Origin of the sequence: Tabrizicola flagellatus (genome assembly GCF_046295235.1) — a bacterium.
Lineage (GTDB): Bacteria > Pseudomonadota > Alphaproteobacteria > Rhodobacterales > Rhodobacteraceae > Tabrizicola > Tabrizicola flagellata_A.
This window is the reverse complement of record NZ_JBKBLV010000008.1, coordinates 1-54,663: the sequence shown is the minus strand read 5'-3', so window position 1 is coordinate 54,663 and position 54,663 is coordinate 1. Positions and strand designations below refer to the sequence as shown.

Here is a 54,663-nt window from a genome sequence, read left to right as displayed (position 1 = left end):
GGCGGTCCCCCCCGGACTTGTCGGACCCGACGGTCTGCCGGCCCCGAAACGCTTCTCGGTCTATCGCAACAATGTCGCCCTGTCCCTGACCCGCGCGCTGGAGGTGGGCTTTCCCACGGTGCGCAAGCTGGTCGGGGACGCGTTCTTTGCCGCCATGGCCGGGGTGTTCCTGCGCGCGCATCCGCCGCGGTCGCGGCTGCTGATGCTCTACGGTGCCGAGATGCCGGAGTTCCTGGAGCGTTTCCCGCCGGTGGCGCATCTGGGCTACCTGCCCGATGTGGCACGGCTGGATCAGGCGATGCGCGAAAGCTATCACGCTGCGGACAGCCGGCCCCTGCCCGAGGCCGAGTTCCAGCGGCTGATCGGCGAAGAGCTTGGCGAGCTGCGCCTGCACCTTGCGCCCGCGCTGCGCCTTGTGCGGTCGGCCTGGCCGATCGTGTCGATCTGGCGGGCCAACACCGAAAACGGTCCGCCGCCGCGGCCCGTCGCCGAGGACGCCCTGATCCTGCGGCCCGAGTTCGACCCCCGACCCGAGCCGCTGCCGCCCGGCGGAGCCGCTTTTGTCGCCGCCCTGCTGGCCGGGCACAGGCTGGGCGAGGCCGTCGCTTGCGCCGGGCCGGACCTCGACCTTGCCGCCAATCTGGCCCTGCTGATCCGGGGCCGTGCCATCATCGGAGTGTCGCCATGACTGCCCTTGCCCGACTTCATTCCCGGCTGTCGCAGCTGTGCGAGGACCAGGCCGACTGGCTGCTGCCGACTCTTGCCCGCCTCGCCTTTGCCGGGGTTCTCATGGTCTATTTCTGGTCCTCGGCGCTGACCAAGCTCGACGGGCCCTTCACCCCGTCGGTCGGAGCCTACGCCCAGATCTTCCCGCGGGCCTTCGAGGCCTCCGGTTTCGACCCCGGCCGGCTGGGCCTGTGGCACCGGGTGGTGGTGTTGACCGGGGCCTGGGCCGAAGTCATTCTGCCTGCGCTGATCGTCCTGGGGCTGATGACCCGGCTTGCGGCCCTGGGAATGGCGGGGTTCGTGCTGGTGCAGAGCCTGACCGACATTTTCGGCCACAAAGCCCAGGCGGGGAGCTGGTTCGACCGGGCCTCGGATGCGGCGATTCTGGACCAGCGGGCGCTATGGCTGGTGCTGCTTGCCGTTCTGGTGTGCAAGGGGGCGGGACCGCTTTCGGCGGATCGTATCCTCGGGGTTGCGCCGGCTCGCCTTGCGGCTTGATTTATTGCGAATCCTTGGCATCATCCCTTCAGTGACGACAGAATTCCTGCACGGCTCTCGGATCGAAGCCCTGGAAGACCTGGTGGCACGACTTGCGGTAATGGCGCCGCAGGGGGTTCTGAGAGGAGAAGCGGAATGCCGACAGGCACCGTGAAGTGGTTCAATTCGACCAAGGGCTACGGGTTCATCGCGCCGGATGACGGCGGGAAGGACGTGTTCGTGCACATCTCTGCGGTGGAGCGCGCCGGGTTGAAGGGCCTGAGCGACAACCAGAAGATCGGCTACGAATTGCAGTCGGGCCGCGACGGCAAGATGTCGGCCGGCGACCTGCGCCTGCTCTAGGCGGTCAGCGCGGCTTCGGTCGCGCTGTCCCACCCCAGATACCAGCGATCCCCGTCCTGGATGACCGGCCTTTTCATCACGGTCGGTTGAGCCATGATCTGCGCCTCGGGGTCGGAGGCTTTCAGGAACTCATTGAAAGACCGGTAGGTGGTGGATTGCCTGTTCACCGCCTGATCCCCGAACTCCTGCACGATCCGCTCAACCTCGGCCTGGTCAAGCGGGTTGGCTCGGATGTCGCGGAAGGTGACGTCCTTGCCGGCCGACTGGAGGGCCTTGAGGGCCTTCTTGCAGCTGTCGCAGGTGGGAATGCCGTAGAGGATCATGCGGGCCTTCCCGTCCACGGTGGACATTTTCGGATTATCGACTGAAGTCAACACCTTGCGCGCGGGCGTTTACCGGATGGTAACATATTCCAGCGGGGCAGCAAAGGGCTTCTAGCCGTGGATCATCCGGGTGATGCTCACCCCGGCCCAGGCCGAGAAGGCGGTCAGGACCCCGCCCCAGGTGGTGTCGGTCAGCACCATGGTCCAGTGCCAGTCGCGCATTACGGCCCAGGAGGTGAACTCGTAGGTGCCATAGGCCATCAGGCCGATGACCAGCGCAGGCAGAAGCAGCGGTGCCCCGGTTCTGATCGCGGGCAGAGAGACGAGATACACAAGCCCCCCGACGTAAGCGAGGTAGAAGGCCGCGGCGGGAAAAACCCGGATCGGCTCGGCCAGAAGGGGGCCGATGTGGCGGGTGAACAGCGGCTTCATCACGAAAGTCAGCATGATCGCATCAAGGATCAGGAAGACGGCGGCGGTGGCAGCGTAAAGCGTTGCAAATGACATTCCGGACCTCCTGTGGGAAGGAAGTAGCCCCCCGGCGGGCGCTGCCAAGGGGCGTCAGGCTTTCGGCAAGGCCGTCGCCCGAACAGGGCCGACGCCAGCCCGCCGATTGCCGAAGCCGTCACAAGTCTGACATCCGCGCGACCTAATCCAGACGGGCACAGCAACCTTGAGGAGTCGCCGATGCGCACTACTGCTGCTTACCTGCTTTTGTCCACCTCCTTGCTTGCGACCGGGGCCCTGGCCCAGTCGATCGAGAAAGTCGAGTGGATCGGGTCGAAACACCCCGAAACCCTGTCGGAAATGGCGGACATGTTCACCACGGCCCGCGTTCGCACCACCTGGTCGGACGGTTCCGTCACCGAACAGCCGCTGTCCTACGAGATGGTTATGACCAATCGCGACCGGGTGGGCAGCAATGCCAGCCCCATGGGCACGATCTATGACGCCAACATGCGTCCGATCCCCGATCCGACCGATTTTTCGCAGCCGCTGGTCTCGGAACAGCCGGACGGCTCGATGCTGGCCAACATCGGTGGCAAGCTGTACCTCGTGAACCAGTTCGAATATGACTGGCTGCTGGCCGACGGTTCTGCCGCGGACGACCACCCGAGCTACAAGTTCAAGCATGCCAATGGCGAGGACGGCAGCTGGAACGACAACATGCCCGCCACGATGCTGCTGACCGAAGTGATGCAGGACCCGGCGACCGGCAAGTTGACCCCGGTTGCCCAGCGTCCGGTCGACTTTTCGGAGGTCAAGGGGCTGGGCGTGGCCTGCAACGCGAACACGACGCCGTGGGGCACCTTCCTGTCGTCGGAAGAAAACTACACGGTCGATGCCCGGCAGATCGAGGCTGACCGCGCAGTGGACCCCTCGGGCCGCAGCGACAACCTGGGCGGTTTCTCGCATCTCTACCATGGCGGGCGCGAGCTGGCCTCGCCCTACTGGCGCGGCATCACGCCGGAAATCCGGATCGGTGCCGATGGCGCAACCCATGTCGTGAAGCATTTCGCCATGGGCCGCGGCACCTACGAGCTGGCGCAGGTTCTGGGCGACCAGCGCACGCTGATCACCGCGCATGACGGCGACGCGCGCCACATGACGATGTTCGTGGCCGACCGCGCGGGCGATCTGTCCTCGGGCACGCTCTATGCCGCCAAGCTGGAGCAGAAATCGGCCGAGAACGGCGGCAGTTTCGATCTGAAATGGATCAAGCTTGGCCGCACCAGCGATGACGAGATCAAGGCGCTCGTCGAGGGCGGCATCAAGTTCTCGGACATCTTCGAGGCCTCGGATGCCCCGGCGGAAGGGTTTGTCGAAGTGTTTGCCGGCAACTCGAAAACCCCGGAATACCTGAAGGTCAAGAACCCGCTGGCGGCCGCCTTCCTGGAAACCATGCGCTACACCTCCTACATGGGCGGCACGACCGAGTTCAACAAGGCCGAGGGCCTCGCCTACGACCCCGAAGGCAACCGCGCCTTCCTGGCCGTGACCGACATCTCGAAAGGGATGGAAGAAGGCGTGACCTCGGGCACGGCGGGGGACCACATCCGTCTGGCCAAGGTCAAGGCCGGTGCGGTCTACGCCATGCCGCTGGCCGGCGGCCAGATTGACACCGACGGCAACCCGATCGACAGCGCCTATGTTCCGGTGTCGATGGCCGTGCCGCAGGGTCTGCTGGGTCTCGATCTTGCCGACGCGGACGCGTGGGGCAATACGGCGGACCTGGCGCATATCGCCAACCCCGACAACCTTTACTGGTCGTCGGCATACAAGACCCTGTTCATCGGCGAGGACTCGACCAAGGGCCACCTGAACAACGTGCTCTGGGCCTGGCAGGACGGAATGGAACTGCCGGTTCCGCTGATGACCGCCCCGGCCGGCGCCGAGCTGACCGGGCTGCGCCTGCACGAGAACGTCGGCGGCCATGCCTATGCACTGACCAACGCGCAGCACCTCGGCGACTTCGCTCTGGACGAGAAGTTCCCGCTGCGCGACGCGCTGATGCCGGTGGTCGAGGCGAAATGGGGCGACCGTCAGATCTCGCCGCTGGGCTATGTCAAGGGCATGCCGGCGGTCGGTGGTCTGACCAACTGATCGGTCAAGGCCGGAAAGACAGGGGGGCGCCCGGCAGTCCGGGCGCCCCCAAGTCGTCTGGTTCGGCACGTCAGCCCCAAACCTCCACAAACTCCCGCCACTCGCCCCTGCTCATGCCGGAGTCCTCCTGGCCAACCGTCTCCCCGGCCAGCCGCCGCTTCAGCACCGCAATCGCCTTGGCCGACAGCGTCACTCCCCCCATCCGGTAGTCCTCGAACGCACCAAACGCCAGCGGCACCCAGTCCTTCACGCAGGCCGCAATCGCCTCCGCGTAGACGCGGATTTCGTATTGGGCATGGGGGTCGGCGCGCAGGCGGAGGAAGTGGAAGAGGTTGTGCAGGTCCACCTTCCAGTACCACTGGGTGTAGATGTTGGCGGGGAGGTTCATGCGGGCAAGCTCTCGGGCAAGGCCCTGCTGGCCGTCCTGGGAGAGCATCGCCTCGTAATGGTCATAGGCGCGGTTGGCGTCGGATTTCAAAAGCTCGAGGACGCGGGCCGCTTCCTCGCCGGTCAGAACCTCGCCCCGGCCCTGGTTATTGACGGTGGACTGCGCGGCGAGGTGTTCGGGGGCGGGGATGTAGAACTCGCGGTCGAGGATCGAGTAGCGGGCGGAGTATTCGTTGACGTTCGCCGTGCGGTGGCGGATCCACTGACGGGCGACGAAGACCGGCAGTTTGACATGCAGCTTGATCTCGCACATCTCGAAGGGGGTGGAGTGCCAGTGGCGCATCAGGTAGCGGATCAGGCCCTCGTCGTTCTGGACGTGCTTGGTGCCCGCCCCATATGACACCCGGGCGGCCTGGACGATGGCGCTGTCGTCGCCCATGTAGTCGATGACGCGGATGAAGCCGTGGTCGAGGACGGGATGGGCGCGGTAGAGATGCGCCTCCATGCCGGGGCTGACGGTGCGGAGCGTGGGGCGTGGCGTGGCGCGTGCGGCCTCGATCTCGGCCTGTTGTTCGGGGGTCAGCGGCATGGCGGGCTCCGTAATGACGAGTCGGTTGTGACTATAGCTTGCGTGTGCGGGGCGTGATACCGCTAGATGAATGGATGGAGGCAAGCATGACGATCAGGTATCTGCACACGATGGTGCGCGTGAAGGATCTGGAGAAGTCGATGGCGTTCTACAGGCTTCTGGGCCTGAAGGAGACGCGGCGGCACGAAAGCGAGCAGGGACGGTTCACGCTGGTGTTCATGGCACCTCCGGGGCAGGAGGACTGTCCGATCGAGCTGACCTACAACTGGGACGGGGACACCGGCCTGCCATCGGACAGCCGGCACTTCGGGCACCTGGCCTATGAGGTGGACGACATCTATGCGATGTGCGAGCACCTGCAGAAGCACGGCGTGCTGATCAACCGGCCGCCGCGGGACGGGCGGATGGCCTTTGTCCGCAGCCCGGACAACGTGTCGATCGAGTTGTTGCAGAGGGGTGCGGCGAAGGCCCCGGCAGAGCCTTGGGCCAGCATGGCCTCGACCGGCCACTGGTAGGAGGCGGGCCCGCCGCCCGGAAGCGGGGGCGGGCCGTTCGATCAGTTGGTGGCCGGGGCGGGCGAGAGCGAGGCGATGTAGGCCCAGACGTTGCGCGCGTCCTCTTCCTTCGGCAGCTTGAACGTCATCTTGGACTTGGCCTTCTTGTCGCCAAGCTTGTCCTGCAGGAATTTCGCGGGATCGGCGACATAGGTCACGAAATCCGCCTCGTTCCAGGCAAAGCCCGTGGCCCCCAGGGCGACGATGGAGTCACCATACTTGAAGTCGGGGTAGGTGCCGGCGGTGCGGCCCGGCAGACCATAGAGGTTGGGGCCGGTCTTGCCCGCCTTGCCGGCCAGCACTTCGCCGGCCTCGTTCACCACCATGTGGCAGGTCTGGCACTTGTTGAAGACCTTTTCTCCGGCCGCGGCGTCGCCGGTGGGGGCGTCCTGCGCGAAGGCGGGGGCGGCGACCAGGGCAAGGGCTGCGGCGGTAAGCGAGAGTCTCATGGGTTCCTCCGGGGTGTTGGCGGCCTTATGACATGATCCGCCGCTGTTGAAAGGCAAGGGCGATGGGAACACTTCGGCGCGAGATGGCCTATGCGACCGCGTGGGCGATGGCGCAGCGGCTCCAGAGCGAGGAAAGCGCGGCGATCAGATGGGCGATGTCCTCGGCCGAATGCAGCGGGCCGGGGGTGATGCGCAGCCGTTCGGTGCCCTTGGGGACGGTCGGGTAGTTGATCGGCTGGACGTAGATGCCCCAGTCGGCCATCAGCATGTCCGAGATCATCCGGCACTTCACCGGGTCGCCGATCATCACCGGGATGATGTGGCTTTCGTTGCGCATGTGCGGGATGCCGTGGGCATCGAGCTGGGCGCGGACCTTCGCCACGTTCGCCTTCTGGCGCGCGCGTTCCTGATCCGAGGTCTTGAGGTGGCGGATCGAGGTCGCGGCGGCCGCAGCGCAGGCGGGGGGGAGCGCGGTGGTGAAGATGAACCCGCTGGCAAAGCTGCGGACGAAGTCGATCAGTTCGGCGCGTGCGGTGATGTAGCCGCCGACGACGCCGAAGGCCTTGCCGAGCGTGCCCTCGATCACGTCGATCCGGTGGGCTAAGCCGCGCTCTTCGCTGACGCCGCCGCCGCGCGGGCCATACATGCCGACGGCGTGGACCTCGTCGATGTAGGACAGCGCGCCGTGGGCCTCGCAGACCTCGACGATCTCGCGGATGGGCGCGATGTCGCCGTCCATGGAATAGACGCTCTCAAACGCCACGATCTTCGGGCGGTCGCCGACGGCGTGAAGTTTCCGGTCGAGGTCGCGCCAGTCATTGTGCTTCCAGATCACCTTGTCGGCGCGCGAGTGGCGGATGCCTTCGATCATGGAGGCGTGGTTCTTTTCGTCCGACAGGATCACCGCGTTCGGGATCTGCGCGCCCAGCGTGGACAGAGCGGCCCAGTTCGAAACGTAGCCCGAGGTGAAGAGAAGCGCCCCCTCTTTCCCGTGCAGGTCGGCGAGTTCGCGTTCCAGCATGACGTGGTGGTGGTTGGTGCCCGAGATGTTGCGGGTGCCGCCCGCGCCGGTGCCGCAGGTCTGCACGGCCTCGACCATCGCGGCCACCACGTCGGGGTGCTGGCCCATGCCCAGGTAGTCGTTCGAGCACCAGATCGTCACTTCATCCTTGGTCCCGTCGGCGCGGTGGCGTTCGGCCCTGGGAAAGCTGCCGCAGCGTTTTTCCAGGTCGGCGAAGACGCGGTAGTTGCCCTCGGACTTGAGGGCGGCGAGGCGGTCCTGGAAGTAGGTGGCGAAGTCCATTGGCGTGCTTCCTGTCAGGTGTCGTGTTTCGTTGGGACGGTGGGGGCTTCGGGAAGCATCCAGCGCCAGAGTTTCTGGTCGGGGATCGGCACGACCATGAAGAGGTGTTCGATCAGGGCAAGGGCGGTGAGGACGGAGAGGAGGAGGTAGCCGATGAAGGGGGCGTCCGAGGTCGCGCTGGCGGCCTGGGCGGCCCACCAGCCGGTGGCGAGCGCGAGCGCGGCGATGGAAAGCGGCAGGAGGGCCGTCGCGCGGGCCTTGCGGAAGTGGCTGGCGATATGGGCGAGCGGTTTCGGCAGGAATTCCACGTTGATGCGCGGCGCGCCGAGGAAGAGGTTCAGCTTGGCCAGGACCCGGGCGAAGAACAGCGTGGCGAAGGTCAGCGCCGATAAGGGGTTCGGGGCATTCAGCGTGAGGTGGGTCAGCGCCAGAAGGCCCGCAATCAGCGCGAATTCGTGCCAGAGGATCGAGCCTACGGCGCGCCAGATGCGTTCAGGCAGTTTCGCGTCGGGCGGGCAGGGCTTGCGGTGCGGGCCGGTGACAATGCCCGACAGGAACGCAAGCTCGATCCAGCCCCAGAAGGCCAGCGCCGACAGGAAGCCCATGTAGACCGACCCGACGGTTAGGCTGCCGGCCGAGGCATGCGCGCCCGCGACCCCGCCGACGAGGAGCGGCAGCCCGAGGAGGACGGACCAGAGGTGGTCGTCCGGTCCGCCCAGATCGGCGCGGCGCACGCGCCAGAGGATCAGCCCCGTCGAGGCCCACCAGAGGAAGATGGCCGAAAGGGCGATGATCCAGGGATTGGTCATGTGCGGCACCCCCGAAGGGATGCCGCACAGGATGCCGGGACGCGCCCATCCCGCATCCTACCGGCCGCTTGCGCGGCGGTATGATCCTGTGCGGTCAATACGACGGCTCCAGCCGCACCGAGACGGGCGGCGTGTTGGGCTTGACCGGAATCAGATAGAGCCGCGCGAAGGCGAGCGCCGCGCGGGTGGAAGCCGTGGCATGCGCGATGCGGCCTGCAAGACCGCCTTTGCGCTTGGCCTTCTCCATGTCGATCATCGCGGCGTTCATCCGGTTGAGTGCCGGAATCCAGGCCGGGTGGTCGATGTCGATCTCGATCGGAAAGACCTGCCGCGCGATGGTCGAGGTCTTGCGGAACACTTCCTGGTCGTACCAGTCGATGTCCACCCCCAGCGCCTTGTGGAAATCCTTCCGCGCGTGGTCGCGGACCCACATCGTCGAATAGACGGCGACCAGGAAGAACTTGATCCAGAGCTTGTTGTTCCAGCTCTGGGTCAGTTTCGGGTCGGTCCGCATGAGAAGCGCGAAGGCCTCGCCGTGGGAGAACTCGTCGTTGCACCATTCCCGGAACCACTTGAAGATCGGGTGGAAGCGGTGTTCGGGGTGGGCTTCGAGGTGCCGGAAGATGGTGATGTAGCGGGCGTAGCCGATCTTTTCCGAGAGATAAGTGGCGTAGTAGATGAACTTCGGCCGGAAGTAGGTGTATTTCTTGGCCTTGGTCAGGAAGCCCAGGTTCACTGCCACCCCCGCCTCGCGCAGGGCGTCGTTGATGAAGCCGGCGTGCCGCGCCTCGTCGCGCGACATGTAGCTGAACAGCTCGCAGATGTCGGGGTTGGTGCCGCGGCGCTTCATCTCCTTGTAGAGGACACAGCCGGAAAACTCGGCGGTGCAGGAGGAGACGAGGAAATCGATGAACTCGGCGCGGAGCGCGGGGTCCATGCCCTCCCAGTCCACATGGTCCCAGTCGGCGGTCTTCTTGAAATGGCCCTTGTTCGGGTCGGACTTCATCTGCGCCAGAAGCGCGTCCCATTCCTTGCGGACGGGGGTCACGTCGATGCGGTCCATCTCGTCGAAGTCGGTGGTGTAGAAGCGCGGGTTGAGAAGCGTCGTCTCCGTGGCCATCGCGGTGGTGTCGAAGGCGTCGGCCAGTTCGGAGTGGAGTTCCCCGTGGGTCGTGGTGGTGTCTTTCATTGCAGGAGCTCCTCGGAGAAGGAGAATTCGCAGAGTTCCATGAAGCCGAAATCGCCGGTCAGCCGGGTCCAGAGCCGTTCGAGGGCGCTGGCGCGGGTGATGGTGGCGGTGCGGTCCTCGACGATGACCTCGCCATAGGCGGCAAGGACGGGGGCGCCGTGGACCAGGACCTCGTCGCCCGGATAGACCACGGCGCCGTTGTTGAAGCGGACGTGGGCGTGCAGGCTTTCGAAGCGGTGGCTGACTTCGACCGTGCAGGGCACGGTTTCCTTCGCTTTGCTGAAGATACCCATGATTCCGTTCCCTTATTGTTGCAGCATGAGCCGCTCTACGGCGGCCTTGTTGTCGTTCCCGAAGGCGTAGAGTTCGATCGACGCCCCCGAGGCGGGGTCTTCGGCCACGAGGCGGCCGTTGTCGTAGCGCACCAGCCGGATCGGCGGGTTGCCCTGGACGCGCGCCACGGTGCGGGCGCGCTGGATGGCGTTCTGAATCACGGTGACGAAGCCGCCGTGGTCCATGTCGGCAATCAGGGTGCCGTCGGCCGCATAGACGGTGACGGCCTGGGCCGAGCGGCCTTCCAGGATCAGCGCGCGTTCGGCGACGACCTTGCCGGGGGCGGGCTGGCCCACGGGCGGGCGGCCGGTGAGGACGGCGAAGGTGGTGATCGCCAGCGCCGAGAGCGCAAGCGCGAGCATCGCCCAAAGGAGCGCCCGCGGGATCATCTCGCGTTCGGGGCTGGGGCGGTCGGCGAGAGCCTTGAGATAGGACATCGGACCCTCCTATTCCGCGGCCAGCGCGCCCTGCGGCGCGAAGGAGACGACGGGTTCGTTGACGCGGGTCTGGGCGGCGTCGGACAGGATCCGGGCCACGCGGGCGGCGTCGGGGATGCAGCGGAGGGCAGGCTGGACCTTGCGGGCGAAGCCGGGGCGGAGGTGCGGCCAGAGCGCGAGGTAAGAGATGTGCTGCCCCTCGACCAGTTCCAGCGCGATGGTGCCCGTGCCGCTGATCGGACGGGTCGCAAGCGAAGCGGCGGCGATCTTCGCGTAGGGAATGGTCCAGGTGACCTGAAGGGCCGCCCCGATGCGCAGGATCACGCGGTGGGAGGTGATCGAGTAGATCGCGGCCTTCGCCACGGCACGGGCCAGCAGGCGGACCAGCCCGTAGGCGGCCAGCGCCAGCACCAGACAGGGCAGGAACACCGCGACCGACCGGCCGAAGCCGCCATCGGCAAAGGCGGCAGAGGCACGCCAGACGGCGAGGACCAGAAGGTAGCCCAGAACCCAGTTCGCCTTGAACGCCTCACGCGCCAGCGCGGCGGGATCGGGGGAGCCTTGCCAGAGAAGATCCTCTCCCGGCGGCAGGGGTTTCGGAAGGCCGGGTTGCGGCTCGAAGTCGAAGTCCTTGTCACGGTCTGACATGGCAGACCCTTTCGCATCAGGGGTAAGACGAAGCGGCGCGGGCGCACGCCGCTTCCCTTTTCAGCTCAGAACCCGCGCTTGCGGCCCTTGGCATACATCCAGCCCGAGGCGACGTAGGCGGAGATCTTGTCCTCTTCGAGCTTGGTGACCGAGGTCAGGCTCTTGGTGGCCGGGATCCCGTCGAACAGGTCCGAGGTCAGTGCGTTGATCCGCACCCGGTCGGCCCAGATCTTGCACATGGTCATCGGCACCAGGCGCGAGGACCCGGAGTTCAGGTCGATCTCCAGGTAGCGCACCAGCTGTTCCGGCACGTCCACCCACATCTCCTTGACCCGACCGACGACCTCCAGATCGCCCGCCTGCACCGGTAGTCCGCGCGGATCCCGCCCGGCGCTGACGATCATGTCTTCGACCTGGGACATCGGCTTCAGCTTGGCGTGGCCGTGCGCGTCCAGCTCCGGCTCGTCCCGGCGCGGCACCCAGGAGGCGGGGCCGACGCCGTCGAGCATCGGGTTGCCGGTGGGGATCAGCGGGAAGCCCTCGGACCCAGAGGGGACGAGGGCGAGGTCGGTGCGGCGATGCGCGGCCTCGTTCTCCGCGGAGGGAACGGTGACGGTCCCCCTGCCCAGCGGCAGGAGGAAGGTCTTGGGTTTCGGTAGGGGATAGATCGCCTGGTTCGAGGCGGGGGTGCCGTCCTCGTTCTCGAAGGGGAAGCCTTCGCGCATGTTCTCGGTCTGGAGATAGTAGATGAGCAGCGCAAAGAAGCCCCAGAAGAGCCAGATCGCCAGCGAGGCGAGGTCGAAGTTTCCGAAGAAGGTGACACCAACCATTCAGAGGTCCTCCGTTGTCAGGTTGGGAATTCGGTCAGCCGCAAGCCTGGCTGGCCTTGGTCCGGTTTTGCGTCAGGGATGCCGAGCCGAACCAGCGGTCCGAGCGCGGCGAGGGTCAGGAAGAGCAGGGCGATCTCGACGTGGTAGACCACGGTGTAGCCAAGGCTGACATCGTGGACCGGGCCGAAGAGACCCGCGTCGACAAGGTGGTTCACGGCATCGCGCAGGATGCCGCCGGTCAGGATGGCAAGCCCGGCGGCGGTGGCCTGGGCCGAGCCCCAGGCGCCGAGGATCAGGCCTGCGCCAAGGTCGCCTTGCGTGCGGGCCATGGCAGCGTTGAGCGTGGAAAGGCCGAAAACCCCGTTGCCGAGGCCGATGGCGAAGGCCCCGGCGTAGAACAGGGGCCAGCTTTCCAGCGGGCTGGCGAAGATCACGGCGGAAAAGGCGGCGATGCCGGTCAGGAGGCCGGTTGCCGACTGCCGGTAGGGGTCGGCGCCGCGGGAGAGACGCCTCGTGGCCCAGAGGAAACCGCTCAGCGCCCCCAGCGCCCAGAGCGCGGTCAGCACGGTGGTGGCCGAGACCGACAGGCCGAGGACCTGGCCGCCGTAGGGCTCCAGCAGCACGTCCTGCATGTTGAAGGCCAGCGTGCCGAGGAACACCACGACGAGCAGCCGCCGCGCGCCATCCTGCTGCATCAGCTCACGCCAGGCACCCGAGAAGGACGGACGCGGCGCCTCGCGTTCGGCCCTGGACATCGGGCGGACCCGTTCCTGTTTCCAGAAGGCGATGATGTTGAGGATCAGGGTCGCCGCGCCGCAGCCCTGCACGACCTGCACCAGCCAGATCGGTTCGTAGTTGCGCAGAAGGAAGCCCACGATCAGGGCCGAGATGCCCATGCCGCAGAGGTAGAGGATGTAGAGCATGGCGACGACGCGGGGCCGCGTCTCCTCGGTCGCGCGGTCGGCGGCAAGCGCGAGGCCCGCGGTCTGGACCATGTGCATGCCGAGGCCGGCCATCAGGAAGGCGACGGCGGCCAGCGCCTCGCCGGCCCAGGCCGGGCCCTTGAACTGGTCGCCGGACAGGACGATCAGCGCGAAGGGCATGACGGCAAGCCCGCCCATCTGCCAGAGCGAGCCGAACCAGAGATAGGGGATGCGCTTCCAGCCGAGCGCGCTGCGGTAGGTGTCCGAGCGGTGGCCGAGAAGGGCGCGGAACGGCGCGACGAGGACGGGAATCGAGATCATCAGCGCGACGACCATCGCCGGCACCGACAGTTCCACGATCATCACCCGGTTCAGCGTGCCCAGAAGCAGCACCTGCGCCATGCCGACGGACACCTGGAACAGCGCCAGCCGCCACAGCTGGCCAAGCGGCAGGTCCTCGGAGGCCGCGTCCGCGAAGGGCATCCAGCGGGCCCCCAGTCTGGCGACATCTTTCCGGCGGAGAATCATGGGCGATGCTCCAGTGCTTCGGAAATGTAGAAGCCCGAGGTGATGCGCCCGACCTTCGTGAGGCTGCCGGGGCAGTGCCGGGCGAGACGGGCGGCGTCGTGCGGGACCATGGTGGGTGAGCGGTCGGAACGCGGGAAGACCTTGCCCAGCGTCCAGAAGGCCATCAGGAACGGCGTGCGCGGCGCGACGGTGAAGACGATGCCTTCCGCGGTGCGCTGCGACAGGTTGCCCAGCACGCGGCCGATGTCGGCGTCGCGGTAGTAGATCAGGCTGTCCATCGCCATCACGAAGTCGAACCGGCCGAGCGCGGGGTCCGACATGTCCCCGGCGCGGAAGTCCACCTGCCCGGCTTGCGCGGGGTGCAGGCGGCGTCTTGCGATGTCGATCAGCTGGGGCGAGATGTCCACGCCGACCACCTGCGCCCCGCGCTGGGCCAGCTCGGCGGCCATGGCGCCGGTGCCGCAGCCCGCGTCCAGCACCCGCGCGCCGCGCAGATCGTCCGGCAGACGCGACAGCATCAGGGCACGCATCCGGTCGCGGCCCTTGCGCACGGTCTCGCGGATGCGGCTGACCTTCTCATGGCTCGTCAGCCGCTCCCACGTCTGGGTCGCGGTGCGGTCGAAATAGGTTTCGACCCGGTCGCGGGTGAGGCCGTAGTCGGACATCAATCGAATCCCAGCAGTTCGAAGATTTCGCGGTCGGGCAGCGGTTCGGGCGAGGAGCCCTCGCCGCCCACGGACCGCCAGAGCGTGTCGGCCAGCCGCAGGTATTCGGCGCGGGCGGCCAGGATGTCGGGCTCGTCGTCCATCTCGAACAGCGTCTTCTTCTTCAGGCGCGAGCGGCGGATGGCGTCGATGTCGGGCATGTGGGCAAGGCGGTTGAACCCGACACGTTCGCAGTAGCGGTCCACCTCGTTGGTCTCGCGGCTCCGGTTCGCCACGCAGCCCGCGAGCCGGACCTTGTAGTTGCCGGACTTGGCCTGCACGGCAGCGATGATGCGGTTCATCGCGTAGATGGAATCGAAGTCGTTGGCGGTGACGATCACCGCGCGGTCGGCGTGTTGCAGGGGGGCGGCAAAGCCGCCGCAGACCACGTCGCCAAGGACATCGAAGATCACCACGTCGGTGTCTTCCAGCAGGTGGTGCTGTTTCAGAAGCTTGACGGTCTGGCCGACGACGTAGCCGCCACAACCGGTGCCCGCGGGTGGTCCGCCTGCCTCGACGCATTTCACGCCGTTCCAGCCGTCCGCGATGTAATCCTCGGGGCGGAGTTCCTCGGCATGGAAATCGACTTCCTTCAGGATGTCGATGACGGTGGGTTGCAGGCGGCCGGTCAGGGTGAAGGTGGAATCGTGCTTCGGGTCGCAGCCGATTTGCAGCACGCGCTTGCCCATGACCGAGAAGGCGGCGGACAGGTTCGAAGAGGTGGTGGACTTGCCGATCCCGCCCTTGCCGTAGACCGAGAACACCTTGGCGCCCTCGATCCTTACTCTGGGGTCAAGCTGGACCTGGACGGAGCCTTCGCCGTCGAGGCCGCGGAGGTTCGGAATTTCGTCGCGCGGGCTCATGTGGTGGCCCCTTTCATAAAAGGTGTCATTCGGCGGCGATCCCTTCGAGGCGATCCTCAAGCTCGTCGGCGGCCTGTTGCAGCGCGGCAAGCGTGGCGGGATCGGGTGTCCAGTAGGCACGGTCCGAGGCCTCCAGCAGGCGCTGGGCCATGCGGGAGGAGGCTTCGGGGTTCAGCGCGGCGAGGCGCCGGCGCATGGCTTCGTCGGTGACGAAGGTCTCGGTCAGGCGCTGGTAGACCCAGGGTTCCACGGTGCCGGTGGTGGCGGACCAGCCGAAGGTGTTGGAAATCTGCGCCTCGATCTGGCGGACGCCCTCGGCCCCGTGGCGCAGGAGACCCTCGAAGAACTTCGGGTTCAACGAGCGCGCGCGGGTTTCCAGCGCGATCTGGTCTGACAGCGTGCGGACCACGCCGCCGCCCCGCGTCTGGTCGCCGATGTAGACCGGCGTGTCCTGGCCGCCGCGCGCGCGTTTGACGGCGCGGGCGATGCCGCCCAGCGTGTCGAAATAGTGATCGACCGAGGTGACGCCCAGTTCCACCGACTCGAGATTCTGGTAGGCGAGGTCAACGTCCTTGAGCGCCTTCTGCAGGAGCGCGGGATTGCCCCTGGCCTTGCCGTTCACGCCATAGGCAAAGCTCTTGCGGTTCTGGTAGGCGTCGGCCAGTTCGTCCTCGTCCCCGAAGGCGGAAGAGCCGACCAGGACATTGACGTTGGCGCCATAGGCCCCTTCGGCGTTGGAAAAGACGCGCAGCGCCGCGGTTTCCATGTCGCAGCCCATCTCGGCGGCATAGGCCAGCGCATGGGCGCGGATGAAGTTGAGGTGTTCGGGTTCCTCGGCGATGGCGGCCTTGTAGGCGGCCTCGGCGAGCATCCGGGTCTGCAGGGGCAGGAGGTCGCGGAAGATGCCGGAAAGCGTCATCACCACGTCGATCCGCGGGCGACCGAGGTCTTCCAGCGGGATCAGGTCGGCCCCGGCAAGGCGGCCGTAGCTGTCGAAACGGGGCTTCGCGCCGATCAGGGCAAGGGCCTGGGCGATGGGGCCGCCGTCGGACTTGATGTTGTCCGACCCCCAGAGGACCAGGGCCACGGTGCGGGGCAGGGTGGGGTGCGTGGCGAGGAGGCGGTCGGCTTGCGCCTTGCCATCGGCCAGCGCGAAGGCGGTGGGCATGCGGAACGGGTCGAAGGCGTGGATGTTGCGGCCCGTGGGCAGGATCTGCGGCGAGCGGATCAGGTCGCCGCCCGGGACCGGAGAGATGAAGCGGCCGGAGAGGGCGCGGAGGAGGGCGGGGATTTCGGTTTGGGTCTGAAGGTGCTGGGCTGCTTGGGCGCGGGCCTCAGCGTCGTCGGGCATCAGCGCGAGGTATTCGGCGCGCTGGGCCTCGGTCATCGGGCGGCCGAGGACGTGGAGGCCGTCGGTGATGAGGGCGCCTTCGGTTTCCAGCAGTTTCAGCCAGAGGGTTTCGAGGTCGGAGGCGTCCATGTCGACGGCCTTCGCCTGTTCGGCGATGAGGAGGCTCAGGTCGTCGCGGTCGGGGGCGTCCGGCGAGAGCGCGCGGAAGCGGGTGAGGCTGTCTTTCAGGTCCGCAAGCCCCTTGTAGAGGCCGGATTGCGCCAGGGGCGGGGTCAGGTGGGTGACGGTGACGGCGTTCGACCTGCGCTTGGCCAGCGTCGCCTCGGACGGGTTGTTCGCGGCGTAGAGGTAGACGTTCGGCAGGTTGCCGATCAGGCGGTCGGGCCAGCATTTTTCCGACAGGCCCGCCTGCTTGCCGGGCATGAATTCCAGGGCACCGTGCATTCCGAAATGGAGCAGCACGTCGGCGCCGAAACCCTTTTTCATCCAGTCGTAGAAGGCGGTGAAGGCGTGGGTCGGGGCGAAGCCTTTCTCGAAGAGAAGGCGCATCGGGTCGCCTTCGTAGCCGAAGACGGGCTGGATGCCGACGAAGACGTTTCCGAACTGGCGGCCGAGGACGAAGACATCGGCCCCGTCCGATTGCGCGCGGCCGGGGGCGGGGCCCCAGACCTTTTCGGTCTCGGCCAGCCAGCGGCTGCGGCGGACGATCTCGCGCGCGGGGATGCGGGCGGCGACGTTGGCGGGCTGTCCGAAGGCTGCGGCGTTGCCGTTCAGGACGGCGTCGCGGAGGGCCTCGACCGTGTCGGGCGGGGCGACGTCATAGCCTTCGGCCCGCATGGCGTGGAGGGTGTTGAGAAGGCTTTCGAAGACGCCGAGGTAGGCGGCGGTGCCGACGGCGCCGGCGTTCGGCGGGAAGCCGTAGAGGACGATGCCGACCTTGCGTTTGGCAACCTCAGAGCGGCGGAGCGAGGCGAGGCGGAAGACTTTTTCCGCAAGCGTCTCGATGCGTTCGGAGCAGGGGGCCATGACGCGGGAGGTCGCGTCGGCCGGTGCGGGGCAGTTCCTGGCGCAGCCCTGGCAGCCGCCGGCGTCGTGACGGCCGGCGAAGACGGTGGGGTTGGTCGCGCCGTCGATTTCCGGCAGCGCGATGAGCATGGTGGTTTCCACCGGGCCGAGGCCGCCGTCGGTGGCGGCCCATTGGCCGAGCGTCTGGAATTCGAGCGGATGCGCGGCGACGTAGGGCACGTCGAGGGCTTCCAGCGCGGCGATGGCGGCGGGGCTGTCGTTGTAGGCGGGGCCGCCGACGAGGGAGAAGCCGGTGAGGGAGACGAGGGCGTCGATCCTTCCGCCCGACATGAAGGCGTCGATGGCGGGGCGGCCGTCGAGGCCCGCGGCAAAGGCGGGGACGACGGCAAGGCCGCGGGCCTCGAAGGCGCGGATGACGGCGTCGTAATGCGCGGTGTCCGAGGCGAGGATGTAGGAGCGCAGCATCAGGAGGCCGACGGTGGCCACGGGCTGATCGGGGCGCGGAAGCTGGGCGGGGTCGGTGAAGACCCGGGCCGGGTGGTCGGGGTGGTAGAGGCCGACATCGGGGTAGTCCACGGGCGCGGCGGCCTTGACCTTGCGCCAGTCGCGATTGGGCGCATAGCGGCTGACGAGGAAGCGGACCATGCTTTCGATGTTGTCGTCCGACCCGCCCAGCCAGTACTGCATCGACAGGAACCAGGCGCGCATGTCCTGGGCCTTGCCGGGGATGAAGCGGAGGATCTTCGGGAGCCGGCGCAGCATCGCCATCTGCTTTTCGCCCGAGGAGCCGGAGGGCGACTTGGTGCCGCGCAGCTTCTTGAGGAAGGCCATCGCGCCCGAGGCGGGGAGCGACATGTCGAGGTCGCCCATTTTCGTGAGTTTCACGATCTGCGGGTCGGAGATGATGCCGACGCAGGCGTCGAGCTGGTCGCGGCGGGCCTGGATCTGGGGAAGGATCCGGGTGAGGTGTTCTTCCAGGAAGATCAGGTTGGCGACGATGATGTTGGCTTGCGCTATGTCGGCGTGGGCGCGGGCGAGGGCGGCGGGGTTCTCGGCCCATTCGGCGGCGGCATGCACGGAAATGGCGATGCCGGGGAAGTCTTTCGCCAGCCGTCCGGCGACGCGCTGGGCGGGGCCTGCGGCGTGGGCGTCGAGGGTGACGATGACGAAGTGGTAAAGGTCCGCCGGGGCGGTCTGGGCTTCGTGCGATGTGTAGCGGTCATCGCGCATAATGGGCCTTGGCCTCGTAGAGGGTTTCGATGCTGATTTGCGTCACGCCCTTCTCGGCGGCGTATTTCTCGGTGTTGCGACGGGCCTTGGCGCGGACGAAGAAGGGGATCTTCTTCAGCTCGCGCTCGGCGTCGGGGAGCCAGTGGAGGGCGTGGGCCAGGGCCTGTGCGGCCTCGATCATCTGCGTCGCGGCGTCGGGCGTGGGTTCGAGGATCTGTTGCGCCGGGGCCGGGGTGGCCTTGCCGCCGTGGTGGCTGGGGCCGGCGGCATCGTGGAACTCGAAATCCTCGCGGAACATGGTGAGGAGGTGTTCCTCAAGCCCCATGACGAGGGGGTGAATCCAGGTGTCGAAGAGGACGTTCGCGCCTTCGAAGCCCATCTGCGGCGAGTAGCGGGCGGGGAAGTCCTGGACGTGGACGGGGGCCGAGATCACGGCGCAGGCGATGCCGAGGCGCTTGGCGATGTGGCGTTCCATCTGGGTGCCGAGGATCAGCTCTGGTGCTGCGGCGATGATGGCGGCCTCGACCTCGAGATAGTCGTCGGAGATCAGCGCCTCGATCCCGTAGTCCTTGGCGCAGGCGCGCATCGGGCGGGCGAATTCGCGGTTGTAACAGCCGAGGCCCACGACCTCGAAGCCGATTTCCCTGGACGCCACGCGGGCGGCGGCCATCGCGTGGGTGGCGTCGCCGAAGATGAAGACGCGCTTGCCGGTGAGGTAGGTCGAGTCGACCGAGGCCGACCACCAGGGCTGGCGGAGGTTCCTTTCGTCAACCTTGGCGCTGACGCCCGCCAGGGCGGCGACCTCGGCAATGAAGTCTCGGGTGGCATGGGCGCCGATCGGGATGGTCCTGGTCCATGGCTGGCTGTGGGTCTTTTCCAGCCAGCGGGCGGCGCCCTCGCCGGTTTCGGGGTAGAGGAGGACGTTGAAATGCGCGGCAGGGAGGCGCTTCAGATCCTCGGGGCTCGCGTCGAGGGGCGCGGCGACGTTCACCGCGATGCCCATTTGCGCGAGGAGTCCGGTGATCTCGGCCACGTCGTCGCGGTGGCGGAAGCCAAGCGCGGTGGCGCCGAGGATGTTGCAGGAGACCTCGGCGGTCCGGTCGCAAGGCTGGGCCAGGGCGCGGGTGAGGGCGAGGAAGGTTTCGTCCGCGCCGAAGTTTTCCTTGCGGGAGTAGCTGGGCAGGTCGAGGGGGACCACGGGGCAGGGGAGACCCAGCGTCGAGGCGAGGCCGCCGGGGTCGTCCTGGATGAGTTCGGCGGTGCAGGAGGTGCCGACGATCATCGCTTGCGGCTGGAAGCGGTCGAAGGCACCTTGCGCGGCGCGTTTGAAGAGCGTGGCGGTATCGGCGCCGAGGTCGGAGGCCTGGAAGGTGGTGAAGGTGACCGGCGGGCGGTGGTTGCGCCGTTCGATCATCGTGAAGAGGAGGTCGGCGTAGGTGTCGCCCTGCGGGGCGTGAAGGACGTAGTGGACGCCCTTCATCCCCGTGGCGACGCGCATTGCGCCGACATGCGGGGGGCCTTCGTAGGTCCAGAGGGTGAGTTTCATGTCGCGGCCCCCGTGGTCGAGGGTGCGCCTGGGGCCGGCCGGGTGCCCCCCCACCCCATCCCTCCCCCACCGGGGGGGAGGGAGGCGCGGGTTGCGGCGGTCTTCGCGGACCGGATGCGGCAGGCGGCTCCCCTCCCCCCGGTGGGGAGGGGATGGGGGTGGGGGGCGTGCCGAAGAGGGGTCATCCTGCGGCCCCCTGAAGCAGCGCGCGCCGGCGGAGGGGGCGGGAGAAGAGGCCCGCAAGGTCGCCGGCCTGTTCGTAGAAATGGACTGGCGTGAAGACCAGTTCGATCGCCCATTTCGTTGCGTGGCCGGCGGCCTCGAGCGGGTTCGCAAGACCCAGGCCGCAGACGGTGAGGTCGGGGTTGAGCGCGGCGTGGCGGTCAAGCTGGGCGTCCACGTCCTGGCCTTCGGACAGCACCGTGTTGGGCAGAAGCGCGAGTTCCGGTTCCATCAGGCCGCGGTGGAGGTAGGGGGTGCCGACCTCGACCGGGACCATCCCGCATTCACGGGCGAGAAACCGGGCGAGCGGGATTTCCAGCTGGCTGTCGGGGAACATGAACAGGGTCTTGTCGCGCAGGGTTTCCGCGTGGGCGGCGACGGCCTTGCGGGCGCGGGCACGCGGGGCGGCGGTGACGGTCTCGAAGGTTTCCAGCGTCACGCCGTGGGTCTTGGCGACGGCGCGGAGCCAGTCGGTGGTGCCTTCCTCGCCGAAGGGGAAGGGGGCGGCAATGCGCTCGGCGCCCCGGCCTTCGAGGGCGTGGGCGGTGTCGGCCAGGAAGGGCTGGGTCAGGACGAAACGGGTGTTGGGGCCGACCTTCGGCGCGCCGGAGGCGCGGCGGGAGGGCAGGAACGCCACGTTGCGGAGGCCCATGGCGGTGAGGAGCGACAGGCACTGATCCTCGACCACGTCGGGCAGGGCGCCGACGATGAGGAGGTTCGCCTCGGCGGTTTCCTCCAGCCCCGGCACCATCGCGGCAAGGCAGGCATCCTCTCCTTGCGTGAAGGTCGTCTCGATGCCCGAGCCCGAGTAGTTGTAGACCCGGACCGAGGGCCCGTGGCGGGCATTCAGCCGTTCGGCGGTGCGGGAGAGGTCAAGCTTGATGACCTCGGACGGGCAGGAGCCGACGAGGAAGAGCTGGCGGATGTCGGGGCGGCGGGAAAGGAGGCGTTCGACCTCGCGCTCAAGTTCGACATGGGCATCGGCAAGGCCGGCGAGGTCCTTCTCTTCCAGGATCGCGGTGCCGAAGCGCGGCTCGGCGAATATCATCACCCCGGCGGCCGATTGCAGGAGATGCGCGCAGGTGCGGCTGCCCACGACGAGGAAGAAGGCGTCCTGCATCTTGCGATGCAGCCAGATGATCCCGGTGAGGCCGCAGAACACCTCGCGCTGGCCGCGCTCGCGCAGGACGGGGGCGTGCAGGCAGCCGGTGGTGGGGGTGTCGAGGCTCATGCCGGCTGGCCCTCCGGTTCGGATGTGTCCAGACGGGCGCGGCGCAGCTTGAGAAGGAACTGGGTCGCGTTGACGAAATAGGTCGCATAGGCCGCGAGCGTGACCGCCATCAGCTGGTGCGGCGTCAGGAAGCCCGTAAGCAGGCCGTACAGATAGAGGCTGTGCAGCCCGATGACGGCGAAGCTGACCACATCCTCCCAGAAGAAGGCCGGGGCAAAGAGGTACTGGCCGAAGACCACCTTCTCCCAGATCGCGCCGGTGACCATGATCGTGTAGAGGAGCGCGGTCTTGGCGAGGATCGAGACGGTCGCGGCGGCGTAGCCTTCGCCCGTCGCGAGATAGCGCAGGACGAGGCCCAGCGATACGGCGCAGACCAGGAACTGCACCGGTGCAAGCACGCCCTGGACCAGGGTCCAGACGGTCGCATCGCGCCGGGCACGCTGGCTGGGTGTGTACAGCGGGCGGGGGCGCGGGGCAGAGGCAGTCGCGGACATCCTAACGCCTCAAGTTCATCAACATTGACATCCAACCTAGTCAGGCGGCATTGTCTGTCAATGTAAATTTACACTCTTTCGCGAGCCAGAAGCATGCGCGACCAGCCAGATCGGAAAGGCTTCGGCCGGAAAGGTTGCCAGAAAAATTAAAATAAAACAGTGTCTTGACTGGAATCTGGTCGGTTAGGGGATGGCGGGTGTCAATTTATGTGGACATGTGATGCGGATTGGAGTGTCATGGGATACGCGAGTCGCAGGCTTCTCATTGCCGGAAGGCAATGCTAACGTGGCCGGGCATCAGCGCCACCGCACGGAAGGGTTGCCGATGCGAGACAACGGAATTGCCGAGGTCGACTGTGGTCATGATACCTTTGCCGGCCTTGCGCGGGAGGCGCTGAACCGTTTGGTCTCTGTGCGCGGCTCTCAGGACGTTCAGGTCAGACGCGAGCATCTGGATCTGTTCATGCAGCTTCTCGCCGGCGAAGGGGCCTTCGATGCGGCGCAGGCTCTGGACGCCATGGTCCAGTTGCGCGTCGAGCCGTCCGCCGTCGCCTGCGGTTATGTGCCCGAGGCGGCGCGGCTTCTTGGCGAGCAGTGGCAGGCAGACCGGGTCAGCTTCGTCGATGTCACCATCCGGACCGAGCGGCTGCATGACCTTGTGCGGCGGATTGACGAGGTTCTGGATGTGGCAAGCCCGGTCTCCGGACCCGCCGCGCTGGTACTCGTGGCCGAGGCCGAGCAGCACACGCTGGGTGCCTATGTCCTGGCGCTGCAACTGCGCTCGGCGGGGTTCGGCGTCGTGGTCCGGGTGGCGCCGGTTCCGGCGGACCTGACCCAGCTTTTGTCGGCCAACTGCTTCCAGCTGGCGCTGGTGTCGATGGGCTGCACCGCTGCGCTTGAGTCGGGGATCGCGCTGGTGCGGACGCTGCGACTGCTGTCGCGCGGAGAGATGTGCATTTTCGTGGGAGGTTCGATCCCGGTTCCGGATGACGGCTTGTTGCGCGACACGGGTGCCGACCGCGTTCTGCGCGACGTTTCTGCCCTGCTTGCGGAATTTGATGTCTGCAAGGAGGACCTGATGCTTGATCGGGGGGGCCGCAAGGCCCTAAAGCTGCGCCGACCATCTTCCGGGAAAGGGGACGGAGTTGAAGCGTCACGGTGACATTGGTTCGGGCGATGCGGCCCTGTCCGGCGAGGTCCAGGCCGTCCTGGACCTGGTCGGGGCTGCGTCCGACCTGACGATCGTCGTCGGACGCGACCGCAAGGTCGAGTATGTCGCCGCCAATCCGCAGGCTGGGCTGGCCGGGCTTGCGACGGACTGGGTCGGTCGCCCGTTGCAATCGCTTTTCTCCGAGGAAAGCTGGGCCAAGCTCGGCCCGCGGCTGGATCAGCCCGACGAGGGTCCGGCGATGGAGCTGAACCATGCCGGGCAGGTGCAGTACGAGTTTCCGGTACGCTATGTCCTGCGCGGCTGGCAGGACCGTATCCTGATGATGGGCCGCGACCTGCGCCCGCTGGCCGAGGTGCAGCAGCAACTGGTGCTGGCCCACCGCGCGATCGGGCGCGACCACGAGGCGCAGCGCGAACTGGAAACGCGGTATCGGGTGCTGATGGAGGAGAATTCCTTCCCGCTTCTGATCGTGTCCGAGACCACGGGGCGAATCGTCGATCTGAACAGTTCGGCCGCGCGGCTTCTGGGGGCGGCGCGGAACGATCTTCTGAATTCTCCCGTCGCGCAGGAGTTCGACGGCCGCAGGCGCGGCGAACTGATCGAGTCCCTGTCGCGCAACGCGACCAGCGACGCGAACAGCTATCTGGATCTGACCGTCCGCCGCACCGCGCAGCGGGTGAAGATCAACGCCAAGCTGTTCCGGGCCGCGCGCGACCGGCTGCTGCTGTGCCGGATCGGCCTGTCGGAAAGCGCGCAGTCGCAGGAAGGCGACCGCAGCCTGATGTTGCAGAACCTGTTCGAGAAGGGCACCGATGCCATCGTGTTCCTGGATGGCAACGGGATGATCAAGGCCGCGAACGAGGCCTTCCTGAACCTGACGGACAGCCACAGCCAGTCGGTGGTGATCGACCGGGCCTTCTCCGATTTCCTGTCGCGCGGCGCGGTGGACCTGAAGGTGCTTCTGGACAACGTCAGGCGGCTGGGCCACCTGCGGCACTATCGTACCCGGCTGAACACGGATTACATGGGCGAGGTGTCGGTCGAACTGTCGGCCACGCTGTTCCAGGATCGCGGCAAGCAGATCATCGCCATCGTGGCCCGGGATTCGGTCGTGAAGGACAGCATCGTCTGGCCCTCGGCCCCCGGCGCCGAGAACGAGGGCCTGCGCAACGTGATGCGGCTGGTCGGTTATTCCACGCTGAAGGAGATCGTGGACGAGACGACCGAGATCATCGAGAAGATGTGCATCGAGGCGGCGCTGGAAATGTCCGGCAACAACCGCGCGGCGGCGGCCGAGCTTCTGAGCCTGTCGCGCCAGTCGCTCTATGTGAAGCTGCGCAAGTTCGGCATCCTGAACAAGGAAACCGGCGACCAGGCTTGATCTGGGTCAAGTCGCGCTGACGGAAATCTGTCAATCTGGATTGACACCGCTGCTCCCGGCGGGTGCCTTGGCATAGAAGGGGCCGCCATGCGTATCGTCTTCATCCATCCGAACTATCACTCCGGCGGCGCCGAGATCGCGGGGAACTGGCCGCCGGCCTGGGTCGCCTATCTGGCGGGCAGCCTGAAGCGGTCGGGGTTTCAGGACATCCATTTCCTCGACGCGATGACCTATCACCTGGGGCCGGAGGTGCTGCGCGCGAAGCTGGCCGAATTGCAGCCGGACATCGTGGGAGTGACCTCGATCACACCCTCGATCTATGAGGCGGAGGAAGTCTTGCGCATCGCGCAGGAGGTGGTGCCGGGCGCCTTGCGGGTGCTGGGCGGCGTGCACGCGACCTTCATGTTCCGGCAGGTCCTGTCCGAGGCGCCCTGGGTGGACGTGATCGTCCGGGGCGAGGGCGAAGAGATCATGGTGGCGCTGGCTGAGGCGGTGCGGGATGGCCGCTGGCCAACGGACAAGCGCAAGATCAAGGGTTTGGCGTTCATAGACGGTGAAGAGATCGTGGCGACGCAAGCCGCCTCCACCGTCAAGGACCTGGACGGGATTGATCCCGACTGGTCGATCCTGGACTGGGACAGCTACATCTACATCCCCCTGGGCGTGAAGGTCGCGATCCCGAACATGGCGCGGGGGTGCCCGTTCACCTGTTCGTTCTGTTCGCAATGGAAGTTCTGGCGCGACTATCGGGTTCGGGACCCGAAGAAGGTCGCCGACGAGATCGAGCGGCTGGTGACGGATCATGGCGTGGGCTTCTTCATCCTGGCCGACGAGGAGCCGACCATCAACAAGAAGAAGTTCGTGGAGTTCTGCCAGGAGCTGATCGACCGGGGTCTCAACAAGCGGGTGAAATGGGGGATCAACACGCGGGTGACGGACATCTACCGCGACCGGGATCTCTTGAAGTTCTACCGCGAGGCCGGGCTGGTGCATGTGTCCTTGGGGACCGAGGCCGCGGCGCAGTTGAAGCTGGACCTGTTCAACAAGGAGACCAAGGTCGAGGAGAACAAGGAAGCGATCCGGCTTCTGCGCGAGGCGGACATCTTCACCGAGGCGCAGTTCATCGTCGGCCTCGACAACGAGACGCCGGAGACGCTGGAAGAGACCTACCGGATGGCCTGGGACTGGCAGCCGGACCTGGCGAACTGGTCGATGTATACGCCCTGGCCGTTCACTCCGCTGTTCCAGGAAATCCGCGATCAGGTCGAGGTGTTCGACTTCTCGAAATACAATTTCGTCACGCCGATCATGAAGCCCGCCGCGATGACCCGCGGGGCGCTGTTGGAGGGGGTGCTGAAAAACTATCGCCGCTTCTACATGAAGAAGGCGCTGTTCCATTACCCCTGGCGGGGGACGGGGTTCCGGCGGCGGTATCTCCTCGGCTGCCTGAAGGCGTTCCTGAAGGCCGGGGTGCAGCGCAGCTTCTATGACCTTGGCAAGCATGGCTATTTCAAGCCGGTGAAGCGGGACAACCTGGAGTTTGGGTTCGATACCTCGCGCACCATCGCCGAGGCGCAGATGGCGGATTGGGAGGCCTCGGCCGACAAGGCCGCGAAGGCGGCCGAGCGGCGGGCGGCGGTGAAGGCGCAGATGAGGGCCCGTTCGGACGACCGTGCGGCGGAGCGCGCGGTGCCGGACCTTGGGCCGATGGCTTGCGGTGGCGGGCGCGAGCAGATGCAGGAGCCGGCGGAGTAATGGACCCCGGCCGGATCGGCCCCAACGCGATCCTGCAACTGGTGGACGTGCTGGAGCGGCGGGGGGAGGGGGCGCTTCTGTCCGCCGTGCTGGCCGAGGCGCGGGTTCCCCGTCCCCCGCGCGGGGCCGGGATGCTGCCCGAGGCCGACTGCGCGGCGGTGCATCAGGCGCTGCGGCGACTGTCTGCCTGCGCCGGGCAGTTGCTGGAGGAGGCGGGCTCGGCGACGGGGGATTACATCCTGGCCCACCGGATTCCGAAGCTGGCGCAGCGCGCCTTGCGGCTGATGCCGGGCGCCCTGGCCGCGGCGGTCCTGACGCAGGCGATCGCGCGGCATGCCTGGACCTTCGCGGGGACCGGGGTCTTCCGGGTTGAGGCGGCCCGGCCCCTGGTGCTGTCGGTCGCGCGCAATCCGCTGGTGGCGGGCTGGCGGGCGGAGAGCCCCCAGTGCATCTGGCATGTCGCGGTGTTCCGCAGGCTGTACGGGCGGCTCGTCTGGCCGGGCGTCGAGGTGCGCGAGACCGCCTGTTGCGCCTGCGGCGATCCGGCCTGCCGGTTCGAGTTGTCCCCACGCTAGCCCCCCCACCCCCATCCCCTCCCCACCGGGGGGGAGGGGAGGCGCGATGCGCGGCGGTGCGGCACGGGGCGCGGCAATGTAATCCTTGCCAGACTCGAACGTGTCAGGTTTAATTGACACATGAGCGACGCACTCATCCACCCCCCGCACAGCTGGCCCGAGCCGCGCGCGATGCTGCGGCTGATAAAGCCGATCACCTGGTTCCCGCCGATCTGGGCCTTTCTCTGTGGCGCGGTCTCCTCGGGCGTGCCCCTGGGTGCGAACTGGACCACCGTCCTCTTAGGCATGGTGCTGGCCGGCCCCATCGTCTGCGGGATGAGCCAGGCCGCGAACGACTGGTGCGACCGGCATGTGGACGCGATCAACGAACCCGACCGGCCGATCCCCTCGGGGCGGATCCCCGGGCGCTGGGGGGTGTGGATCGCGCTGGCGATGACGGTCCTGTCGCTGGCGGTGGGTTGGCTTCTGGGGCCCTGGGGCTTTGGCGCGACCGTGGTGGGGGTCATCGCGGCCTGGGCCTATTCAGCGGAGCCGGTGCGGCTGAAGCGGTCGGGCTGGTGGGGGCCGGGGCTGGTGGGGCTGAGCTACGAGGGCCTGCCCTGGTTCACCGGGGCGGCGGTGCTGCTGGGTACGGCGCCCAGGTTCGAGAACGTGATGATCGCGGGGCTTTACGCATTTGGCGCGCATGGCATCATGACGCTGAACGATTTCAAGGCTCTGGAGGGCGACCGGCAGCATGGGGTGCGCTCTCTGCCCGTGGTGCTGGGGGCGGAGGTCGCGGCGAAGATCGCCTGCACGGTGATGGGCATGGCGCAGGTGCTAGTGGTGGCGCTGCTGGCGATCTGGGGCAAGCCCTGGCATGCGCTGGCGGTGCTGGCGGTGCTGGCCGCACAGGTGGCCGCGATGCGGGTGCTGTTCCGCGATCCGAAGGGCAAGGCGCCCTGGTACAACGGGACGGGCGTGGTGCTCTATGTCACCGGCATGATGATTTCTGCCTTTGCGATCCGGGGGTTGGCATGACCTTGTCCTGGGTTCAGATCGTAAGGCTCGGGCTGGTGCAGCTGTGCATCGGCGCGGTGGTGGTGCTGACGACCTCGACGCTGAACCGGCTGATGGTCGTGGAACTCGCCCTGCCGGCGATGCTGTCGGGGGCGCTGGTGGCGCTGCATTCCTTCGTGCAGATCACTCGGCCGAGCTGGGGCTTCCTGTCGGACGCGCAGGGCAACCGGACGCGGTTCATCATCGGCGGGATGGCGGTGCTGTCGGCGGGGGCGGCGCTGGCATCCTGGCTGGTGGCGCTGGGCATTGCCGGGCATGGGGTCGGGCTGGTCCTGTCCGTGCTGGCCTATCTTCTGATCGGGATGGGGGCGGGGGCCTCGGGGACCTCGCTGCTTGCGCTGCTGGCAAGCGGTTGCGCCCCCGGCCGGAGGGCGGCGGCAGCGACGATCACCTGGCTGATGATGATCTTCGGGATCGCGGTGACATCCGGGGTCATTGGTGCGCTGCTGGACCCGTATTCTCCGTCCCGGCTGATGGCGATTGTCGCGGTGGTGACGGTGGGGGCGGTGGTGCTGACCTCGCTGGCCATCTGGGGGATCGAGCGGCGGGTGATTCCGGCGCGGATGCCGGATGAGACGCCCTTGCGGCAGGGTTTGGCCGAGGTCTGGGCGGAGAAGCGGACGCGGGTCTTTACCCTGTTCATCTTCCTGTCGATGACGGCCTTCTTCCTGCAGGAGCTGATCCTCGAGCCCTATGCGGGGTTGGTTTTTGCCTATTCGCCGGGGGCCTCGACCAGCCTGTCCGGCGCGCAGCATGGCGGCATGTTCGTGGGCATGCTGGCGGTCGGGATCGCCGTTTCGGGGCTGAAGATCGGGTCGCTCAGGGCTTGGGTCGTGGGCGGCTGCCTTGGGTCGGCCTTCATGCTGGCGGTGATCGTGGCCCTGGGGCAACTGCAGATCGGGCTCTTGATGCCTGCGGTGGCGGTGCTGGGCGTGTTCTCGGGCATGTTCGCCATCGCCTCGATCGGGGCGATGATGCAGCTGGCGGGTCAGGGGCGTGCGGGGCGCGAGGGCACCCGGATGGGCGTCTGGGGGGCGTCGCAGGCGATTGCTCAGGGGCTGGGTGGGTTCGCGGGCACGGCGCTGGTCGATGCGCTGCGGCTGGCGGGGTCCACCGCCAATGCCTTCGGGATCGTCTTCGCGTTGGAGGCGCTGTTGTTCCTCGCAGCCGGGCTGATGGCCTGGCGGATCATCGACGGGGGCCGCCTGCGCGCGCCCGCGCCGAACCTCGTTCCGGGAGAATAGGCATGTATGACGCATTCGTGGTGGGCGGTGGACCTTCGGGCGCGACGGCGGCCGAGGATCTGGCCCGGGCGGGCTACAAGGTGGCCCTTCTCGACCGGGACGGGCGGATCAAGCCCTGCGGCGGGGCGATCCCGCCCCGGCTGATCCGGGATTTCGACATCCCGGACCATCTGGTCGTGGCCCGGATCAGGACGGCGCGGATGATCTCGCCCACGGGGCGGGCCGTGGATATCCACATCGAGGGCGGCTATGTCGGCATGGTCGACCGCGAGGATTTCGACGAGTTCCTGCGCGACCGCGCGCGGATGGTCGGGGCAGAGCGGCTGACCGGGACCTTCCTGCGGGTTGAGCGGGATGCGGCGGGCACCCATGTCGTCTGGCGCGAGAAGGCTTCGGGGCAAGAGCAGCGGTCGCAGGCCCGCGTCGTGATCGGCGCGGACGGGGCGAAATCAGGGGTCGCGCGGGCCGAGGTGCCTGGGGGCGACAAGATCCCGTATGTCATTGCCTACCATGAGATCATCAAGGCCCCGGCGGCCAATGCCGGCTATGACCCGGTGCGGTGTGATGTCGTTTACGATGGGCAGATTTCCCCCGATTTCTACGGCTGGGTGTTCCCGCATGGCGACAAGGCCTCCGTGGGCATGGGGACCGAGGACGGGGCGGTGGACCTGAAGAAGGCCACGGCCGACCTGCGCGCGATGTCGGGGTTGTCCGACTGCGAGACGATCCGGCGCGAGGGCGCCCCGATCCCGCTGAAGCCGTTGGACCGTTGGGACAATGGCCGGGACGTTGTGCTGGCCGGGGATGCGGCGGGGGTGGTGGCTCCGTCTTCCGGTGAGGGCATCTATTACGCGATGGCGGGGGGGCGGGCGGCGGCGACGGCGGCTCAGGCCTTTTTGCGGACGGGTCGGGCCAGCGAGCTGAAGATGGCGCGGAAGATGTTCCTCAAGGAGCACGGGACCGTCTTCAAGGTCTTGCGGTCGATGCAGAATGCCTATTATCGCAGCGACGACCGGCGCGAGCGGTTCGTGAGTCTCTGCCACGACCTCGACGTGCAAAGGCTGACCTTCGAGGCCTACATGAACAAGAAGCTTGTTGCGGCGCGTCCCCTGGCCCATCTGAAGATCGGGGTGAAGAACGTGATGCACCTGATGGGAGTCGTGTCGCCAAAATGGTCGTGATGGAGCCGATCGACCTGCCGATCCCGGCCTGGGGGCCCGACGGTGCCTTGCAGCCCGTGGGCAAGCTTGCCGTGCACCGGCAGGGTCTGCGGCATCCGGCGGTGTCGGTCTTCGTGCTGCGCGGGTCTGAGATCCTGATCCAGCAGCGGGCGGCGGGGAAGTATCACACGCCCGGGCTCTGGGCGAACACCTGCTGCACGCATCCGAACTGGGGCGAGGCCGCGTCGGACTGCGCGGTGCGGCGGCTGGGGCAGGAACTGGGGATCACCGGGCTGGCGCTGCGGCATGTCGGGCAGGTGGAGTATCGCGCCGAAGTGCCGGGGGTTCGGGAGAACCTGATCGAGCATGAGGTGGTCGAGGTCTTCGTGGGCGAGGCTGGCTGGCCCCTGGACCTGGAGCTTGACCCCGACGAGGTGCAGGCGGTGCGCTGGCTGTCGCTGGACGCCTTGCGGGCCGAAATTGCCGCGAAGCCGGAGGCGTTTACGCCCTGGCTGCGGATCTATCTTGAGAAGCACGCGGCAATGATCTTCCGGGCTTCGGAAATCGCCGGTTCAGTCTGAGTTGCCCCGCCCCGGACTTGATCCGGGGCCTCCTAGGGTGACCGGAGGCCCCGGATCAAGTCCGGGGCGGGGTTGCGGTTGATCCGGCTTGCGCGAGCGTGTCCAGGATCAGGGCTGAGAGGCCGTCTTCCGTTTCTTCATGGGCCAGATGGCCGAGCTTCGGCAGCAGGTGCAGCTTTGCGCCGGGGATGCGCTTGGCCGCGTCGATGGAGACTTGCGCGGGGACGGCGCGGTCGCCTTCGTTGGCGATCAGGGTGACGTTCGTGGTCGTCTGGGGCAGGCGGTTCAGCAGGGGTTGCAGCCGCCAGTCGGCCATCATTCCAAGCGCGCCGGTGACATGGTCGGGGTCGCGGACGAGCCTCAGGTATTGCGCGCGGCCTTCGGGGTCGAGGGGCGAGCCGGTGCCGGCAAGGATGCGGTCCACCGTGCCGGGGCGGCCGAAGAAGGCGGTTATGGCGGTCGCGGCGAAGGGGAGCGTGGCAAGGCCCTTGGCGATGATCGGGAACAGGAAGGCGGCGGCGCCGTCGAATTCCCCGAGCGCGGCGTTCAGGCCGATAACCTGCGGGACGGGGCGCAGTTCGGCCATGCGCAGGCCGATGGCGGCGCCGGCGGAATGGCCGATGATGGCTTTCGGTTGGATTTTCAGGGTGTCGCACAGGGTCCATAGGTCCTGCGCCATCGCGTCGAGGCTGAGGCGTCCGCTGAAGTCTTCGGCGGAAGCACCGTGGCCGGGGAGGTCGGGGGCTATCACGCGGTAGGCCTGTGACAGCCGTGGGATCGTGCGGCGGAAGCTGTGGAGGGAGGCTCCGGTGCCGTGGAGGAGGAGAAGCGCAGGAGCATCTTTCGGGCCGGTGTCGGCGACCCAGAATCGATGGCGGCCCGCGGTGATCAGGCTCGATTGGGCCTTGAAGGGCCAGTCGGCGGGGAGCGCGGCGGGGGTCATCTCAGGCCAGCGTTGCAGCGATCGCCCGGGCGTCGGCGCGGGGGAGGGGGACGTAGCGGCTGTTCATCACGCCGGACAGTTGGGCCAGCACCGGTTGCGGGCGGTTGGCGACATCCAGCGTGACGGCGGCGATGCCGGCGGCTCGGATGGCAGTGGCGATCTGTTCGGCGTCGGCTTGCGCCTGGGCGCGGTCGGGCTGGCCGGAAAGCGCGATGTTGGCGCGGCCGTCGGTGAGAAGGGCGAGGCTGGGGGTCATGCCTTGACGTCTGGCGCGAAGGGCGGTGTCCAAGGCCGTGGCGAGGCCGGATGCGAGGGGGGTGCCGCCGCCGCCCGGCAGGCCGCGCAGCCGCGCCTTGGTGGTGGTCAGGCTGCGGGTGGGCGGCAGGATCAGTTCGGCCTGTTGTCCGCGCAGCACCACAAGGGCGACGTGGTCGCGGCGGCTGTAGGCCTGGGCGAGCATCAGTTCGACGGCCCCCTTGGCTTCGCCGAGGCGGGCCATGGCGGAGGAGCCGGAGGCGTCGACGACGAAGATCAGGACGCGGTCGGACACCTCCTTGTAGCGCTTGAGGCGCAGGTCGGAGCGGTGGACGATCAGGGCGCGGTCGTGCGGGTCGCTGCGTTTGCGCAGGACCTGCCAGGGGGCGGCCTGCCGCAGGGTGGCGACAAGGTCGATGCGGGAGCGGCCGTCAGGGCGGCCGGGGCGGGAGGGAAGCGGGCGGCCCCGGCGGTTGCCCGCCTTGGCGGCGCCGGTGCCGGAGGCGCCACGGGCCGCGCGGGTGGCGCGGTCGGACTGGAGTTTCGCCAGGATGTCGGGCGGGAGGGCGGCCTGGGCGGCCTCGATCAGGAGGTCGGCGAGGGACTGGAGGTCCTGATCTTGCGGCTGCTGGACCGGCTGGTCGGGTTGGTCTGGCGGTGGTCCGGGGGGCTGATCGGGTTGGGCTTCGGCCTCGGTGAGCGCCCGGTGGGCGAGGCCGAGTCCTGACGCTGCGATGAGGTCGTCTTCGGTGACTGTGAGGCGGGCGTCCAGCGCGGCGATGGCGCGGGCGGCGCGGCGGGTGGTGAGGAGGGCGCGGGTCGAGGCGATGCCGAGGCGGGCGGCGAGTTGGGCGAGGGCTTGGGTCAGGTCGTCGGGGAGGGTGACAAGGGGGTAGAGCGCGCGGGCCTTGGCGAGGCGTCTCCGGCCGATGGGTTTGGGGAGAATGCGGGGGCTGCGGGTGCCGTCGAGAGTGACGAAAAGGCCGAGGCGGTCGGAGAGGTTGCTGGGGAGGCCCTCGCCGTCCTCGGCGGCCTCATCGAGGGCGATCAGGGCGTGCTGGCCACGGTCGAGGGCTTGCGCGAGGCGGGCGGTGAGGGAGGGGGGCGCGGATTCCGCCATGGGTAGGATCAAGAGTGCGGGGTCGGCGAGGAGGCCCGGGCGGTGGACGGGGCGGCCTGCGGCGAGGGTGGCCGCGGGGTCTGCGCCGCCCAGAAGCGCGAGGTCGTCGATGCTGGCCGAGAGGCGGCGCTGGGGGCGGTCGAAGGGGGTTTCGCTCAGCGCGGTCGTGGCGATGTCGCGGACGGGGCCGGCGCGGGAGCGCAGCCAGAGGCCGCCAAGGCCCACCGGATCGACGGCGAGGACGCGCAGCGCGAGGGAAAGGCGCGCCCAGCTGTCCATCAGGGCAGCGTTTCGCTGACGGCGCGGGCGACGCGGTCCGATGCCCCGGCCTCGTCCAGCGGGTCGCGGCGGAGGCGGTGGCCGAGGGACATGCCGGCCACGCGGCGGAGGTGGTCGCGGGTGACGGATGGAGCGGCTTCGCTGGCCGCCAGCGCCCGGGCGGCGCGGAGGAGGGTGAGTTCCCCCCGCACGCCGTCGGAGCCAAGCGCGATGCAGAGAGCAGCGCAGTCTTCCAGCGCGGCGCGGGGCGTCTGGACCTTGGGCAGGGCGGCCCGGGCTTGCAGGATTGTCATGCGCAGCCTGGCTTCCTCGGGCCCCCAGGTGGCGGCAAAGGCGATGGGGTCGGCTTCGTAGGCCTCGCGGCGGAGCACGACCTCGACGCGGGTGGCGATGTCGCGGGGGGAGCGGACCTCGACGGAAAGGCCGAAGCGGTCGAGGAGCTGGGGCCTCAGGTCGCCTTCCTCGGGGTTGCCGCTGCCCACGAGGACGAAGCGGGCGGGGTGGCGGATCGACAGGCCGTCGCGTTCGACCACGTTCTCGCCGGACTGGGCCACGTCGAGGAGGAGATCGACGATGTGGTCTTCGAGGAGGTTGACTTCGTCGATGTAGAGATAGCCCCGGTTGGCGCGGGCGAGGAGGCCGGGCTCGAAGGCCTTGACGCCTGCGGCGATGGCGCGTTCGACATCCAGCGCGCCGGTGACGCGGTCCTCGGAGACGCCAAGGGGAAGGTCGACGACGGGCGTGGGCTTCTCGATGACCGCCGGATCAGGGATCTCGGCCCAGGCCGGGCATTGCGCGGGGTCGGGGCTGTTCACCGGGCAGGACCGGACGGCGCGGATCGGGGGCAGGAGCGCGGCAAGGCCCCGGACGGCGGTCGATTTGCCGGTGCCGCGGTCGCCGAAGACGAGAACGCCGCCGATCATCGGGTCGATGGCGGTAAGGACCATGGCAAGGCGCATGTCGTCCTGGCCGACGATGGCGGTGAAGGGGAAGGGCGGCTTGCCGGTGGCGGCTTGCGCGGGGGCCTTGTCGCGGTGCAGCGCGGTCATGCGGCGTCCTTTCTTGCGTCCCAGGCCCCGGCGAGCGGGTCGGCGCCATTCCATTTGCCTTGTGTTTCAAGGACATGGAAGCGGGCGTAGAGTTCTTCCGAGAACCAGCCGTTGTCACGGGCGGCCTTCATCGCCTCGGCGTGGGGGCCCATGTGGCGGGCGAATTCGGCCATCCGGGCGGCGTCGGGCCAGATCGAGAAGGTGACCTGGTGGAGAAGCGGAACCTCGCCAATGCCGATCTTGAACAACACGTTCCGGTCCGCGCCGATCCGGGCCGAGATGTCGGGGACGCGGCGCCAGAAGGCGGGGGCGTGCTGCGGCTTGACCGTGGCGCGGGTCAGGGCGGCGATGGGGCCCTGATGCGCCCCGCGGTCGATCGTGTCGGTCAGGGGGTTGACCCCGGCCCAGCTGCCCCGGGCCGAAAAGGGGGCAAGGAACACCGTCCAGTCCTCGGTCGCGCGGGCGCGCCAGCGGGTGATGACCTTGTGGGTGGCGATATGGTCGCGGGCGCGGGCCAGGTCGGGCCAGACCGCGAAGATCGCCCAGACGGACCAGTTGGGTTTCGGAGTGAAGCCCTCGCCCGTGCCAGAGCCGCAGAGTTTCACGAACCGCGCCCCGGTCCAGAGACCGCGCGACCGCGCAAGCGCCATCTGCCCGATCACCCAAAGCCGGCTGGCCGGGGTGGAAAAGCGGAAGACGCTGAGCGTGGCTACGGAAATGAGTCGATCCCCCGGGCGCAGGTGTCAGGACAAGATTACACTTAATGCAGCCGCAGGGAAGTCAAATCGGCCTTGTTTCCTGCGGCACAAAAGCCAAGTTGTAAATCTGAATGGACAGTATAGGCTGATCCGCATGACACAGTCCTCAAGGTCCGGGCAGGTCGAGAGCCTGCCGAACGTGAAAGCCGGTCAGGGCCGGGCGGTGGTGATCGGCGCGGGGCTTGGCGGCCTTGCCTCGGCGATGCGGCTGGGGGCGAAGGGCTGGCAGGTGACGGTGGTGGACCGGCTGGACCGGCCGGGGGGGCGCGGGTCCTCGATCACCCAGGGCGGCCACCGTTTCGACCTGGGGCCGACCATCGTGACGGTGCCGCAGACGCTGCGCGAGCTCTGGGCCACCTGCGGGCGCAACTTCGACCGGGACGTGCGGCTGGTGCCGATGGATCCGTTCTACAGGATCCTCTGGCAGGACGGGTCGACTTTCACCATGCGCCCGGGCGACGAACGGATGGAGGCCGAGGTGGCGCGGCTTTCCCCTGGCGATCTGCCGGGGTTCCGGCGGTTCCTGAAGGATGCCGAAGCGCGCTACTGGTTCGGGTTCGAGGACCTGGGTCGGCGGTCGATGCACAGGTTCTGGGACCTGGTGAAGGTGCTGCCGAAATTCGCCTGGTATCGCGCGGACCGCTCGGTCCATGCCCACGCGGCGCGCCGGGTCAGGGACGAAAGGCTGCGCTTTGCCTTGTCCTTCCATCCCCTCTTCATCGGGGGCGATCCGTTCCATGTGACCAGCATGTATGCCCTTGTCAGCCATCTGGAGCGGGCTTTCGGCGTCCACTACGCGATGGGGGGCGTGCAGGCGATTGCCGAGGCCATGGCGCAGGTCGTGAAGGACCAGGGCGGGTTTGTCGTGCAGGGGGTCGAGGCGGATGAGGTGCTGGTCGCCGGCGGCCGGGCTTCGGGGGTGCGGCTCGCCGACGGGCGGGTGCTGCCGGCCGAGGTTGTGGTGTCGAACGCCGATCCGGCGACGACCTACACCCGGCTTCTTCGCAAGCAGCCGGTCAAGCGCTGGACCGCGCCGAAACTGATGCGGTCGCGCTGGTCGATGAGCCTGTTCGTCTGGTATTTCGGGACCAAGGGGACCAAGGGGATGTGGCCCGAGGTCGGGCATCATTCCATCGTCGTGGGCCCGCGCTATCGCGAGCATATCCGCGACATCTTCCAGACCGGCAGGCTGGCCGAGGACATGAGCCTTTACGTCCATCGGCCCTCGGTCACCGACCCTTCGGTTGCGCCTGCGGGGGACGACACCTTCTATGTCCTGTCGCCGGTGCCGCATCTGGGGCACGTCAACGGGGTGGACTGGGCAAGGGAGGCCGAGCCCTACCGGCTGAAGATGCTCAAGATGCTGGAGGAAAGGTTGCTGCCGGGGCTGTCCGCCAGGGTCGCCGAAAGCCTGGTCTTCACGCCCGAGACCTTCCGCGACCGCTATCTGTCGCCGCACGGGGCGGGCTTCTCGCTGGAGCCGCGGATCCTGCAATCGGCCTGGTTCCGGCCGCACAATGTGTCGGAGGAACTGCCGGGGCTGTATCTCGCCGGGGCCGGAACGCATCCCGGCGCGGGCGTGCCGGGGGTGATCGGGACGGCCGAGGTGCTGGCGACGCTGGTGCCGGATGCCCCGGTGCGGGCGGCGGCGCCGTTGCCGATGGCGGCGGAATGATCGCGCCGGGGGACATGGCGGCCTGCCGGGCGATGATCCGCACCGGAAGCCTGTCGTTTCATGCCGCCTCGCGTCTGCTGCCAGCGCGGGTGCGGGACCCGGCGCTCGCGCTCTATGCCTTCTGCCGGGTGGCCGACGACGACGTGGACGAGGTGCAGGACAAGGCGCATGCCGTCCTTCGCCTGCGCGAGAGGCTGGACCTGATCTATGCCGGGCGGCCCGAGCCGCGCTCCTCGGACCGGGCCTTCGCGGCGGTGGTCGAGGGGTTCGACATGCCGCGCGCGCTGCCGGATGCGCTTCTGGAGGGGCTGGCCTGGGATGCGATGGGGCGGCGCTATCGCACGCTTTCGGACCTGCATGCCTACAGCGCCCGGGTCGCCTCGGCGGTGGGGGTGATGATGTGCGTCCTGATGCGGGTGCGCGACCCCGATGCGTTGGCGCGGGCGGCGGACCTGGGGCTGGCGATGCAGCTGACCAACATCGCCCGCGATGTGGGCGAGGACGCGCGGGCAGGGCGGTTGTTCCTGCCTCTAGACTGGCTGGCCGAGGCCGGGATCGATGCCGAAGGCTTCCTTGCGGACCCCCGGCCCTCGCCGGCGCTGGCGGGGGTGGTGCGGCGGCTTCTGGCGGTGGCCGAGGATCTGTACCACCGGGCGGGGGCGGGCGTTTCCGCGCTGCCGTCGGATTGCCGGCTGGGCATCGAGGCCGCGCGGCACATCTACGCGGCGATCGGGACCGAGGTCGCGCGGGCCGGCCATGACAGCATCACCCGCCGTGCGCGCACCTCGCGCGGGCAGAAGCTGGTGCTGATGAGCCGGGCGCTGGGTGCCTCGGCCCTGACGCATATCCTGCCGCAACCGGCGCAGTTGCATGCGCGGCCGGTGCCGGAGGTGGCTTTCCTGGTCGAGGCGGCGGGACAGCGCGCGGCCCGGCCGCAGCGGTCCGAGACTTTGCTGCAAATCCTGGCACAGCTTGAGGCGCGCGACCGGACGGGCGCGGCGGGCTGACGGAACCCCGGCGCGGGCGCTGGCGTTTGTCCTGAGCAACCGGTAGGGTGGTCTCATGGATATCTGGGTCTTCTTCGTCTTTCTTCTGGCCTGCGGGCCGGCTGCTGCAACGGGCGCGATGTTTTCGCCCGGGGCCTGGTATGAGGCGCTGAAGAAACCCAGCTGGACCCCGCCGAACTGGCTGTTCCCGGTAGCCTGGACCACGCTTTACCTCTGCATGTCGCTGGCCGCCGAACGGGTGGCGCGGCAGGCGGGCGTCACCCCGGCGGTCGGGATGGCGCTGGCGCTTTACACCTTGCAGATGGGGCTGAACTGCCTGTGGACTCCGGTCTTCTTCGGGCTGAAACGGATGCGGGCGGGGATGCTGGTGCTGGCGCTGCTGTGGGTCGCGGTCGCCGCGACGCTGGTGGCTTTCTGGCGGGTGGACTGGATCGCGGGGCTGCTGTTCCTGCCCTACATCACCTGGGTCAGCATCGCGGCGGCGCTGAACTGGTCGGTGGTGGCGCTGAACCCGGACCAGGCGAAGGGGCCGGTGGCGGCGTAAGGCCCCCCACCCCTATCCCCTCCCCACGGAGGGGAAGGGGAGGCGCGTCCGGGTGCGGGTGGACATCAGGGCCAGCGCGCGCGGCGGGGGACGCGGACGGCGAGCATCGGTTTCAGAAGCGGCTGGCGGAAGCGGACAAGGTCCAGCGCCTCGTGCATGCCGATGGTCCTTTCGCCCTCGATCTGCGTCTCGACCAGCGCGCGCGAGTAGAACGGCGCCTCAAGCAGCGACAGGTGCGGGCGCGGCGTGGTGCCGGGGTCGGCGCGGGTCTCACGGCGGACGGCCCAGGGGTTGCGGCGGAACCGGGTGCGGGGCGGGGCCGTGGTCTCGCGGACCTGGCCGTCGGGGGTGATCTCGACCGCAAGGTCGAAATGCCTGCCGTCGCGCAAGGTCGCGTCGTAGAAGCAGAGAGCGCGGTCGCGCAGCGGGTAGCGGCCCCAGGTCCAGAAGCTGAAATCCGTCTCAAGCGCGCGGGTGCCGAAGTTCGCGTCGAAATAGCCGTGGCCGCGCCAGCGGTGGCCCTGGGTCAGGTCCACCTCGATGTCGGCAATCGGGGCGAAGGGGCGCCAGAGATGGGCGCCGTCGGGGGTCAGCCAGACCTCGGCCCCCGTCACCGCGCGGGGGGTGAGGGTGATGCGCCCCTTGACGGGCGTTACCATCGGCGGCGCGCCCCATTCGTTGACCTCGATCACCAGCTGGCGCCCGGTCCAGGTGACGCTGGAGGGGCCGATTTCCAGCCTTTCGGGGGATTGTTTCAGGGCGGATCGCCCCCGGTCGGTCATCGTGAAGCGGCCGTTCAGGCCCGAGGTCACCACGTTCAGGCAGCAGTGGTTCTGCGGGTCCTGCCGGCCCGACCACTTGTACCAGGGCGAGAAGACCGACCCGATGAAGGCGATCAGCGAGACGGCCTTTGTGCCGTCGTCCGAGATGCCGTCGACATACCACCAGGCATAGCCGTCCGGCCCGACGGGGAGGGAGAAGTCAGGTCCTGAAGCGCCTGTAAGGCGGCTTGCCGGCCGGACAAAAGCGCCATCGGCACCCCCGCCCCCGGATGCACCCCGCCCCCCGCGAGGTAGAGCCCCGGCAGGCCCGTCCGCGCCACCGGCCGCCGGAACGCCGCCAGCGCCCCCTCGGGCGAGGCGCCATAGATCGCGCCGAGGCTGGCCGGGAACCGTTGGGCCAGGTCCTTCGGTCGGGTCAGCGCCTCGGACCCCGGCGGGGGCGAGAAGGTCAGGCCCATGCGTGCCAAGGGCGGGAAGGTACGGTCGTGGCATGTTGGGTCCTCGTCTGGATGGTCGGGGCGGTTGGCGGGGGCGTTCAGGATGATCTGGAAGCGTTCGAGGGCCGGGGTCGGGCCAAGCTCGCGGTCCTGGGCGTTGAGGTAGAGCGTCGGGCTTTGCGGCATCTGGCCGCGACCGATGGGGCCGAATTCGGCCTGCGGGACGGCGGTGAAAAAGAGGTTGTGGTGGATCAGGTCCGCCGCGCGGGGGCCTTCCGGGGTGGCGGCGAAGGACCAGACCCAGGCAGAGAGGCTGGGTTTGCCGGGTGGTTTCAGGGCGGTCTGGGCGGCTTCGCCGAGGAGGCCGTCGGTCAAGGCGCGCGGGTCGCCGTTGAAGATGACGATGTCGGCCGGGTGGTGGCCCTGGTCCGTCTCCACGAGGCTCACGCGGCCCGACTGGCGGGTGATGCGGCGGGCTTGCGTCGCGTAGTGGAAGCGGACGCCCAGCCGTTCGGCGGCGCGGGCAAGGGCGGCGGCAAGGGCCTGGATGCCGTCGGTCACCGCCCAGACCCCCTGCGCCTCGGCCTGCCAGACCAGCGACAGGACGGCGGGGGTATGGGCCGGGCGGCCACCGACATAGGTGGCATAGCGCCCGAACAGCTGGCGCAGGCGGGGATCGACGAAGAACTGCGTCAGCCAGCGGTCCAGCTTCATCCCGGGGAGGAGCGCGGGCCAAAGCTGGGGCTGACGGAGCGTGGTGCGGGCGATGGCGCGGAGGTCGGGCTTTGCGGCGCGCATCACGGGCGTCTCGAAGGCGTCGTAAAGGGCGCGGGCGGCAGTGTCGAACCGGGCGAAGCCCTGCGCCGCGCGCAGGCCGGCAAAGGCGCGGATCGCCTCGATATTGGCCTCGCGGTCGGGGAAAAGGTCAAGGGGGCCGCTGTCTGGCCACCAGTGGCGGGCGAGGCGGGGCAGGCGGGTGACCTGGACCTCGGCCTCGGTGGTGGTGCCGGCCAGCGCGAACAGGGCATCGACCTCGGCCTTCAGCGTGAGGACGGTGGGGCCCATGGCGGCGGGCCCGCCGGGGGTCGCGCGGGCGCGGGCCTTGCCGCCGGGGGTCTCGGCGGCCTCCACGACCGTCACGCGGCAGCCCCCTGCGGCCAGCCGGATCGCGGCGGCAAGGCCCCCCATGCCGGCCCCGATCACCACCGCGCGGGGTTGGCCTTTCGGATCGGCGGAGGGCATGGCGGATCGCCTCTTGTCAGCTACACATGACAGACTAATGTAAATTCAAGTTTACACATGCCGGTCGCAATGCCAAACTGAATCGACAGGCCATCCGGCCAAGGAGCGTCGCCCATGCCGTTCGCCGAACGTATCGAGAAGGCCCTCCACGACAGCCTTGCCCCCCTGAACCGCAAGGACGCGCCCCCGAAGCTGGCGGCGGCGATCCCCTATGCGGTCTTTCCGGGCGGCGCGCGGATCCGGCCGACGATCCTTCTGGCGGTGGCGACCGCCTGCGGCGACGACCGGCCCGAGATCGCCACGGCGGCGGCGGTGGCGCTTGAGCTGATCCATTGCGCCTCGCTTGTCCACGACGACCTGCCGGCCTTCGACGATGCCGACCTCCGGCGCGGCAAGCCCACGCTGCACCGGGCCTTCAGCGAACCCCTGGCGGTTCTGGCAGGCGACAGCCTGATTGTCCTTGCCTTCGAGGTGCTGGCGCGGGCCGGCCACGCGGCGCCCGACCGGGCGCTGGCCCTGACCGGGGCCCTGGCGCGGCACACCGGCGCGCCCTTCGGCATCTGCGCGGGGCAAGCCTGGGAAAGCGAGCCGAAGGTGGACCTTCTGGCCTATCATCGGGCCAAGACGGCGGCCCTCTTCGTCGCGGCGACCCAGATGGGGGCCATCGCGGCGGGGCAGGAGGCCGAGCCCTGGGCCGAACTGGGCGACCGGATCGGCGCGGCCTTCCAGGTGGCCGACGACCTGAAGGACGCGCTTCTGACCAGCGACCAGACCGGCAAGCCGGCGGGGCAGGATGCGGCGCACCTGCGGCCGAATGCCGTGGCGCAGATGGGGGTCGAGGGCGCGGTGGCGCATATGAAGGACATCCTGGCGGGAGCCATCGCCTCGATTCCGTCCTGCCCGGGCGAGGCGATGCTTGCGGGCCTCGTGACCGCCTACGCCCGCAAGATGACCGTCCTGCCCGAGACCGCCAGATGAACGCCGAGCCGCGCCCGCCGCCCGCGCGGCCCGAGGCGCTGGGGTTCCTCACGCGCCTCGCGCTATCGCCGCGCTTTCACCGGCTGGCCGCGCGGATTCCGGGATTGCGCTGGAAGGCAAGGCGCGAGGGAGCGGAGCTGTTTTCCATCCTGTCCGGCTTTGTCCAGTCGCAGGCCCTGGTCGCGCTGGTCGAGGGGCGGGTGCTGCATGTCCTGGCTTCCGGCCCGATGACGACAGAGGACCTGTCGCGCCGTTGCGCCATCCCGCCCGCGCCGCTGGTCGTGCTGTTGCGGGCGGGGGCGGCGCTGAAGCTCTTGAACGGCGACCGCAAGGGGCGCTGGCATCTGGCCCCGCGCGGGGCCGCCTTCCTGACCGTGCCGGGGCTGGAGCCGATGGTGCGGCACCATCATGTGCTGTACCGCGATCTGACGGATCCGCTGGCGTTCTTCCGGGGTCAGACGGAAACCGAGCTGGCCGGGTTCTGGCCCTATGTCTTCGGCACGCTGGCGCAAGAGGATGCGGGGCTGGCCGCGCGCTATTCCCGTCTGATGGCCGAAAGCCAGGTGCTGGTGGCCGAGGACACGCTGCGGCTGGTGGACCTGTCGCAGCGCAAGCATCTCCTCGACGTCGGCGGCGGCACCGGGGCCTTCCTGGCCGAGGTCGGCCGGGCGCATCCGGGGCTGACGCTGTCGCTCTTCGACATGCCCGCGGTGCTGGCCGGGGTGCCCGCCGCCCTGCGCAGCCGGCTGCGGCTCCATCCCGGCAGCTTCCGCAGCGATCCCCTGCCGGTGGGCGCCGACACGATCAGCCTGGTCCGGGTCCTGTACGACCACGACGATGCAACCGTGGCGGCGCTACTGGCCAAGGTCCATGCCGCCCTGCCGCCCGGTGGCATGATCCTGGTGTCAGAGCCAATGTCGGGCGGCGACCGCCCCGATCCCGCGACGGACGTCTATTTCGCCATCTACACCCTGGCCATGCGGACCGGCCGCACCCGGTCCGCCGCCGAGATCGCGGGCCTTCTTGGTGCAACCGGTTTCACCGAAATCCGGCCGCGGCCGGGCGACAGGCCCTATGTGACCTCGGTCCTGACCGCGATCCGCGGATAGGAAACGCGTCATATTCGCCTTCGGTTCCCTCATAAGCCGAAAAAGTGTCCAATTAGTTTGACATCTTAAACTGTCAGTCTAGACTTACACCTAGTGCGGAGCCCGCATGATTCAGGAAGGCTGCAAGTCGTGGACACCAATGCCGTCATCCTCTCTGGCCCCAAGTCCCTGGAACTGGGCACGGTCGGGTTGAAGGCTCCGGTCGCGGGGGACGTTGTCGTTCGCGTGCGGCATTCGGGAATTTCGACGGGCACGGAAAAGCTGTTCTGGCTGGGCACGATGCCGCCCTTCCCGGGCATGGGCTATCCGCTGGTCCCGGGCTACGAAAGTTTCGGCGAGGTGGTGGAGGCCTGTGGCGAGACCGGCCTTGCGGTCGGCGATGCGGTCTTCGTGCCGGGCGCCAACTGCTATGAGGGCGGGGTGCGGGGCTTGTTCGGCGGGGCTGCGGGCCTCTTGGTGACGCCCGCCGCACGGGTTGCAAGGCTTGACGGCGGCCATGGCGCCGAAGGCGCGCTCTTGGCGCTGGCCGCGACGGCCCATCATGCGCTGGCCGGCGGGGCGCTGCCCGACCTCATCATCGGACACGGGACGCTGGGCCGCCTTCTGGCCCGCATCGCGCTGACCATGGGTGCCACCCCGACCGTCTGGGAAATCGACCCGACCCGACGCCTGGGTGCCGAGGGCTATCAGGTCATCGCGCCCGAGGACGATCCTCGGCGCGACTACCGGGTGATCTTCGACGCCTCGGGGGCCTCGGGCCTGCTGGACCAGCTGGTCCCGCGTCTGGCCAGGGGTGGCGAGGTTGTCCTCTGCGGCTTCTACACCGAGGCCATTTCCTTCGCCTTCCCTCCCGCCTTCATGAAGGAGCTGCGGCTGCGCATCGCCTCGGAATGGCAGCCGGCCGACCTCGACGCCACCCGGCGCCTTCTGGACGAGGGGCGCCTCTCGCTTGCCGGCCTCATCACCCACCGCGCGGCTGCGGCGGATGCCGGGGCGGCTTACGAGACCGCCTTCACCGACCCCGCCTGCCTGAAGATGATCCTGGATTGGAGTGCCTCCGCATGACCGAAGTTCCCAATCTGAAGGATTTCGACGCCCGCCTGCGCGACGAGGCATCCGAGGAGCCTTCGCTGGAAATTCCCCAGGACCCGCCGTCGAAGAAGACCCAGATCATCGCGATCTACGGCAAGGGCGGGATTGGCAAGTCATTCACGCTGGCAAACCTGAGCCACATGATGGCCGAGATGGGCAAGCGTGTGCTGCTGATCGGCTGCGACCCAAAGTCGGATACCACCAGCCTGCTGTTCGGCGGCAAGGCGTGTCCCACGATCATCGAGACCTCGACCCGCAAGAAGCTGGCGGGCGAAGAGGTGAAGATCGGCGATGTCTGCTTCAAGCGCGGCGGGGTCTTCGCGATGGAGCTGGGCGGGCCGGAGGTCGGTCGCGGCTGCGGGGGCCGGGGGATCATCCACGGCTTCGAGCTTCTGGAGAAGCTGGGGTTCCACGACTGGGACTTCGACTATGTGCTGCTCGACTTCCTCGGCGACGTGGTCTGCGGCGGCTTCGGCCTGCCCATCGCGCGGGACATGGCGCAGAAGGTGATCGTGGTCGGCTCGAACGACCTTCAGTCGCTGTATGTGGCGAACAACGTCTGCTCGGCGGTCGAATATTTCCGCAAGCTTGGCGGCAATGTCGGCGTCGCGGGGCTGGTCATCAACAAGGATGACGGCACGGGTGAGGCTGCGGCCTTTGCCAAGGCAGTCAACATCCCGGTGCTGGCCAGCATCCCGGCGGACGAGGATCTGCGGCGGAAATCCGCGAATTATCAGATCGTTGGCACCAATGCGACGCAATGGGGCCCGCTGTTCGAGATCCTGGCCGCCGCCGTGGCCGAGGCCCCGCCGCTGCGCCCGAAGCCCCTGTCGCAGGATGCGCTCCTCGGCCTTTTCGATGCCGAGACGACGGGCAAGGACTTCGTGCTGGAGCCCGCCTCGGACGCCGACATGCGCGGATCCTTCGCCGCCGTGAAACCCAGCCTGGAAGTGGTCTACGACAATGTTTGACCTTGACGCCCTTGCCATCATCGAACAGGCGCTGAAGGCGCGGGAGGGTCGCAAGTGACCGACCTCTCCGCCACCCCTCCGGTTGACGGAATGGGCTGCCATGCAGGTGCGGGGCAGATGGCGGAAGCCGCGCGGGCGGCGGGCAATTCCGAGGTGCTGGACCGTTACGCGGCCGACTATCCGCAGGGCCCGCATGACAAGCCGCAGTCGATGTGCCCGGCCTTCGGCTCGCTTCGCGTGGGCCTTCGGATGCGGCGCGTGGCGACGGTGCTGTCGGGATCGGCCTGCTGCGTCTATGGCCTGTCGTTCGTCAGCCATTTCTACGGGGCGCGGCGGTCGGTGGGCTATGTGCCCTTCAACTCCGAGACGCTGGTCACCGGCAAGCTCTTCGAGGACATCCGCGACGCGGTGCATGAACTTGCCGACCCCGACCGCTATGACGCGGTGGTGGTGACAAACCTCTGCGTGCCCACTGCCTCGGGCGTGCCGCTGCGGCTGTTGCCCAACGAAATCAACGGTGTGCGGATCATCGGCATCGACGTGCCGGGCTTTGGTGTCCCGACCCATGCCGAGGCCAAGGACGTGCTGGCGGGCGCGATGCTCGCCTATGCGCGGTCCGAGATCGAGGCGGGGCCGGTGGCGGCCCCCGCTGCGGGTCGGTCCGACCGTCCGACGGTCACGCTTCTGGGCGAGATGTTCCCCGCCGACCCCATGATGATCGGCGCGATGCTGGCGCCCATGGGCCTTGCCGCCGGGCCGGTGGTGCCATGCCGCGAATGGCGCGAGCTTTATGCGGCGCTGGATTCGGGCGTCGTGGCGGCGATCCACCCGTTCTACACGGCGGCGATCCGCGAGTTCGAGGCGGCGGGGCGGACCATCGTCGGCTCGGCCCCCGTGGGGCATGACGGCACGATGGACTGGCTGGCGGCGATCGGGGCGGCCTGCGACGTGGCGCCCGAGCGGATCGCGGCGGCGCAGAATGCGTTTGGTGGGGCGATCAAGGGCGCCCTGGCGGCCAATCCGATCAGGGGCCGGATCACGCTGTCGGGCTACGAGGGCAGCGAGCTGCTGGTCGCGCGCCTGCTGATCGAAAGCGGGGCCGAGGTGCCGTATGTCGGCACGGCCTGCGCGCGGAACGAATGGTCCCAGGCGGATTGCGACTGGCTGGAGGCCAGGGGCTGCGTGGTGAAATACCGCGCGAGCCTTGAGGATGACCTGGCCGCGATGGAGGCATTCAAACCGGACCTGGCAGTCGGGACGACTCCGGTCGTGCAGAAGGCCAAGGAACGGGCGATCCCGTCCCTCTATTTCACCAACCTGATCTCGGCGCGGCCCCTGATGGGACCGGCGGGGGCAGGGTCGCTGGCGCAGGTCGTCAACGCCGCGATGGCCAACAGGACCCGGATGGAGGGCATGAAGGCCTTCTTCGAAGGGGTCGGTTCGGGCGACACCGCCGGCATCTGGGAAGGTGCGCCGAATCTGCGCCCCGATTTCCGGGCGATTCACCAGAAGAAACTCGACAAGGCGGCCAAGGCTGCCAGGGCGGAGGAGATGATATGATCCTTGCCCGCGCAACCCCCCTCCCCCCTCCCCTCCCCACCAGGGGGAGGGGAGCCGCCGGTCCGAAACCTCGCGCAACGATCGACGCCCTGTGCCTCCCTCCCCCCGCGTGGGGGAGGGATGGGGTGGGGGGGCATCCTTCCCGGAGGCCGCCATGCTGATCCAGGATCATGACCGGGCGGGCGGCTACTGGGGCGCGGTCTATGCCTTCTGCGCCGTGAAGGGGTTGCAGGTTGTCATCGACGGCCCGGTGGGCTGCGAGAACCTGCCGGTGACCTCGGTCCTGCACTACACCGACGCGCTGCCGCCGCATGAGCTGCCCATCGTGGTCACCGGCCTCGGCGAGGAAGAGCTTGGCCGCGACGGCACCGAAGGCGCGATGCGGCGGGCCTGGAAGACGCTCGACCCCGCTCTGCCGGCGGTGGTGGTGACCGGAAGCATTGCCGAGATGATCGGCGGCGGGGTCACGCCGCAGGGCACCAACATCCAGCGGTTTCTCCCGAGGACCATCGACGAGGACCAGTGGCAGGCCGCCGACCGGGCGATGACCTGGATCTTCACCGAATTCGGGATGACCAAGGGGCGGATGCCGCCGGAGACGCCTCGGGCCGAAGGGTCGAAGCCGCGCGTCAACATCCTGGGGCCGATGTACGGCACCTTCAACATGGCCTCGGACCTGCACGAGATCCGCCGCCTGGTCGAAGGCATCGGGGCCGAGATCAACATGGTGATGCCCTTGGGCGCGCACCTGGCCGAGATGCGCAACCTGGTGAATGCCGACGCCAACATCGTGATGTATCGCGAATTCGGCCGGGGCCTCGCCGAATGTCTGGGCAAGCCCTACCTGCAAGCACCGATCGGGCTGGAGTCCACGACCCTCTTCCTGCGCAAGTTGGGCGAGATGCTGGGGCTCGATCCCGAACCGTTCATCGCGCAGGAGAAGCATTCGACGCTGAAACCGCTCTGGGACCTCTGGCGGTCGGTCACGCAGGACTTCTTTGCGACAGCCAGCTTCGCCATCGTCGCGAACGAGACCTACACGCGCGGCATCCGCAAGTATCTCGAGGAAGACCTTGGCCTGCCCTGCGCCTTCGCGGTGCCGCGGCTCGCCGGGCAGAAGACCAACAACGAGGGTGTCCGCGCGCTGATGAAGCAGCACCGGCCGCTGATCGTGCTGGGGTCGATCAACGAGAAGATGTACCTGGCCGAGCTGAAGGGCGGGCACGGCCCCGCGCCCAGCTTCATCCCGGCCAGCTTCCCCGGCGCTGCGATCCGCCGCGCCATGGGAACGCCCTTCATGGGCTATGCCGGCGCGGTCTATCTGTTGCAGGAGGTCTGCAACGGGCTGTTCGACGCCCTGTTCCACTTCCTGCCGCTCGGGTCGGAGATGGACAGCGCCGCGGCGACGCCGACGACGCTGCGCCGCGACATGCCCTGGGACACCGACGCGCAACTCGCGCTGGACCGCATCCTGCAACAGCACCCGGTGCTGACCCGCATTTCGGCCGCGCGCACCCTGCGCGATGCGGCTGAAAAGACCGCGCTCGACCAAGGGGCCGAGCGCGTCATCCTGGAATTCGTCGAACCCCTGGCGGGCGGAAGCCTGACGGGGATGGAAAGGGGAGAGAGAGCATGAGCGACCAGAGCTACATTGCCCACGTCCAGCTCAAGACGGCGCATCACAAGCGCACGCCAAGGGCGGAATACGCGACCTATTTCGCGCTGATCCTGATCCTGGCGCTGCCGGTGCAGTGCCTGGTCTGGCTCGGCTCGGCGCTCCGCCACATGCGACTTCCGGCTGTTGGTCCGCTCGCCCGCGCGCTGCGCGATGCCGAGGAGATCACACCCTCGATCTTCCGTCCCTGAAAGGCGGAACGAATGACCGACGCGGTGCGCCCGCCCGTCCGGTGAAGCCTTCGGGGAGGGCGGGGAAACCCGGCCTTTCCGGAACCTACGGAGCAGCACTCCGCTGCCCCGTGTACCCAGCCGCAGGGGATGCGGCGTCAGTCTGCCAATCCGGAGGATAGAATGGCTGATAAATCCGACCTGAGTTTCACAGGTCTCACCGACGAGCAGGCGCAAGAACTGCACTCCGTCTACATGAGCGGGCTCTGGCTTTTCGTGGCCATCGCCGTCGTCGCTCACCTGGCGGTGTACATCTGGCGCCCGTGGTTCTGAGGAGGAACGATAAATGTCCAAATTCTACAAGATCTGGCTCATCTTCGATCCTCGTCGCGTCTTCGTGGCACAGGGCGTGTTCCTGTTCCTCCTGGCGGCCATGATCCACCTCGTGCTGCTCAGCACCCCGGCCTACAACTGGTTCGACATCGCCGCTGCCAAGCACGGCTATGTCACCGCCGGCCAGTAGGTCCAACTGACCGTTGCGGGCGGCGGGCCTCGCCGTCTGCCGCCCGCGACAACCTGACGTCAGACACACATCCGGCAAGCCCGACCGCCCGCGCCCGACGGCGGCTGTGACCGGAGAGAAACGGAGAGGGAAGCATGGCACTGCTCAGCTTCGAACGAAAATACCGCGTGCCGGGGGGCACGCTGATCGGGGGCAATCTGTTCGACTTCTGGGTCGGCCCCTTCTACGTCGGGTTCTTCGGGGTCCTGACCTTCTTCTTCGCGGTCCTCGGCACGATCCTGATCTTCTACGGGGCCGTGCTGCAAGGGACCTGGAACCCCTGGCTGATCTCGATAAACCCGCCTCCGGTGGAGATGGGTCTCGCCATGGCGCCCCTGCGCGAAGGCGGACTCTGGCAGATCATCACCATCTGCGCGATCGGCGCCTTCGTGACCTGGGCGCTGCGCGAGGTGGAGATCTGCCGCAAGCTGGGGATGGGCTACCATGTGCCCGTGGCCTTCGGCTTCGCGATCCTGGCCTATGTCACCCTCGTGGTGATCCGGCCGGTGCTGATGGGGGCCTGGGGCTATGCCTTCCCCTACGGCATCTGGACGCACCTCGACTGGGTTTCGAACACCGGCTACACCTACGGCAACTTCCACTACAACCCGGCGCACATGATTGCGGTGAGCTTCTTCTTCACCACGGCGCTGGCGCTTGCGCTCCATGGCGCGCTGATCCTGTCGGCCGCCAACCCCGAGAAGGGCAAGGAGATGCGCACGCCCGACCACGAGGACACCTATTTCCGCGACCTCATCGGCTATTCGGTCGGCACGCTGGGGATCCACCGCCTCGGGCTTCTCCTGGCGCTGAACGCGGTCTTCTGGTCGGCGGTCTGCATCGTGATCTCGGGCACCATCTGGTTCGACCAATGGGTCGTCTGGTGGGACTGGTGGCTTGAACTGCCCTGGTGGGCTGGCATTCCGGGAGGCGTAAATGGCTGAGTATCAGAACATCTTCACCCAGGTTCAGGTGCGCGGTGCCCCCGAAATGGGGATGACCGAGGATGTCGAACTGTCGAACCGGACCAGGGGCGCCAGCTTCTCGACGCTGGCCGGCTGGTTCGGCAACGCCCAGCTAGGGCCGGTCTATCTCGGCACGATGGGGGTTATCTCGCTGGCCTCGGGCCTGACCTGGTTCGTCATGGTGGGCCTGTGGTTCTGGTATCAGGCGGGCTTCAACCCGGCGGTCTTCCTGCGCGACCTGTTCTGGTTCAGCCTGGAACCCCCGGCCGAGGAATACGGCCTGGGCTTCGCGCCGCTCAAGGAAGGCGGCTGGTGGCTGATCGCCAGCTTCTTCCTGCTGATCTCGGTCTGTTCATGGTGGGTCCGGACCTGGCTCAGGGCGCAGGCTCTCGGCATGGGCAAGCATGTCAGCTGGGCCTTCGCATCGGCGATCTGGCTGTTCCTGGTGCTGGGCCTCATCCGGCCGATCCTGATGGGGTCCTGGAGCCACGCCGTGCCCTACGGCATCTTCAGCCACCTCGACTGGACCAACAACTTCTCGTTGCAATACGGCAACCTGTTCTACAACCCCTTCCACGCGCTCTCGATCGCCTTCCTCTACGGATCGGCGCTCCTGTTCGCGATGCACGGGGCGACCATCCTCGCCGTCTCCCGCTTTGGCGGCGACCGGGAACTGGAACAGATCGTCGACCGCGGCACCGCCTCCGAGCGGGCGGCTCTCTTCTGGCGCTGGACCATGGGGTTCAACGCGACGATGGAAGGGATCCACCGCTGGGCCTGGTGGTTCGCGGTGCTGGTCACGCTGACCGGCGGCATCGGCATCCTGCTCACGGGCACGGTCGTCGACAACTGGTACGTCTGGGCACAGGAGCACGGCTACGCGCCGTTGCAATAGGAGGGCATGATGCCGAACGACTATTTCAGCGAAAGCAAACAGACGAGCCTGGTGTACTGGAGCCTCGGCCACATGCTGAAGGGCGCGCTCTACGCCGCGGCCTTCCTCCTCGCCATCGGGATCTTCGTCTGGGCGATCTACCTGATCGGCCTGCTTCTTCCCGAGGAAAGCCGGCAGACGCCTTCGCCCTATGGTGCACTCGAGGCGCCCCTGACGGTCGAGGCGCGCGCCGTTACCTGAGCTTCATCCGGGCCGTGCGGCGCTGATCCGCGCGGCCCGGATGGCCATGATCCGACCCTTCCACGGGGCCGGATGCGGGACCTTCGGGCCCCGGTTCCCTTCCTGTCGGACGACAGGCACTTGTGCCGTGTGGCCAACCCCCACACGGCACCTTTTGCCCCGGAAAGGAGGCCGCCATGACCGCGCCCGGTTCCATCGCCGCCCTGTCCCCCAAACCCATGCTCGACCGCGTGGCCAGCCCCGCCGACCTGCGCGCGCTGCCCGACCGCGACCTGCCGCAACTGGCCGACGAATTGCGGCGCGAGGTGATCGAGGTCGTCAGCCAGACCGGCGGGCATCTCGGGTCCTCGCTGGGGGTGGTCGAACTGACCGTCGCCCTGCACGCGGTCTTCGACACGCCGCGCGACAAGCTGATCTGGGACGTCGGCCACCAGTGCTATCCGCACAAGATCCTCACCGGCCGCCGCGACCGGATGCTTACCCTGCGCCAGGCCGGGGGCCTGAGCGGCTTCACCAAGCGGTCGGAAAGCGAATACGACCCCTTCGGCGCGGCACATTCCTCGACCTCGATCTCGGCGGCGCTTGGCTTTGCCATGGCGCGCGAGATGGGGCAGGCGGTGGGCGACACCGTGGCCGTCATCGGCGACGGGGCGATCACCGCCGGCATGGCCTACGAGGCGATGAACCACGCCGGACACCTGGGCAAGCGGCTGTTCGTGATCCTGAACGACAACGACATGTCCATCGCCCCGCCCGTGGGCGCGATGCAGACCTATCTCAACTCCATCGCCAGCAAGGGGCCGCTGGCCACGCTGAAGGCCATCGCCGAGGGGATCGAGGACCACCTTCCCGCTCCCCTGCGCGAAGGCGCCCGCCGCGCGCGCGAGATGGTCGGCGACCGTCCAGCCGGCGTGACACTGTTCGAGAAGCTGGGCTTTTCCTACTTCGGCCCGGTCAACGGCCATGACGTTCCGATGCTCTTGCACGCGCTGCGCTCGATGCGCGAGCGGGCGGAGGGGCCGGTGCTTCTGCATGTGGTGACGAAGAAGGGCTGCGGCTATCCTCCGGCGGAGGGTGCCGACGACAAGTATCACGGGGTGGCGAAGTTCGACATCGCCACGGGCAAGCAGCACAAGACGCCCCCGAATGCGCCGAACTACACGGCGGTCTTCGGCCAGACCCTGACCGACGAGGCCGCGCGCGATCCGCGCATCGTCGCGATCACCGCGGCCATGCCGGGCGGCACGGGTCTTGACGTGATGCAGAAACGCTTCCCGGCGCGGGTGTTCGACGTGGGCATCGCCGAACAGCACGGCGTGACCTTCGCGGCGGGTTTGGCGGCGGGGGGGATGAAGCCCTTCTGCGCGATCTATTCCAGCTTCCTGCAACGCGGCTACGACCAGATCGTGCATGATGTGGCGCTGCAGAACCTGCCCGTCCGCTTCATGATCGACCGCGCGGGGCTGGTCGGACAGGACGGCGCCACCCATGCGGGGGCCTTCGACACGATGTTCCTCGCGAACCTGCCCAACATGACGGTCATGGCCGCCGGCGACGAGGCAGAACTGGTCCACATGATCGCCACCGCCGCCGCCCACGACGACGGCCCCATCGCGCTGCGCTATCCGCGCGGCGAAGGCGTCGGCGTGCCGATGCCCGACCGGGGCGAGGCGCTGGCCATCGGCAAGGGCCGCATCCTGCGCGAAGGCAGCGATGTGGCGCTCGTCTCCTTCGGGGCGCACCTGTCCGAGGCGCTGGCCGCGGCCACGATCCTCGAAGCCGAGGGCATCTCGACCACCGTCGCGGATGCCCGCTTTGCCAAGCCTCTGGATCAGGCGCTGATCGACCAGTTGCACCGTCACCACCGCGCGCTGGTGACGGTGGAGCAGGGCTCGACCGGGGGCTTCGGGGCGCTGGTGCTGCACCATCTCGCGGCCAGCGGCGCGCTCGATCGGCGCGGGGTGGTCCGCACCATGACGCTGCCCGACCGCTTCATCGACCAGGCCAGCCCGGCGCAGATGTATGCCTGGGCCGGGTTGGCCGCCTCGGATATCGCCGCGACGGTTCGCGCCGTCACCTTGCCGGCAAGATCGGCGGATGTTGTCAATCTGCGTTGACACAGTCGCCACTACCCCTGCGGATTCTGCGGGAAGTGTAAACTTCGCGCGCGATTTCTTGCGGAACTGTGCTACTGTCCCCTCGCTGACGACGCTTGGGAGGGCGAGAGCAGTGAAGTTCCTGCAGGTCTACGCGGTCGTAGACAGCGAATATCGCGTCCTCTGGGTCGGCGGCGAGTGGGATGAGTTCGCGCTCAACGGCGGGGCGCAGTCGGCCACCTCGAACGCGGTGCTCTCGACCTCGATCATGGCACATATCGCCGGTGCAGAGACCCGCGCCGAAACTGCGAAGATGATCGACGCCGTTTTGCAGCACAAGCGCACGTTGCGGCTGGAGTACCGCTGCGATTCCCCCAGCATGGCGCGGAAATTCCTGATGACCATCCAGCCGATGAAGGACGACCGCGCGCTGATGGTCCATGACCTGAAGGATGCCTGGCATTTCTCGCCGCCGCTGAACCGCTGGCACTACGACCCCTCGTCCGGGGACGTGAAATGTTCGTTCTGCGGCAATGTCCGGCTGCATGGCGAAGTGCAGTGGACATCCTGCGACGAAATCGGCGAGCGGCATCCGACGCATGTCACCTATGACATCTGCCAGAGCTGCATCGAGGCGATCGACCGTGCCGTCGAGGAGGTCCGCTCGGGCGTCCACACCGACGCGCCGGTGGACGACGACCACCTGCGGTCCTGACGCGGGCCTGTCCGGTCCGGCCCCTGCGGCCACGGGCGTCACCTCGCGGCCGGCATCCGCCACAGCGCGAAGAGATCCGGCCCAAGCCGTTCCGTCTCGACGAGGATTGGCCGGGGGGCCTCGGCCAGGCGGTCCAGGCCAAGCGACCCAAGGGCGGGATGCCCGTCGGCGCCGATCAGCGCCGCGCCCGAGAACAGCGCCAGCTCGTCCACGAGGCCCGCGCCTACCAGGGCTGCCGCCAGCGTGCCGCCGCCCTCGCTCAGGACCCGCGTCAGGCCCCGTGCGGCCAGCGCCCCCAGCGCGGCCGGCAGGTCGAGACGGTCTCCGGTCTCGGTCCCCTCGATCAGTTCGGCCCCCCTGGCCAGCCAGGCCTGCCGGGCGGGCTCGGGCGCGGAAGGTCCGTGCAGCAGCCATACCGGATGCGTCCGGGCGCTGCGGCCCAGCCGGCTGTCCGGCGCGTGTCGCAGCATCCGGTCCAG

At 68.1% G+C, this 54,663-nt stretch carries 55 protein-coding genes (1 of these 55 only partly in view); 30 read left to right on the top strand and 25 right to left on the bottom strand.

What is annotated here, in order from left to right; translation table 11 throughout:
• The 3 genes from ACK4IU_RS04900 to ACK4IU_RS04890 form a co-directional block, all read left to right on the top strand.
• A protein-coding gene (locus ACK4IU_RS04900) for a DUF2063 domain-containing protein (RefSeq protein WP_409732230.1) crosses the window boundary here: on the top strand, positions 1-688 show its 3' portion. The gene continues 44 nt to the left of window position 1, outside the view; only the last 688 of its 732 coding nucleotides appear in the window; the start codon falls outside the window, past its left edge; its stop codon occupies positions 686-688.
• Positions 685-1,224, top strand: a complete 540-nt coding sequence (locus tag ACK4IU_RS04895; RefSeq protein WP_409732228.1) for a DoxX family protein — start codon at positions 685-687, stop codon at positions 1,222-1,224. Before ACK4IU_RS04900 ends, ACK4IU_RS04895 begins: the two co-directional genes overlap by 4 nt.
• Before the next feature lie 135 nt (positions 1,225-1,359).
• The gene (locus tag ACK4IU_RS04890; protein WP_149588158.1) at positions 1,360-1,566 is read left to right on the top strand and encodes a cold-shock protein; all 207 of its coding nucleotides are present in this window, start codon (positions 1,360-1,362) and stop codon (positions 1,564-1,566) included.
• Here ACK4IU_RS04890 and ACK4IU_RS04885 read toward each other — a convergent pair.
• Positions 1,563-1,889: an arsenate reductase family protein gene (locus tag ACK4IU_RS04885; RefSeq protein ID WP_409732351.1), complete on the bottom strand. Its 327-nt coding sequence runs from the start codon at positions 1,887-1,889 to the stop codon at positions 1,563-1,565. The genes ACK4IU_RS04890 and ACK4IU_RS04885 overlap by 4 nt on opposite strands.
• 111 nt (positions 1,890-2,000) lie before the next feature.
• Positions 2,001-2,396: a DUF2177 family protein gene (locus ACK4IU_RS04880; RefSeq protein WP_409732226.1), complete on the bottom strand. Its 396-nt coding sequence runs from the start codon at positions 2,394-2,396 to the stop codon at positions 2,001-2,003.
• A 180-nt stretch (positions 2,397-2,576) separates the two neighbouring features.
• On the opposite strand from ACK4IU_RS04880, the gene ACK4IU_RS04875 reads away from it, so the two are divergent.
• Complete coding sequence (locus ACK4IU_RS04875; RefSeq protein ID WP_409732224.1) at positions 2,577-4,493, top strand: alkaline phosphatase PhoX; 1,917 nt, start codon at positions 2,577-2,579, stop codon at positions 4,491-4,493.
• Between the two features lie 70 nt (positions 4,494-4,563).
• Here the strand turns inward: ACK4IU_RS04875 and thyX are convergent, their stop codons facing one another.
• Entirely contained in the window at positions 4,564-5,469 is a 906-nt protein-coding gene (gene thyX / locus ACK4IU_RS04870; RefSeq protein ID WP_409732222.1) for an FAD-dependent thymidylate synthase, read from the bottom strand.
• Positions 5,470-5,555: 86 nt separating this feature from the next.
• Here thyX and ACK4IU_RS04865 point away from each other — a divergent pair, with 86 nt between their 5' ends.
• A complete protein-coding gene (locus tag ACK4IU_RS04865) occupies positions 5,556-5,984 on the top strand; it encodes a VOC family protein (protein WP_409732220.1) in 429 nt (142 codons plus the stop codon).
• Between the two features lie 41 nt (positions 5,985-6,025).
• On the opposite strand, the gene ACK4IU_RS04860 is transcribed toward ACK4IU_RS04865, so the two are convergent.
• The 15 genes from ACK4IU_RS04860 to bchF form a co-directional block, all read right to left on the bottom strand.
• Complete coding sequence (locus ACK4IU_RS04860) at positions 6,026-6,472, bottom strand: c-type cytochrome (protein WP_409732218.1); 447 nt, start codon at positions 6,470-6,472, stop codon at positions 6,026-6,028.
• Between the two features lie 88 nt (positions 6,473-6,560).
• The gene (hemA, locus tag ACK4IU_RS04855; protein ID WP_409732216.1) at positions 6,561-7,775 is read right to left on the bottom strand and encodes a 5-aminolevulinate synthase; all 1,215 of its coding nucleotides are present in this window, start codon (positions 7,773-7,775) and stop codon (positions 6,561-6,563) included.
• A gap of 14 nt (positions 7,776-7,789) precedes the next feature.
• The gene (gene puhE, locus ACK4IU_RS04850; protein ID WP_409732214.1) at positions 7,790-8,584 is read right to left on the bottom strand and encodes a putative photosynthetic complex assembly protein PuhE; all 795 of its coding nucleotides are present in this window, start codon (positions 8,582-8,584) and stop codon (positions 7,790-7,792) included.
• Between the two features lie 94 nt (positions 8,585-8,678).
• Positions 8,679-9,773, bottom strand: coding sequence for a magnesium-protoporphyrin IX monomethyl ester (oxidative) cyclase (gene acsF, locus ACK4IU_RS04845; RefSeq protein ID WP_409732212.1), 1,095 nt, complete (start codon positions 9,771-9,773; stop codon positions 8,679-8,681).
• Positions 9,770-10,066 (bottom strand): hypothetical protein, encoded by a 297-nt coding sequence (locus ACK4IU_RS04840; protein ID WP_409732210.1) that lies wholly within the window; start codon positions 10,064-10,066, stop codon positions 9,770-9,772. Before ACK4IU_RS04840 ends, acsF begins: the two co-directional genes overlap by 4 nt.
• Positions 10,067-10,078: 12 nt before the next feature.
• Complete coding sequence (gene puhC, locus ACK4IU_RS04835; protein ID WP_409732208.1) at positions 10,079-10,543, bottom strand: photosynthetic complex assembly protein PuhC; 465 nt, start codon at positions 10,541-10,543, stop codon at positions 10,079-10,081.
• 9 nt (positions 10,544-10,552) lie between these two features.
• Entirely contained in the window at positions 10,553-11,191 is a 639-nt protein-coding gene (gene puhB / locus ACK4IU_RS04830; protein ID WP_409732206.1) for a photosynthetic complex putative assembly protein PuhB, read from the bottom strand.
• 65 nt (positions 11,192-11,256) lie between these two features.
• Positions 11,257-12,021, bottom strand: coding sequence for a photosynthetic reaction center subunit H (puhA, locus tag ACK4IU_RS04825; protein ID WP_149588146.1), 765 nt, complete (start codon positions 12,019-12,021; stop codon positions 11,257-11,259).
• 17 nt (positions 12,022-12,038) lie between these two features.
• Entirely contained in the window at positions 12,039-13,472 is a 1,434-nt protein-coding gene (locus ACK4IU_RS04820; protein ID WP_409732204.1) for a PucC family protein, read from the bottom strand.
• The gene (bchM, locus tag ACK4IU_RS04815; RefSeq protein ID WP_409732202.1) at positions 13,469-14,137 is read right to left on the bottom strand and encodes a magnesium protoporphyrin IX methyltransferase; all 669 of its coding nucleotides are present in this window, start codon (positions 14,135-14,137) and stop codon (positions 13,469-13,471) included. The genes ACK4IU_RS04820 and bchM overlap by 4 nt, the downstream gene beginning before the upstream one ends.
• Complete coding sequence (gene bchL / locus ACK4IU_RS04810; RefSeq protein ID WP_409732200.1) at positions 14,137-15,039, bottom strand: ferredoxin:protochlorophyllide reductase (ATP-dependent) iron-sulfur ATP-binding protein; 903 nt, start codon at positions 15,037-15,039, stop codon at positions 14,137-14,139. Before bchL ends, bchM begins: the two co-directional genes overlap by 1 nt.
• 25 nt (positions 15,040-15,064) lie before the next feature.
• Positions 15,065-18,646, bottom strand: a complete 3,582-nt coding sequence (locus ACK4IU_RS04805; RefSeq protein ID WP_409732198.1) for a magnesium chelatase subunit H — start codon at positions 18,644-18,646, stop codon at positions 15,065-15,067.
• The gene (gene bchB, locus ACK4IU_RS04800) at positions 18,636-20,192 is read right to left on the bottom strand and encodes a ferredoxin:protochlorophyllide reductase (ATP-dependent) subunit B (RefSeq protein WP_409732196.1); all 1,557 of its coding nucleotides are present in this window, start codon (positions 20,190-20,192) and stop codon (positions 18,636-18,638) included. The genes ACK4IU_RS04805 and bchB overlap by 11 nt, the downstream gene beginning before the upstream one ends.
• 181 nt (positions 20,193-20,373) lie before the next feature.
• The gene (locus tag ACK4IU_RS04795) at positions 20,374-21,645 is read right to left on the bottom strand and encodes a ferredoxin:protochlorophyllide reductase (ATP-dependent) subunit N (protein WP_409732194.1); all 1,272 of its coding nucleotides are present in this window, start codon (positions 21,643-21,645) and stop codon (positions 20,374-20,376) included.
• Positions 21,642-22,139, bottom strand: a complete 498-nt coding sequence (gene bchF, locus ACK4IU_RS04790) for a 2-vinyl bacteriochlorophyllide hydratase (RefSeq protein ID WP_409732192.1) — start codon at positions 22,137-22,139, stop codon at positions 21,642-21,644. The genes ACK4IU_RS04795 and bchF overlap by 4 nt, the downstream gene beginning before the upstream one ends.
• A 325-nt stretch (positions 22,140-22,464) precedes the next feature.
• On the opposite strand from bchF, the gene ACK4IU_RS04785 reads away from it, so the two are divergent.
• The 8 genes from ACK4IU_RS04785 (at position 22,465) to idi (ending at position 31,065) form a co-directional block, all read left to right on the top strand.
• The gene (locus ACK4IU_RS04785) at positions 22,465-23,301 is read left to right on the top strand and encodes a hypothetical protein (RefSeq protein ID WP_409732190.1); all 837 of its coding nucleotides are present in this window, start codon (positions 22,465-22,467) and stop codon (positions 23,299-23,301) included.
• Entirely contained in the window at positions 23,285-24,691 is a 1,407-nt protein-coding gene (gene ppsR, locus ACK4IU_RS04780; protein WP_409732188.1) for a transcriptional regulator PpsR, read from the top strand. Before ACK4IU_RS04785 ends, ppsR begins: the two co-directional genes overlap by 17 nt.
• Before the next feature lie 87 nt (positions 24,692-24,778).
• Positions 24,779-26,446 (top strand): magnesium-protoporphyrin IX monomethyl ester anaerobic oxidative cyclase, encoded by a 1,668-nt coding sequence (gene bchE / locus ACK4IU_RS04775; RefSeq protein ID WP_409732186.1) that lies wholly within the window; start codon positions 24,779-24,781, stop codon positions 26,444-26,446.
• On the top strand, positions 26,446-27,021 hold the full coding sequence (gene bchJ, locus ACK4IU_RS04770) for a bacteriochlorophyll 4-vinyl reductase (protein ID WP_409732184.1): 576 nt from the start codon (positions 26,446-26,448) through the stop codon (positions 27,019-27,021). The genes bchE and bchJ overlap by 1 nt, the downstream gene beginning before the upstream one ends.
• 120 nt (positions 27,022-27,141) lie before the next feature.
• On the top strand, positions 27,142-28,041 hold the full coding sequence (gene chlG, locus ACK4IU_RS04765; protein WP_409732182.1) for a chlorophyll synthase ChlG: 900 nt from the start codon (positions 27,142-27,144) through the stop codon (positions 28,039-28,041).
• Positions 28,038-29,324: a BCD family MFS transporter gene (locus ACK4IU_RS04760; RefSeq protein ID WP_409732180.1), complete on the top strand. Its 1,287-nt coding sequence runs from the start codon at positions 28,038-28,040 to the stop codon at positions 29,322-29,324. The genes chlG and ACK4IU_RS04760 overlap by 4 nt, the downstream gene beginning before the upstream one ends.
• Before the next feature lie 2 nt (positions 29,325-29,326).
• Positions 29,327-30,505 carry a geranylgeranyl diphosphate reductase gene (locus tag ACK4IU_RS04755; RefSeq protein WP_409732178.1) on the top strand — a complete coding sequence of 393 codons (1,179 nt, stop codon included), beginning with the start codon at positions 29,327-29,329 and terminating at the stop codon, positions 30,503-30,505.
• Complete coding sequence (idi, locus tag ACK4IU_RS04750) at positions 30,505-31,065, top strand: isopentenyl-diphosphate delta-isomerase (protein WP_409732349.1); 561 nt, start codon at positions 30,505-30,507, stop codon at positions 31,063-31,065. Before ACK4IU_RS04755 ends, idi begins: the two co-directional genes overlap by 1 nt.
• 55 nt (positions 31,066-31,120) lie before the next feature.
• Here idi and bchO read toward each other — a convergent pair whose 3' ends face one another.
• From bchO to crtA, 4 genes are read right to left on the bottom strand one after another with little or no spacing between them, the layout of a single operon-like run.
• A complete protein-coding gene (bchO, locus tag ACK4IU_RS04745; protein WP_409732176.1) occupies positions 31,121-32,008 on the bottom strand; it encodes an alpha/beta fold hydrolase BchO in 888 nt (295 codons plus the stop codon).
• A gap of 1 nt (position 32,009) precedes the next feature.
• On the bottom strand, positions 32,010-33,662 hold the full coding sequence (locus ACK4IU_RS04740; RefSeq protein WP_409732174.1) for a magnesium chelatase subunit D: 1,653 nt from the start codon (positions 33,660-33,662) through the stop codon (positions 32,010-32,012).
• Positions 33,662-34,711, bottom strand: a complete 1,050-nt coding sequence (gene bchI / locus ACK4IU_RS04735) for a magnesium chelatase ATPase subunit I (RefSeq protein ID WP_409732172.1) — start codon at positions 34,709-34,711, stop codon at positions 33,662-33,664. Before bchI ends, ACK4IU_RS04740 begins: the two co-directional genes overlap by 1 nt.
• Positions 34,708-35,430 (bottom strand): spheroidene monooxygenase, encoded by a 723-nt coding sequence (gene crtA / locus ACK4IU_RS04730; RefSeq protein ID WP_409732347.1) that lies wholly within the window; start codon positions 35,428-35,430, stop codon positions 34,708-34,710. The genes bchI and crtA overlap by 4 nt, the downstream gene beginning before the upstream one ends.
• 133 nt (positions 35,431-35,563) lie before the next feature.
• Between crtA and ACK4IU_RS04725 the strand changes: the two genes are divergently transcribed.
• Genes ACK4IU_RS04725 through tspO form a run of 3 tightly spaced genes read left to right on the top strand, consistent with a single transcriptional unit; the run spans position 35,564 to position 38,695 of the window.
• Positions 35,564-37,144 carry a phytoene desaturase gene (locus ACK4IU_RS04725; RefSeq protein ID WP_409732170.1) on the top strand — a complete coding sequence of 527 codons (1,581 nt, stop codon included), beginning with the start codon at positions 35,564-35,566 and terminating at the stop codon, positions 37,142-37,144.
• The gene (gene crtB, locus ACK4IU_RS04720) at positions 37,141-38,151 is read left to right on the top strand and encodes a 15-cis-phytoene synthase (RefSeq protein ID WP_409732168.1); all 1,011 of its coding nucleotides are present in this window, start codon (positions 37,141-37,143) and stop codon (positions 38,149-38,151) included. The genes ACK4IU_RS04725 and crtB overlap by 4 nt, the downstream gene beginning before the upstream one ends.
• A 55-nt stretch (positions 38,152-38,206) precedes the next feature.
• Positions 38,207-38,695, top strand: a complete 489-nt coding sequence (tspO, locus tag ACK4IU_RS04715) for a tryptophan-rich sensory protein TspO (RefSeq protein ID WP_409732166.1) — start codon at positions 38,207-38,209, stop codon at positions 38,693-38,695.
• A 65-nt stretch (positions 38,696-38,760) separates the two neighbouring features.
• On the opposite strand, the gene crtC is transcribed toward tspO, so the two are convergent.
• Positions 38,761-39,624 carry a carotenoid 1,2-hydratase gene (gene crtC, locus ACK4IU_RS04710; protein ID WP_409732345.1) on the bottom strand — a complete coding sequence of 288 codons (864 nt, stop codon included), beginning with the start codon at positions 39,622-39,624 and terminating at the stop codon, positions 38,761-38,763.
• On the bottom strand, positions 39,591-41,156 hold the full coding sequence (gene crtD / locus ACK4IU_RS04705; protein ID WP_409732164.1) for a 1-hydroxycarotenoid 3,4-desaturase CrtD: 1,566 nt from the start codon (positions 41,154-41,156) through the stop codon (positions 39,591-39,593). Before crtD ends, crtC begins: the two co-directional genes overlap by 34 nt.
• Positions 41,157-41,270: 114 nt before the next feature.
• Here crtD and ACK4IU_RS04700 point away from each other — a divergent pair, with 114 nt between their 5' ends.
• The 14 genes from ACK4IU_RS04700 to ACK4IU_RS04635 all read left to right on the top strand — a co-directional run bounded on the left by ACK4IU_RS04700 (position 41,271) and on the right by ACK4IU_RS04635 (position 54,184).
• The gene (locus tag ACK4IU_RS04700; RefSeq protein WP_409732162.1) at positions 41,271-42,134 is read left to right on the top strand and encodes a polyprenyl synthetase family protein; all 864 of its coding nucleotides are present in this window, start codon (positions 41,271-41,273) and stop codon (positions 42,132-42,134) included.
• Positions 42,131-43,243 (top strand): methyltransferase, encoded by a 1,113-nt coding sequence (locus tag ACK4IU_RS04695; protein ID WP_409732160.1) that lies wholly within the window; start codon positions 42,131-42,133, stop codon positions 43,241-43,243. The genes ACK4IU_RS04700 and ACK4IU_RS04695 overlap by 4 nt, the downstream gene beginning before the upstream one ends.
• A 129-nt stretch (positions 43,244-43,372) precedes the next feature.
• Positions 43,373-44,308 carry a chlorophyll synthesis pathway protein BchC gene (gene bchC, locus ACK4IU_RS04690; RefSeq protein ID WP_409732158.1) on the top strand — a complete coding sequence of 312 codons (936 nt, stop codon included), beginning with the start codon at positions 43,373-43,375 and terminating at the stop codon, positions 44,306-44,308.
• Positions 44,305-45,306, top strand: coding sequence for a chlorophyllide a reductase iron protein subunit X (locus ACK4IU_RS04685; protein WP_409732156.1), 1,002 nt, complete (start codon positions 44,305-44,307; stop codon positions 45,304-45,306). Before bchC ends, ACK4IU_RS04685 begins: the two co-directional genes overlap by 4 nt.
• 90 nt (positions 45,307-45,396) lie before the next feature.
• On the top strand, positions 45,397-46,866 hold the full coding sequence (bchY, locus tag ACK4IU_RS04680) for a chlorophyllide a reductase subunit Y (protein WP_409732343.1): 1,470 nt from the start codon (positions 45,397-45,399) through the stop codon (positions 46,864-46,866).
• A gap of 154 nt (positions 46,867-47,020) precedes the next feature.
• Positions 47,021-48,502 (top strand): chlorophyllide a reductase subunit Z, encoded by a 1,482-nt coding sequence (bchZ, locus tag ACK4IU_RS04675; protein WP_409732154.1) that lies wholly within the window; start codon positions 47,021-47,023, stop codon positions 48,500-48,502.
• On the top strand, positions 48,499-48,732 hold the full coding sequence (pufQ, locus tag ACK4IU_RS04670) for a cytochrome PufQ (RefSeq protein WP_409732152.1): 234 nt from the start codon (positions 48,499-48,501) through the stop codon (positions 48,730-48,732). The genes bchZ and pufQ overlap by 4 nt, the downstream gene beginning before the upstream one ends.
• 162 nt (positions 48,733-48,894) lie before the next feature.
• Entirely contained in the window at positions 48,895-49,044 is a 150-nt protein-coding gene (gene pufB, locus ACK4IU_RS04665; protein WP_149588107.1) for a light-harvesting antenna LH1, beta subunit, read from the top strand.
• 13 nt (positions 49,045-49,057) lie between these two features.
• A complete protein-coding gene (gene pufA, locus ACK4IU_RS04660) occupies positions 49,058-49,234 on the top strand; it encodes a light-harvesting antenna LH1, alpha subunit (protein ID WP_149588106.1) in 177 nt (58 codons plus the stop codon).
• A gap of 134 nt (positions 49,235-49,368) precedes the next feature.
• Positions 49,369-50,217 (top strand): photosynthetic reaction center subunit L, encoded by an 849-nt coding sequence (gene pufL / locus ACK4IU_RS04655; RefSeq protein ID WP_409732149.1) that lies wholly within the window; start codon positions 49,369-49,371, stop codon positions 50,215-50,217.
• A complete protein-coding gene (pufM, locus tag ACK4IU_RS04650; protein WP_409732147.1) occupies positions 50,210-51,133 on the top strand; it encodes a photosynthetic reaction center subunit M in 924 nt (307 codons plus the stop codon). Before pufL ends, pufM begins: the two co-directional genes overlap by 8 nt.
• A 9-nt stretch (positions 51,134-51,142) precedes the next feature.
• Positions 51,143-51,373: an RC-LH1 core complex protein PufX gene (pufX, locus tag ACK4IU_RS04645; protein WP_409732145.1), complete on the top strand. Its 231-nt coding sequence runs from the start codon at positions 51,143-51,145 to the stop codon at positions 51,371-51,373.
• A gap of 176 nt (positions 51,374-51,549) precedes the next feature.
• Entirely contained in the window at positions 51,550-53,490 is a 1,941-nt protein-coding gene (gene dxs, locus ACK4IU_RS04640) for a 1-deoxy-D-xylulose-5-phosphate synthase (protein ID WP_409732143.1), read from the top strand.
• 112 nt (positions 53,491-53,602) lie between these two features.
• On the top strand, positions 53,603-54,184 hold the full coding sequence (locus tag ACK4IU_RS04635) for a hypothetical protein (protein WP_409732141.1): 582 nt from the start codon (positions 53,603-53,605) through the stop codon (positions 54,182-54,184).
• 38 nt (positions 54,185-54,222) lie between these two features.
• Here the strand turns inward: ACK4IU_RS04635 and ACK4IU_RS04630 are convergent.
• On the bottom strand, positions 54,223-54,663 hold a 441-nt coding region (locus ACK4IU_RS04630; protein WP_409732139.1), incomplete at its 5' end, for a RibD family protein.

What these genes read in the sequence shown, in the direction of transcription:
- crtD (WP_409732164.1), bottom strand. Translation starts at nt 41,156, where the DNA reads ATGCCCTCCGCCGATCCGAAAGGCCAACCCCGCGCGGTGGTGATCGGG.
- ACK4IU_RS04875 (WP_409732224.1), top strand. Translation starts at nt 2,577, where the DNA reads ATGCGCACTACTGCTGCTTACCTGCTTTTGTCCACCTCCTTGCTTGCG.
- bchJ (WP_409732184.1), top strand. Translation starts at nt 26,446, where the DNA reads ATGGACCCCGGCCGGATCGGCCCCAACGCGATCCTGCAACTGGTGGAC.
- pufQ (WP_409732152.1), top strand. Translation starts at nt 48,499, where the DNA reads ATGAGCGACCAGAGCTACATTGCCCACGTCCAGCTCAAGACGGCGCAT.
- puhA (WP_149588146.1), bottom strand. Translation starts at nt 12,021, where the DNA reads ATGGTTGGTGTCACCTTCTTCGGAAACTTCGACCTCGCCTCGCTGGCG.
- idi (WP_409732349.1), top strand. Translation starts at nt 30,505, where the DNA reads ATGGAGCCGATCGACCTGCCGATCCCGGCCTGGGGGCCCGACGGTGCC.
- ACK4IU_RS04860 (WP_409732218.1), bottom strand. Translation starts at nt 6,472, where the DNA reads ATGAGACTCTCGCTTACCGCCGCAGCCCTTGCCCTGGTCGCCGCCCCC.
- ACK4IU_RS04795 (WP_409732194.1), bottom strand. Translation starts at nt 21,645, where the DNA reads ATGAGCCTCGACACCCCCACCACCGGCTGCCTGCACGCCCCCGTCCTG.
- bchB (WP_409732196.1), bottom strand. Translation starts at nt 20,192, where the DNA reads ATGAAACTCACCCTCTGGACCTACGAAGGCCCCCCGCATGTCGGCGCA.
- acsF (WP_409732212.1), bottom strand. Translation starts at nt 9,773, where the DNA reads ATGAAAGACACCACCACGACCCACGGGGAACTCCACTCCGAACTGGCC.
- ACK4IU_RS04820 (WP_409732204.1), bottom strand. Translation starts at nt 13,472, where the DNA reads ATGATTCTCCGCCGGAAAGATGTCGCCAGACTGGGGGCCCGCTGGATG.
- tspO (WP_409732166.1), top strand. Translation starts at nt 38,207, where the DNA reads ATGGATATCTGGGTCTTCTTCGTCTTTCTTCTGGCCTGCGGGCCGGCT.
- pufB (WP_149588107.1), top strand. Translation starts at nt 48,895, where the DNA reads ATGGCTGATAAATCCGACCTGAGTTTCACAGGTCTCACCGACGAGCAG.
- pufL (WP_409732149.1), top strand. Translation starts at nt 49,369, where the DNA reads ATGGCACTGCTCAGCTTCGAACGAAAATACCGCGTGCCGGGGGGCACG.
- ACK4IU_RS04760 (WP_409732180.1), top strand. Translation starts at nt 28,038, where the DNA reads ATGACCTTGTCCTGGGTTCAGATCGTAAGGCTCGGGCTGGTGCAGCTG.
- bchZ (WP_409732154.1), top strand. Translation starts at nt 47,021, where the DNA reads ATGCTGATCCAGGATCATGACCGGGCGGGCGGCTACTGGGGCGCGGTC.
- ACK4IU_RS04785 (WP_409732190.1), top strand. Translation starts at nt 22,465, where the DNA reads ATGCGAGACAACGGAATTGCCGAGGTCGACTGTGGTCATGATACCTTT.
- ACK4IU_RS04890 (WP_149588158.1), top strand. Translation starts at nt 1,360, where the DNA reads ATGCCGACAGGCACCGTGAAGTGGTTCAATTCGACCAAGGGCTACGGG.
- bchI (WP_409732172.1), bottom strand. Translation starts at nt 34,711, where the DNA reads ATGACCGCGCTGCACCGCGACAAGGCCCCCGCGCAAGCCGCCACCGGC.
- bchM (WP_409732202.1), bottom strand. Translation starts at nt 14,137, where the DNA reads ATGTCCGACTACGGCCTCACCCGCGACCGGGTCGAAACCTATTTCGAC.
- bchL (WP_409732200.1), bottom strand. Translation starts at nt 15,039, where the DNA reads ATGAGCCCGCGCGACGAAATTCCGAACCTCCGCGGCCTCGACGGCGAA.
- ACK4IU_RS04725 (WP_409732170.1), top strand. Translation starts at nt 35,564, where the DNA reads ATGACACAGTCCTCAAGGTCCGGGCAGGTCGAGAGCCTGCCGAACGTG.
- ACK4IU_RS04895 (WP_409732228.1), top strand. Translation starts at nt 685, where the DNA reads ATGACTGCCCTTGCCCGACTTCATTCCCGGCTGTCGCAGCTGTGCGAG.
- ACK4IU_RS04880 (WP_409732226.1), bottom strand. Translation starts at nt 2,396, where the DNA reads ATGTCATTTGCAACGCTTTACGCTGCCACCGCCGCCGTCTTCCTGATC.
- bchY (WP_409732343.1), top strand. Translation starts at nt 45,397, where the DNA reads ATGGGCTGCCATGCAGGTGCGGGGCAGATGGCGGAAGCCGCGCGGGCG.
- ACK4IU_RS04685 (WP_409732156.1), top strand. Translation starts at nt 44,305, where the DNA reads ATGACCGAAGTTCCCAATCTGAAGGATTTCGACGCCCGCCTGCGCGAC.
- ACK4IU_RS04740 (WP_409732174.1), bottom strand. Translation starts at nt 33,662, where the DNA reads ATGGACAGCTGGGCGCGCCTTTCCCTCGCGCTGCGCGTCCTCGCCGTC.
- hemA (WP_409732216.1), bottom strand. Translation starts at nt 7,775, where the DNA reads ATGGACTTCGCCACCTACTTCCAGGACCGCCTCGCCGCCCTCAAGTCC.
- bchO (WP_409732176.1), bottom strand. Translation starts at nt 32,008, where the DNA reads ATGACCCCCGCCGCGCTCCCCGCCGACTGGCCCTTCAAGGCCCAATCG.
- crtB (WP_409732168.1), top strand. Translation starts at nt 37,141, where the DNA reads ATGATCGCGCCGGGGGACATGGCGGCCTGCCGGGCGATGATCCGCACC.
- dxs (WP_409732143.1), top strand. Translation starts at nt 51,550, where the DNA reads ATGACCGCGCCCGGTTCCATCGCCGCCCTGTCCCCCAAACCCATGCTC.
- bchF (WP_409732192.1), bottom strand. Translation starts at nt 22,139, where the DNA reads ATGTCCGCGACTGCCTCTGCCCCGCGCCCCCGCCCGCTGTACACACCC.
- puhE (WP_409732214.1), bottom strand. Translation starts at nt 8,584, where the DNA reads ATGACCAATCCCTGGATCATCGCCCTTTCGGCCATCTTCCTCTGGTGG.
- puhB (WP_409732206.1), bottom strand. Translation starts at nt 11,191, where the DNA reads ATGTCAGACCGTGACAAGGACTTCGACTTCGAGCCGCAACCCGGCCTT.
- ACK4IU_RS04865 (WP_409732220.1), top strand. Translation starts at nt 5,556, where the DNA reads ATGACGATCAGGTATCTGCACACGATGGTGCGCGTGAAGGATCTGGAG.
- chlG (WP_409732182.1), top strand. Translation starts at nt 27,142, where the DNA reads ATGAGCGACGCACTCATCCACCCCCCGCACAGCTGGCCCGAGCCGCGC.
- pufX (WP_409732145.1), top strand. Translation starts at nt 51,143, where the DNA reads ATGCCGAACGACTATTTCAGCGAAAGCAAACAGACGAGCCTGGTGTAC.
- thyX (WP_409732222.1), bottom strand. Translation starts at nt 5,469, where the DNA reads ATGCCGCTGACCCCCGAACAACAGGCCGAGATCGAGGCCGCACGCGCC.
- ACK4IU_RS04885 (WP_409732351.1), bottom strand. Translation starts at nt 1,889, where the DNA reads ATGATCCTCTACGGCATTCCCACCTGCGACAGCTGCAAGAAGGCCCTC.
- ACK4IU_RS04755 (WP_409732178.1), top strand. Translation starts at nt 29,327, where the DNA reads ATGTATGACGCATTCGTGGTGGGCGGTGGACCTTCGGGCGCGACGGCG.
- ACK4IU_RS04840 (WP_409732210.1), bottom strand. Translation starts at nt 10,066, where the DNA reads ATGGGTATCTTCAGCAAAGCGAAGGAAACCGTGCCCTGCACGGTCGAA.
- puhC (WP_409732208.1), bottom strand. Translation starts at nt 10,543, where the DNA reads ATGTCCTATCTCAAGGCTCTCGCCGACCGCCCCAGCCCCGAACGCGAG.
- ACK4IU_RS04695 (WP_409732160.1), top strand. Translation starts at nt 42,131, where the DNA reads ATGAACGCCGAGCCGCGCCCGCCGCCCGCGCGGCCCGAGGCGCTGGGG.
- pufM (WP_409732147.1), top strand. Translation starts at nt 50,210, where the DNA reads ATGGCTGAGTATCAGAACATCTTCACCCAGGTTCAGGTGCGCGGTGCC.
- ACK4IU_RS04700 (WP_409732162.1), top strand. Translation starts at nt 41,271, where the DNA reads ATGCCGTTCGCCGAACGTATCGAGAAGGCCCTCCACGACAGCCTTGCC.
- pufA (WP_149588106.1), top strand. Translation starts at nt 49,058, where the DNA reads ATGTCCAAATTCTACAAGATCTGGCTCATCTTCGATCCTCGTCGCGTC.
- bchE (WP_409732186.1), top strand. Translation starts at nt 24,779, where the DNA reads ATGCGTATCGTCTTCATCCATCCGAACTATCACTCCGGCGGCGCCGAG.
- ACK4IU_RS04805 (WP_409732198.1), bottom strand. Translation starts at nt 18,646, where the DNA reads ATGCGCGATGACCGCTACACATCGCACGAAGCCCAGACCGCCCCGGCG.